The 44,620-nt window shown below is 55.3% G+C and carries 31 protein-coding genes; 7 read left to right on the top strand and 24 right to left on the bottom strand.

Features of this window, described 5'->3' with window-relative positions; all coding sequences use genetic code 11:
* Positions 1–581: 581 nt before the first annotated feature.
* The 9 genes from ACYX34_RS00865 to ACYX34_RS00905 form a co-directional block, all read right to left on the bottom strand.
* On the bottom strand, positions 582–854 hold the full coding sequence (locus ACYX34_RS00865; RefSeq protein ID WP_462074661.1) for a hypothetical protein: 273 nt from the start codon (positions 852–854) through the stop codon (positions 582–584).
* Between the two features lie 658 nt (positions 855–1,512).
* Positions 1,513–2,142: a hypothetical protein gene (locus ACYX34_RS00870; protein ID WP_462074662.1), complete on the bottom strand. Its 630-nt coding sequence runs from the start codon at positions 2,140–2,142 to the stop codon at positions 1,513–1,515.
* 292 nt (positions 2,143–2,434) lie between these two features.
* On the bottom strand, positions 2,435–2,647 hold the full coding sequence (locus ACYX34_RS00875) for a hypothetical protein (protein WP_462074663.1): 213 nt from the start codon (positions 2,645–2,647) through the stop codon (positions 2,435–2,437).
* Between the two features lie 612 nt (positions 2,648–3,259).
* Positions 3,260–3,595, bottom strand: a complete 336-nt coding sequence (locus ACYX34_RS00880) for a c-type cytochrome (protein WP_462074664.1) — start codon at positions 3,593–3,595, stop codon at positions 3,260–3,262.
* Between the two features lie 54 nt (positions 3,596–3,649).
* Positions 3,650–6,877 carry an efflux RND transporter permease subunit gene (locus ACYX34_RS00885; protein WP_462074665.1) on the bottom strand — a complete coding sequence of 1,076 codons (3,228 nt, stop codon included), beginning with the start codon at positions 6,875–6,877 and terminating at the stop codon, positions 3,650–3,652.
* Positions 6,877–8,013: an efflux RND transporter periplasmic adaptor subunit gene (locus ACYX34_RS00890; RefSeq protein WP_462074691.1), complete on the bottom strand. Its 1,137-nt coding sequence runs from the start codon at positions 8,011–8,013 to the stop codon at positions 6,877–6,879. Before ACYX34_RS00890 ends, ACYX34_RS00885 begins: the two co-directional genes overlap by 1 nt.
* A gap of 74 nt (positions 8,014–8,087) precedes the next feature.
* The gene (locus ACYX34_RS00895; protein ID WP_462074666.1) at positions 8,088–9,359 is read right to left on the bottom strand and encodes a TolC family protein; all 1,272 of its coding nucleotides are present in this window, start codon (positions 9,357–9,359) and stop codon (positions 8,088–8,090) included.
* Positions 9,360–9,431: 72 nt separating this feature from the next.
* Positions 9,432–10,268: a TrmH family RNA methyltransferase gene (locus tag ACYX34_RS00900; RefSeq protein ID WP_462074667.1), complete on the bottom strand. Its 837-nt coding sequence runs from the start codon at positions 10,266–10,268 to the stop codon at positions 9,432–9,434.
* Positions 10,269–10,321: 53 nt separating this feature from the next.
* Entirely contained in the window at positions 10,322–10,663 is a 342-nt protein-coding gene (locus tag ACYX34_RS00905) for a hypothetical protein (protein WP_462074668.1), read from the bottom strand.
* A gap of 164 nt (positions 10,664–10,827) precedes the next feature.
* On the opposite strand from ACYX34_RS00905, the gene ACYX34_RS00910 reads away from it, so the two are divergent.
* The 3 genes from ACYX34_RS00910 to ACYX34_RS00920 all read left to right on the top strand — a co-directional run bounded on the left by ACYX34_RS00910 (position 10,828) and on the right by ACYX34_RS00920 (position 14,095).
* Positions 10,828–11,295, top strand: a complete 468-nt coding sequence (locus ACYX34_RS00910; RefSeq protein WP_462074669.1) for a helix-turn-helix domain-containing protein — start codon at positions 10,828–10,830, stop codon at positions 11,293–11,295.
* A gap of 208 nt (positions 11,296–11,503) precedes the next feature.
* Positions 11,504–13,498, top strand: a complete 1,995-nt coding sequence (locus ACYX34_RS00915) for a hypothetical protein (RefSeq protein WP_462074670.1) — start codon at positions 11,504–11,506, stop codon at positions 13,496–13,498.
* A gap of 183 nt (positions 13,499–13,681) precedes the next feature.
* Positions 13,682–14,095, top strand: coding sequence for a hypothetical protein (locus tag ACYX34_RS00920; protein ID WP_462074671.1), 414 nt, complete (start codon positions 13,682–13,684; stop codon positions 14,093–14,095).
* A gap of 78 nt (positions 14,096–14,173) precedes the next feature.
* Here the strand turns inward: ACYX34_RS00920 and ACYX34_RS00925 are convergent, their stop codons facing one another.
* The 3 genes from ACYX34_RS00925 to ACYX34_RS00935 all read right to left on the bottom strand — a co-directional run bounded on the left by ACYX34_RS00925 (position 14,174) and on the right by ACYX34_RS00935 (position 15,529).
* Entirely contained in the window at positions 14,174–14,323 is a 150-nt protein-coding gene (locus ACYX34_RS00925) for a hypothetical protein (protein WP_462074672.1), read from the bottom strand.
* A 78-nt stretch (positions 14,324–14,401) separates the two neighbouring features.
* Complete coding sequence (locus ACYX34_RS00930; protein WP_462074673.1) at positions 14,402–14,638, bottom strand: hypothetical protein; 237 nt, start codon at positions 14,636–14,638, stop codon at positions 14,402–14,404.
* Between the two features lie 324 nt (positions 14,639–14,962).
* Positions 14,963–15,529: a heme-binding beta-barrel domain-containing protein gene (locus ACYX34_RS00935; protein ID WP_462074674.1), complete on the bottom strand. Its 567-nt coding sequence runs from the start codon at positions 15,527–15,529 to the stop codon at positions 14,963–14,965.
* A 270-nt stretch (positions 15,530–15,799) separates the two neighbouring features.
* On the opposite strand from ACYX34_RS00935, the gene sthA reads away from it, so the two are divergent.
* The 3 genes from sthA to ACYX34_RS00950 all read left to right on the top strand — a co-directional run bounded on the left by sthA (position 15,800) and on the right by ACYX34_RS00950 (position 19,185).
* The gene (gene sthA / locus ACYX34_RS00940) at positions 15,800–17,203 is read left to right on the top strand and encodes a Si-specific NAD(P)(+) transhydrogenase (RefSeq protein WP_462074675.1); all 1,404 of its coding nucleotides are present in this window, start codon (positions 15,800–15,802) and stop codon (positions 17,201–17,203) included.
* A gap of 241 nt (positions 17,204–17,444) precedes the next feature.
* Positions 17,445–17,927, top strand: a complete 483-nt coding sequence (locus ACYX34_RS00945; protein ID WP_462074676.1) for an aminoacyl-tRNA deacylase — start codon at positions 17,445–17,447, stop codon at positions 17,925–17,927.
* Positions 17,928–18,141: 214 nt separating this feature from the next.
* The gene (locus ACYX34_RS00950; RefSeq protein WP_462074677.1) at positions 18,142–19,185 is read left to right on the top strand and encodes a TIM44-like domain-containing protein; all 1,044 of its coding nucleotides are present in this window, start codon (positions 18,142–18,144) and stop codon (positions 19,183–19,185) included.
* A gap of 24 nt (positions 19,186–19,209) precedes the next feature.
* On the opposite strand, the gene ACYX34_RS00955 is transcribed toward ACYX34_RS00950, so the two are convergent.
* From ACYX34_RS00955 to ACYX34_RS01005, 11 genes are all read right to left on the bottom strand, one after another.
* The gene (locus ACYX34_RS00955) at positions 19,210–19,434 is read right to left on the bottom strand and encodes a hypothetical protein (RefSeq protein WP_462074678.1); all 225 of its coding nucleotides are present in this window, start codon (positions 19,432–19,434) and stop codon (positions 19,210–19,212) included.
* 185 nt (positions 19,435–19,619) lie between these two features.
* Positions 19,620–20,240, bottom strand: coding sequence for a short chain dehydrogenase (locus ACYX34_RS00960; protein WP_462074679.1), 621 nt, complete (start codon positions 20,238–20,240; stop codon positions 19,620–19,622).
* A 32-nt stretch (positions 20,241–20,272) separates the two neighbouring features.
* Entirely contained in the window at positions 20,273–21,202 is a 930-nt protein-coding gene (locus ACYX34_RS00965; RefSeq protein WP_462074680.1) for a lipase family protein, read from the bottom strand.
* Between the two features lie 343 nt (positions 21,203–21,545).
* Positions 21,546–21,887, bottom strand: coding sequence for a small metal-binding protein SmbP (smbP, locus tag ACYX34_RS00970; RefSeq protein ID WP_462074681.1), 342 nt, complete (start codon positions 21,885–21,887; stop codon positions 21,546–21,548).
* A gap of 187 nt (positions 21,888–22,074) precedes the next feature.
* Positions 22,075–23,835 (bottom strand): M36 family metallopeptidase, encoded by a 1,761-nt coding sequence (locus ACYX34_RS00975; RefSeq protein ID WP_462074682.1) that lies wholly within the window; start codon positions 23,833–23,835, stop codon positions 22,075–22,077.
* A 133-nt stretch (positions 23,836–23,968) separates the two neighbouring features.
* On the bottom strand, positions 23,969–25,681 hold the full coding sequence (locus ACYX34_RS00980) for a hypothetical protein (protein ID WP_462074683.1): 1,713 nt from the start codon (positions 25,679–25,681) through the stop codon (positions 23,969–23,971).
* A gap of 6 nt (positions 25,682–25,687) precedes the next feature.
* Positions 25,688–29,953: a hypothetical protein gene (locus ACYX34_RS00985; RefSeq protein ID WP_462074684.1), complete on the bottom strand. Its 4,266-nt coding sequence runs from the start codon at positions 29,951–29,953 to the stop codon at positions 25,688–25,690.
* 10 nt (positions 29,954–29,963) lie between these two features.
* On the bottom strand, positions 29,964–32,873 hold the full coding sequence (locus tag ACYX34_RS00990; protein ID WP_462074685.1) for a hypothetical protein: 2,910 nt from the start codon (positions 32,871–32,873) through the stop codon (positions 29,964–29,966).
* 70 nt (positions 32,874–32,943) lie between these two features.
* Positions 32,944–36,600, bottom strand: a complete 3,657-nt coding sequence (locus ACYX34_RS00995) for a DUF6603 domain-containing protein (RefSeq protein ID WP_462074686.1) — start codon at positions 36,598–36,600, stop codon at positions 32,944–32,946.
* A complete protein-coding gene (locus ACYX34_RS01000) occupies positions 36,597–39,431 on the bottom strand; it encodes a metallophosphoesterase family protein (RefSeq protein ID WP_462074687.1) in 2,835 nt (944 codons plus the stop codon). Before ACYX34_RS01000 ends, ACYX34_RS00995 begins: the two co-directional genes overlap by 4 nt.
* A 176-nt stretch (positions 39,432–39,607) precedes the next feature.
* The gene (locus ACYX34_RS01005; protein WP_462074688.1) at positions 39,608–40,579 is read right to left on the bottom strand and encodes a toll/interleukin-1 receptor domain-containing protein; all 972 of its coding nucleotides are present in this window, start codon (positions 40,577–40,579) and stop codon (positions 39,608–39,610) included.
* Positions 40,580–41,297: 718 nt separating this feature from the next.
* On the opposite strand from ACYX34_RS01005, the gene ACYX34_RS01010 reads away from it, so the two are divergent.
* Entirely contained in the window at positions 41,298–41,471 is a 174-nt protein-coding gene (locus ACYX34_RS01010) for a hypothetical protein (protein ID WP_462074689.1), read from the top strand.
* A 106-nt stretch (positions 41,472–41,577) separates the two neighbouring features.
* Here the strand turns inward: ACYX34_RS01010 and ACYX34_RS01015 are convergent, their stop codons facing one another.
* Positions 41,578–44,313 carry a TIR domain-containing protein gene (locus tag ACYX34_RS01015; protein ID WP_462074690.1) on the bottom strand — a complete coding sequence of 912 codons (2,736 nt, stop codon included), beginning with the start codon at positions 44,311–44,313 and terminating at the stop codon, positions 41,578–41,580.
* Positions 44,314–44,620: the final 307 nt, after the last annotated feature.

Below are 44,620 nucleotides of genomic sequence, written 5' to 3' on the forward strand. Positions count from 1 at the left end.
GCACAGCCCTGAAAAGGCTGGTGTCGACAGTTCGATTCTGTCCCTCGGCACCACATTCCGCATACTTAGCAATTCCATCTCAGGTGCAAATGGCACCTGAACATCGTTTTCTCCGCTTAGAACTGCCTTTGTAAACGCTTCCAGCCGTGTTACTGCATCCCGCAATCTTGTGAATGTAATACTTCGCCGATCCTGGCAACGGCTCCCTTTTCAATGTTTGAATCACAGCATAGTCAACACCACATTGAGTGAGCCACGTTGAAAAGGTATGACGCGGAGATCATGGAAGCACGGAGGTTATGTACCCCTGCCCTAGCGCAGGTCCTGAGCCAGCTATGCTTGAATGAGCTACCACCTTTCCACTGACCAAAGAACCGCCCCCCGATTCTCGGCATGTTGCCTTGGATAGCCTCATAGGCAAGAGTGTTGAATGGGATAAGCTTGGGAACACCCTTGGTTCTCGTCTTCCCAGGGGATGGAGACATCCACCATCCATCGGCTTTCTGCAGTAGCCACTCTCCATGAATCTCAATGGCCTTACCCTCTCGAAGGCCAGTCTGGAGCGCGCACATAACCAACCGTCAGACATTGGCCGTGGCGACATCTTGAATCTTCGATAACTCCCAACCTTCGGCCACTCGTTCACGATTGACATATTCTGGAATCGGGAGCCGCTTGAGCCGATTCTTGTCCAGGCGATCCATATCCACCGCGAGATTAAGTACTGCAGTAACAACGGCGCATTCTCGCTCGATCATCCCAAGTGCGACCGAACGCCTGTTACCCTCCGATCCTGTCACATCAGCTCGCCGCTTTTCGAGATAGGCCAATCCATCCTCGAGGCAGATATCCACCAATCGCTTGGCCCCAAAGTGAGGCAATAAGTGAAGCTCAAGGATCGTCTCGTTTCGTCCGTCGTGATCCGGTCGCTTGGCTCTGAGGTATTAAAGATAGATGGAGACAAACTCTGAGAACAAGATGGCCTTAGATTCAACACCAGGGAAGCCCTGTTTCAATCGTCCTGGAATCTCAACCGTATTGGCATGGATGATAGAGATAACTGAGAGAGCCGACTCTCTCTCCTGATCCAGCCGAAGGTTGTACCCAAGAACAGGGCGATACCGCTTTCCTCGGTACCAATAGGTCAGCTAGGTCAGCGTGGAGCGAATCCTCTTCGATGTGGAAAGACGACGATACAACCTTGTCCGTATCCCGAAACTGCTCGGTGAACAGGGTAAACTCGACCGCCAATACAAATGGGGGCACAGGGCAGAGTGAAACACTCCAAAACAGGCCCTCACGTCCGAGAGAAAGGGAATCGATCGTAGAAACTTGGAGTTTTTCAGCGAACGACTAAAGACAGCTCAAGGTGTAATGAATACGGCTGGCGGTAGATTCAGGCCGGCACCGCTAGAGGGAATAGCATTGCAATAGGAAAGAAGCTAAGAGAATCCTGATGTTTGTCGTACCGAGCCACGACACATTGTCAGCCGACGAAAAGGATCGGCGTGGTCATCGTTTCTTCTTCCTGGTCCGAGCAAGTGGCGTGAGGACTTTACGATTCACAGGAGGCTCATCGGCCACTCCACACAGCCGTAGCATATCGAATAGTTCGATATTTATTCCCATACGTGCCTCTCCTTTCCCTTGTTTCCAATCGTCGAGGCGCTTTGCGACCCAGGAATTGATTTCGTCAGCGATGAGCCTGTTCTTCAATCGATCACTCACCATGCTCGCCTGCTCCAAGCCATGGAGTATGAATGAGATGGGGTAAGGTTGAGGATCGCGCTTTCCATCGAAACGAACCAGTCTTTGTTTCCACTCCTTGAGTTGGTCTAACCTTCTACTGTCTTCATCCGAAGACGTGTGCTCAGAAATCTCAAACCACAAGCGTAACCGTCCATTGTCCGTCTTGATAATTGCTCCCAGATCCCAAGGATGCGGAAGGTCCGAGTTCTCTTTGATGAAGTTCAGAATTCGTTGACTCTCCGATCGCTCAAACTTCTCATGCTGTGTCTCCGATGGAAACGCGTGATCGGCCCACTCCCAGGTTTTGAACCCGTCACGAGCAATTTCTTTCATGAACCCTTGACGCACGGCTGTTGCAATTGTAATGGGTTTGCCAGACTTAGGACTTCTCACTATGGTTTGATCCGTGATCACCTCAAGCATGGATTTCGGCTTTCTATGAACGTTTGAGTTATGGTTTTTGCGAATAATAGGTTTCGGCATCGTTCACCGGTAGAGAATCTCGCATGGATACTGGGTATGACTGCCGGCAAAGGCCAGACAGATGTCTCGCAAGACAACGTTGCTCTCGCAAGAACGGCTATTGTACGCGTCGCAAGTGGCCAATCGCTAGACCTTCCCACCGCGATCAGCACGGCACCGGTTGCCATTCAAGATGACGACTTCATTAAAAATCATGAAGCCCTCAGCCGCTCAAAAAGCTGACATCTTCACCGCTTGCGAAAGTTCGGTCGCCTCGGTCCACTGTGATTCGGCCCGCAACAACCTCCTTCACAATCCGAGACACCAAAGCAGCCTTGTGCTGGCTCAACATTCCTTCAGTGGCATCCAGCAAATCAGTGCCAGCCCTCTTTCGTTCCATCTTGTCTGCGCGTGTGATCCACGATTCAAGCTTCACGATGCTGCTCCTGCATTACACTCGAGTAATGGTGAGTTAATTTCCCTATGAACGAAAGATTTGTCAATCTCGTGAGCCTCTGACTCCGTTACAGAGAACAGCGTTCCAAATATATGCACGTGCACCAGCAAACATGAACATCGCGCGTAACCGATGCCATGACGCACAGGCGTTATTAAAAACAATGGGGGCGCACCCAGGTGGAGATCCATGAAGTGCTGGCACCCTGACACGATCAGACATTTGCAGCCCCATTGATCCAATTACTCGAGGGATTTCTTCGCTCGCCACTCGGTATTTATTTCAAGAAATTCCATAGCAGACCAGGCATTTATCGCCGAACCAACATACAACTTTGCCTTTGCTGCTGTGTCCGTCCACTCTACGCCGTCTAACTGGTGGAACCTACTAAGCCTCTCCACAAAGACCTTATCTGATAGGGGCGCAGGATACCTCAGCACCACATTCCACACCATGAGGAATTCATTTTATCGACGGATCGCACACCTGTATAGGCAGGTACTTGTGGGGATCCCTCAGACGATGACTTCTTGATTTTTCCTGAATTCCTTGAAGAAAAAGAAAAGAGGTGTACCGAAACTGTCCAGACGACTATTTCTTCAGTGCCCGGATGTAGGCCAGGACCGCTCGACTCTCTACTTCGGACAAGCGGCCCTTCCATGATGGCATGTTAGGCTTACCTTCATGGATAGCCTGGAGCAGCATCGCGTCGGATTTATTCTTGGTTGCAGGTCTTGTCAGGTTAGCCGGATCAGGCCCCAGTAATAGATACCCGTCTCCTTTTCCTTCTGGTCCATGGCACCCCGCGCAATGTTTTGAAAAAATCCGTTTCCCTTTGATCTGGTCGACATTCGGCTGGACAGTCTCCTTCGGCGCTGCAATCGTAAGCTGACTGCCAAGGATAATGACTCCTACACCGACAACCATTTGAATGGGGATTTTCCACATATCGCGATCAATCTTTTCTCAATCAGTTGTCTATCACACCGATGGAATCTCGCCAGGATGGCGAGTAACCTGTGATTCGCCCTTCCCATGATGCGTATCGCCGGGTGCATGGAGCAACTCAACCGCCGCTCCATTCGGCGGTTTTCCTGTACGCCGTGGATCCTGTACACGGCCTTCCAGCCATTGGTACAACACTGGCAGCATGATCAGCGTCAACAATGTCGAGCTCACGAGTCCACCGATAACCACAATGGCCAACGGACGCTGAACTTCCGAGCCAATGCCCTGAGCAAACGCAAGAGGAACAAGGCCCAACAGTGCGACCAACGCCGTCATTAAGACCGGGCGCAATCGAAGCAAAGCACCAGATGTCACGGCATCGTCCAAGCTGTGCCCGTCTTCACGCAGTTTGTTCATGTACGAGACAAGTACGATGCCGTTCAGCACGGCCACACCAAAAAGATTGATGAACCCGATGGAAGCCGGCACACTGAGATATTCCTTGGTCAGCCACAGCGCCACCACTCCCCCAATCAGCGCAAACGGCAGATTCAAAATGATCAATGTCGCTTGCCGCAAGGAGTTGAAGGTGGAATAGAGGAGAAAGAAAATGAGCCCGATCGTGATCGGAACAATGACCCGTAACTTGGCCATCGCCCGCTCCATGTTCTCAAACGATCCACCCCACGTCACCCGATAGCCGGTCGGAAGCGCCACGCGCTCATCAATCTTCTGTTGTGCCTCGGCCACGAGACTCCCGATATCCCGCCCGAGTGTGTTGAAGCCGATCGACACGTACCGTTGCAGCTGATCACGGCTGATACGTCCCGGTCCTTCTTCCAACTGCACGGTGCCGAGATCAGCCAAGGGGATCAGGGCGCCGCCCTGATCGCTCACCCGAATATTGCTAATCGTTTCCACACCGTCTCTGTAGGGTTTTGGAAACCGCACAACAAGATCGAACCGTTGCTGCCCCTCATAGACACGAGTGGCAACCTCTCCTCCGATGGCAGTTGAAATGATTTCTCGCACATCAGCGACGTTGATCCCATGCCGCGCGATCTTACTGCGATCGATATCGATCGTCAGATAGGGTTGTCCAAATAATTGCTCCACTTTGATATCACGAACACCTCGAACTGTTTCAAGCACCTCGGCGATTTCTTGAGCTTTGTTCCGAAGGGTCTCCAGATCGTCACCAAACAGCTTCACCGTGGCTTCCGTGCGCACACCAGAAATCAATTCATCAACCCGCTGCTGAATCGGCTGACTGATCAGAAAGGTCGCCCCAGAGACGGATGTCAACCGTTCACGGAACTTCTGCATCAGCTCCGGCATGGTCTTCGCCGTCGTCCATTGATCGAGCGGCTTGAGCCGAACGACGGGATCGCTTTCATTCGGTTCTTGAGGATCATTGCCCAGCTCCGTTCGACCGATCTTAGAGACGACCATCTCCACTTCCGGAAACTCCATAATCGCCTGCTGCATCCGCTTTTCAATCTCGATGGAGGCTGGAAGCGACACACTAGGGAGCCGAATCGTCTGTGGAGCCACCGACCCCTCGTTCAGAATCGGAATGAATTCAGTCCCTAATGAGGGCACCAATGACAGTGCCCCAATGAGGGCCCCCATAGCCATCGCCAAGACAATGACTCGATGTCCAAGCGCCCACCGAAGCGTAGGAGCATAGAGCCCTTTCGCCATTCTCACGATCCACGGATCTTCTTCACTGCCTCGCCTCAAGACGAGAGAACAGAGAACCGGAGACAGTGTGAGGGAGAGAAAGAGTGACACCAAGAGCGCGATCATGATGGTATAGGCCAGCGGCTTGAACATCTTGCCTTCCATGCCATGGAGCGACAAGAGCGGGAGGAACACCAGGATAATGATCAGAATCCCAAACACGACCGGCTGTCCAACTTCCTTCACGGCATTGGTGACGAGCTGCAATCGCGGTATGGTGGCGGCCGAATGGTGCGAGAGATGACGGTAGACGTTTTCGACGACAACGACCGAGCCATCGACAATCATCCCGATCGCGATCGCGAGGCCTCCCAATGACATCAGATTGGCGGTCAGCCCAATCTGTCCCATGACGATAAATGTAGCTAGCGGCGACAAGACCAGCGTCCCCACGACGATGAGCGCGCTACGGATATTGCCAAGAAACAGGAACAAGACGACAACGACCAGCACGACCCCTTCCGCCAGTGATTTGTAGACAGTGTTCAAGGCTTCGGTGATCAGTTCGATACGATCATAGAACGGGACAATCCGCAATCCATTCGGCAACAGACCTTTGGCGTGAATCTCTTGTACACGGGCCTTCAAGCCTTCGACGACATCTCGTGCATTTCCTCCTCTCAACATCAACGCAATGCCTGTGACGACCTCCCGATCCCCGTTGAGAACCGTCGCGCCATGCCGCACCGCATGGTTAATCACGACTTGCGCCACATCGGAAACATAGACCGGAGTCCCTCCGGTTTCCCGCACCACAATGCGCTCGATGTCTTCAAGTGAGCGGATCAACCCCGTTCCTCGCACGATGTATTTTTCTGCGTGTTTCTCCAGAATATTGCCACCAGCATTCGCATTGTTCTTCGCCACAGCATCAAAGACTTCTCGGAGCGTCAAATTATACTTTCGCAAGAGCCCTGGCTCGACCAGCACCTGATACTGTTTGACGTACCCGCCCATCGAATTGACGTCGATGACCTCCGGCGTGCTTTTCAGAATGGGACGAATGACCCAATCTTGGATCGTTCGTTGTGCGATTAAGCTTTGATGTTCCACTTCAGCATCAGCTGCAGCCATCTGAGGCGCTTGCAAGTAATACTGAAACACTTCGCCCAAGCCAGTGCTGTTAGGCACAAGCATGGGTTCGGCACCTGGAGGAAGCTGTTCCTCAACCTCAAGCAATCGCTCCAACACTAATTGCCGTGCCAAGTTGATGTCCATGGAGTCGTCGAACACAATCGTAATGAGCGACAGCCCGACCTTTGTGAGGGAACGCATTTCCGTGAGCGCGGGAACCCCTGTGAGCTGGAGCTCGATTGGATAGGTCACCAACCGTTCTACCTCGGCCGGCGAGAGACCGGGGGCCTTGGTCACGACCTGAACCAATACACTCGTGACATCAGGAAACGCGTCGATCGGAATAGTTCGAAATGCATAGACCCCTCCGGCACCGATCATGAGTGCGCAAATAATGATTAGCATCCGTTGGCGCAAGGAGATGTCAAGAAGGCGGGAGACCATCAGACAGGTTTCTTCAATAACTCGGACTTCAGAACAAACGCACCGTGTGTGACGACCGACTCTCCTTCGTTGAGACCGCCGAGGATGGAGGTCAGCGTACCATTCGATTCACCGATGTTCACCTCGCGCATTTCGTACTCGTTCGCACCCCGTTGCACAAAGACGAAGGTTCGTCCCTGATCACGTTGCAATGCCGCTTCCGGCACCGCCAACCGGTCTGGCTGCGCTTCTGAAAAGAGTCGAATGGTGGCAAACATCTCGGGTTTGAACCGCCCGTCCTGATTCGGCAATTCAATCCTTAGCTGCATGGTCCGAGTCACGGGATCCAACACATCCCCGACGTAGGTGATCGTCCCCTTGAAGACTTCCTTGGGGTAGGCGTTGATCCGCACCTCAACCTGAGTACCACCCGACGCGTGAACGGAATGGACGAATGGAATGTCTTTCTCCGGTATGTTGGCAAGCACCCAGACTTCCGAAAGATCCGCAATCACGAACAGATTTTCGGTGGTCTCGACCACCTCCCCGCGCGTCAGCTTACGGCCGATGATCCGCCCTCCGAAGGGTGCCACGATCGGCACTACCGACCGAATCTGCCGACTCCGTTCAAGGCGGCGGAATTCTTCATCGTTCATACCAAGCAACTTGAGCCGATCATGCGATTCATTAGCCTCGGCCTGAACGCTCAGCAGTTCAGCTTGACGCCGTTGCAACTCGGCCTCACCGATGACTTGCTCTTGTAGGAGGAATTGCGCACGATTGAAGGCTTGCTCGGCCACATGGAGCTTGGCCTTGGCCTTGAGATACGCAGACTGCGCCAGCCCCAGCTCGCTGCTGTACAAAATCGCCAGAGGCGCGTTCGCCTTCACTTCCTGCCCGAGATCGGCATAAACCTCGACCACTCGCCCACGAACCAATGTCGTGATCTCCGCCATGTTTCGTTGATTGGGCTGCACGCTTGCGGGAAAGTCCCGGTGCGTCCGGAAGTCACTGCGGACGACCGGCTGAACCACCAGCCCCACCCGTGACGATTCTTCCGCTGATAACGTGATACGTCCTGGAGTAGAAACCGCAGCCGGCGTCTTACTGGCTACCACATCACTCGGTGTCCCATCACAGCCTGCGTCCAGTATCATCACGCTAAACAACGCACTCCACAGTCCTCTGCTGAGATACGACGACCACGGTTGGATGGAATGACACTGAGCGGTCACAACATTCCCCCTACCGCTTGTTCCAGCCTGGCCAAGGAAACGGAGAGGTCATGCCGCGCCAGGCCATAATCCAGCAAGATCTGTCGCTGCACGCGCTGGGCATCCAATACCTCAAGCAGACTCGACGCTCCCTGTTGAAAACTAAACTGCGCAAGCCGCAACGCTTCCTGAGCCTGCTTGAGCAATCCTTTATCGAAGACCTCAATCAATTCGGCGGTCGTGCGGACATCTTGATAATGCTGATAGACGGCACGCCCAAGTTCATTACGTGTCCGAAGCAGCTCAGCCTCATCTCGGCGTTTCGCTCCTAACGACGACGCGATCTCTCCCTGCCGCCGGTACCAGAGTGGTAGGGGCACTGACAATCCTCCTTGAAACGCTTCCCTCCCTATCTCACGCCAGTAGCTACCATTGACGGTGACTGACGGCACGCGAGCCTGTCGTTCGAATTCAATCTTCCAGTCCGATTGTTCCACGGACTTCAGCAAGCGCTGGATGGTTGGGTGCTGGTCCATCATCCGAGCCATGAGCCCTTCAATCCGCAAGTCTCGGGGAAGCATTCTGAATTCACCATGAACCATGTACGTGGGCCCCAGCGCACCACCGGTCAAGGTATCGACGGCAACACGATTGATTCGAACGAGATTATCCGCACGGGCAAGTTGCTGCCGTGCCTTCAGGACTTCCACTTCTGCTTTGATGGATTCAAATTGAGGAGCTTCCCCAGATTTGACACGGGCCCTCACGATTCTGGCCACGCCTTCGACAGTATCGAGGTTCTGCTTGGCCAGGTCCGCATCTTGTTGGGCTAGCAGCAGATCATAGAAGGCGACTTTGACCTGCGAGGCCAGATTCAACCGAGCTTCCAACATCCCGACGTTGGCCGTGGCCACGCCAAGATCCGCCACTCGTTGCCGTGCCGAACGGAGGGCCGGCCATTCGACTGGTTGCCCGACGGTCACGTTGTATTCGGTGAGTGACTGTCGAGTAAGACTCGACTCGGGACCCACCAGACTCGTGTCACGGAGCATCCCGTGGCCACCAGCACCTCCAACGGTAGGGTTTGGATAGGCGCCAGCCGCAGTTTGCTGGCCCTTTTGCTGCTCAATCGTACCTTCCGCCAACGAGACCAACGGATTTCTTGCCAACGTCAAGTCGACAATCATATCAAGACTGTAGAACTGCCCATCCGGCTCCGCAGAAGCCCTCGTTCCGCCAAAAGTGATCGTTATCGCACACAGGAACGCAAGCAGAACTCTTCTCCTCATTCTCTGCCTCAGCATCATCACCATGAGGTTATAGTAGGCCGAATACGTTTTATTTTCAAATGACTCTGGCGACTACGACGAGGAACGGATTGGGACATGTGAGTCGTCCGGCAGGCCACTGAAATAGAAAGCCGAGATCGCCACAGACGCCGCAACATTCAACGACTCCACCCCTTCGGCCAAAGGGATGAAAAATCGGATGCTCGACGCCTTCACAACGTCCTGTGACAGCCCCGTCCCCTCGTTGCCGACAGCGAAGAGGAGCCGGCTCGGTATTGTCCGTATGTTCCTGAGTGGAACACTATCAGCCGTTGGGAGAAGTGCCGAATACAGTTCGCATCCGTGCAATGCGAACGTTCGAATGTCTCGTGTGTAGAACACAGGAAGAGCCAAGAGCGTACCAGCCGTAGCACGGACAACCTTGGGACTGAAGTGATCGACAGAATCATGGCTCAACCAGACACCGGACAAATCCAGCGCTGCAGCGGTCCGGATAATCGCCCCGACATTCGCCGGATCTCGTAGCCGATCCCCGTAAATCCCCAATACTCTCGACCGTCTAAATATGTGCCCTTCGTCCCACTGCGGTTGTTGAACGACGGCCAGAATACCCTGCGGAGTCTCTACATCTGTTAATCGCTGAAAGACGAGATCCGAACAGAGAAACTGTCGCCCTTGCAATTTTAATCGCGTGGTCCGATCAGCATCACATTCGATACGGAGATAACTGGGCGAGATGAGCAGACTTCGTATCGCCTGCGGATGTTGGGAAATGAGATCAAGGCAGTGAGTAGCCCCTTCAACAACAAAAGCACCCTCTTTTGACCTGACCGTCTTATCACGAAGCAGTTGTCGAATCAGGGCGCCCTGCGCGCGAGTCAGGGTCTGGAGATGCAACCCTGCTCCCACCTAGCCTCCCGCCAAGGTACCTAAAGAAATTGGAACAACGGCAAGACCACCACTCACCGACGTCTTCGTTCAGACGCTGCTTCTGCCGCGCGAATACGCTGAGCACGAGCCTTCGCTCGCTTCAAGGCTGTCAACTTGCCCCGAGTCCTGGTTTGCTCAAACTGGAGTTGTTCAAGCTGAGATTTCAAGTGGGCTTTTTCTTGCTTGTGCAGGCTGGCACATTCCGCCTTAGAAAGTTGGGTCCAATCTCCGCTATTTCTCGCCCGCTTGATGCGATCCTCTAACGATTCTCGCAGCTGCTTGCTCCTCATCGTCATCAGCGATTTCAGAGCCTCCTGACGACGCTGCACCTCTTCTTCTTCAGCCATGATGCCACGAATATCCGTCCCTAACATAGACTTCCACCTCCTTACACACATACCCCACAACGAGCGTTCACATTATAACTGAACTGATGCGCAATCTGGAATGCCCTGTAACCATTTGATTACATGATACAATTTAGATAAATGGCGTCTTGTTTCTTGAAGCAAATTCTCTCATTGTGTATCATCCTGCCATGTTCATCGGAACGTGCATTCAGGGTTGGAGGTTGGCACGAAAGCAATCCGTCGAATCGCTAGCAAGCGTCGCCGGTCTACCCCACGACTTGCTCGAACAGATCGAATCAGGCCAGACGGATCCTACAGCTGGCACTATCGAGTCACTCGCTCATGCGCTCCAGGTCCCACCCTCATGGTTGTTTGATCATCCTGGATCCTTTGAATACCTATTTGGGGACTCATCAGATGATGAGGGTGAAGAACCGAACGCGGCTGGGACTGACCCAGTTACCAATCGAATCTTGGCTGGCTCTCGAGCAGACCGATCGCTCTTCGTTCTCTTGACGGCCCTTATGCAAGCCGGTGATCCTAAACTTTTGAGGGCCGCCGAAATGAGCCTGCGGAGTTTAGTCAAACAATCCCGCCAAGCAACCGTCCCTTGGCAACAACGCCCTTCAGGACACTTCGAACCACCAAGTGATTAGCCCGGTTGCGCGAAGAGATCACCTCCTCCCCGCTCTACCTCAAGGCCCGAAGCCACAGCAAACCTCAGACCCAGGAGAAAACGGTGATAGTGTGGCCAGCCTCCCCATCCATTTCGTAGAACAAACTGTTCCTATGTAATCCCTATTGATACACTTCGGGAATGAGAACGCTGACTGAGTTTGTGCGCGATCCATCTTTGAGGATCTGATGCGTGGACTTTTCGTACTGATCCTGCCTCTATTGATTGTCGGATGCAGCAGCAATCGCGTTTCCTCTTCCATCCATCCGGGGTCCGCCACCTCCTCCGCCACAAGCGAGCTGGTAATTGATCGGGTTAGTCCGGTTGTCCAAAGCCTCCTCCACTCCACACTCCATGAGACGCATACCACGATCATTGCCACCCATCAAACGGTGGCTGCACGACCAGCTCAATACAAGCAGCGCGCAGTCACGGGCACACTGAAGGCCCCTTGGGAAGGCATGAGAAAACTGGAACGTCATGGACTCCTGACTGCGGAACTTGCCGAAGTCAGACCTCTGAATCTTCCAGCCCTTCTGGATAGGCTTGAGGCCGGCATGGATCGCTTCTCTGCGCCGGTTACGCCGCTCCCCATCCCTGCCGGTTCGGATCGCCGCGGCACGATTGCCTTCATCCTTGAGGTCCTTCACCAGGCCGCTCTCCATCGAGAACGTGCCCTGGCTGATCTTTCCGACCAGGAACGTGCCTTCCTCTTTGAGCACGGACGAGCACTGGCAGAATCCTATACCCCACAAATTTCTGTACTCTCTGACGTCACGGTGTCACAGATCCTCTCGAACACCAGGTTTGCAAAGCTCTTGGAAGAGCGGGTGAAGTACGAGCATCTCCTTGCAGCCGGCCAAGTCTTGGCGCTGTTGACGAATACGCGATGGCTCGACAAGCTCGCAACCGTATTGCCAGATACCGTCTCTCCAGCACAGGTTCCCCCCGGCATCACCGGTGAGGTGCGGCTGATCCAGAACACGCCCGAAGGGGTCATCGTGGTTGGAGGCCCAGGTCCAAACACCTATGAATTAGAGGGACCCGTTGCCCTCATTCTCGATCTTGGCGGAGACGATTGGTATCGCGGTGTCGTCGGGGCATCCCACGACGCGCACTATGGAAATGCTCTCGTCATTGATCTCGCCGGCAATGACCGCTACACCGGAGCTCCGTTAGGATTAGCCACTGGTCGGCTCGGCATCGGACTTCTCTTCGACCGATCCGGGGACGACCGCTATGAACTTTCTCCGGGATCGGGTGGAGCAGGTTTTGGGGGACTGGGCATCCTGGTCGATGTACAAGGAAATGACCAGTACCTCGGCAACCGACTGACTCAGGGGGCGGCAATCGGAGGGCTAGGGCTCTTGATCGATACCGCAGGCAACGATCACCATCATAGCCATGGATTTTCCCTTGGGTTTGGAGGACCTCTTGGGCTCGGGGCCATCATTGATACCGAAGGAGACGACCAGTACCAATGCGGTGACGCCATTCCCAGCGCCTACAACGCCCATGAGGCTCCCACGGTGAAAGCAGGCGATCCAGGATTTCAGTACGACTGCTTCGGCCTTGGCACAGGCGCCGGTGCTCGGGTCCTGACGAAGCAACCAGAATGGCAAGCCCAGAGCCTGGCGGGCGGCATCGGATTGCTTGTGGATCTAAAGGGACACGATCGCTATCAGAGCGCTAACTTCTCACAAGGAATGGGATACTTTTTCGGTGCGGGACTCTTGCTCGACCTCGACGGCACGGATGAGTATCAGGCAGCTCGCTACGGCCATGGCGCCTCCGCCCATTATGGTGTCGCACTCTTCATCGACCATCATGGAAACGATCGATATGGGTCAACAGGGCCCTATTACAATGCGGGAGTGGCTTGGGACCATGGCGTCAGCTTGACCATTGACGCGGGAACCGGTCATGATAATTATACATTCGATCGCACAACCGGCCTTGGAAAGGCTGACCACACCGGCTGGGCCGTCTTTGTGGACGAGGGAGGCAACGACCACTACATAATCCAGTCCGGTTACGGAGAAGTCTCAGAACGAAGTCTTGCAGGATTCATCGACCTCGCCGGCGACGACCAGTACACTGTCTTGTCACCATCCGCTAATATCCATCCCTCGAACAGTATGTCCACCTCTCATGCACAGGGGAGCCTTTCCCGAGACCGGTAGGACATCGATAGACTCACTATCCACGTCAGGCCATGATCACAGGAGATGGGTATCCATATCCACTAAATCTACAGACCAAGCAGACAGAAGGGGGTTGTTTTTTCTCTTTCAGACGTAGAAAATACCGGCGCTTTATCGATGTTGGCCTAATCATCCACCATTTTCTTATAGAGAGGCATAACCGTGAGTCTGCGTAATCTTGTACAGCTCGTGTTGGTAGCCAGTATCTGCGGCATTGGGAGTCACGTCTCGGCATATGACGCCAGTCCGAATATCGGCACGGCAGAGGGTTCTTGTGCAGATGTGATTTTTTCAGCCTTTACGCCAGCCCCGTACTCCCATGAAAAGGGCAATGAGGCGGCGCCGAAGTCAGACTTCTCATTCCTGGCGTCGAAGGCAACCCGTATTGATAGCCTTAAGGTCACCGTCAAGGATGAGAAGGTCCCGATTACAATCACACCACAAGGTAATGGCTATCTGGTCAAAGGCAAACTGCCTGCCAGTGCAACGGGCTCCTACGTCCGGGTCGACATTTTTGCCGAAGGGCTTACCCTCTGTCAGCGCGCAGACGGCTGGCTCTTAAAAGTTGGAAAGTAATCTGACCTCACGAAGGGAACCGTGGGCAGGCAGTTGTCCTGCCCACATCACTCTGTCTATTTCTCCTCAAGAACAGCGTTACGGTTCCTCCTCTTCAACGGACTCGATCACATCTCGCAACCTTGCGACAAAAGCCTCCGGCTGACCGAGGGCACTCTCCGTCAATTGAAATTCACTGACGAGCACTCCATCTTTATCGACGAGTACGAGGCGATACCCTTGTTGCATGGAACACCTCTCTTCTACGAGGGTCATGTCAGAAGATAAGGGCCGACTTCTGGCAGGGAGCCTTCGGCTTTGGGTAGATTAAAATGGAAAACGAATACCGAGCTGAACCTCGTTCGGCACAAGATACGGCCCAAAGAGATTCCTCAATCCGACAGTGGTCGAGTTAGGATTAGAGAAGGCAACCGGCAGGGTATGGAGGGAGCGGTCGAATTCTGTGGCATAGCCACCACCAAACCCCGCACCAAGATAGGGGATAACTGTCGTACGCCCCACTGCAATCTGCGCTGAGAGGGTTGGAATTGTCCGCAAGGCCATAGCCGTCTCTCCAACTATCGAAAGAGATGATGTCGGCTTCGATTCCACATCCCCTGCCCTTACAAGAGCGGATGGTACCATTGTACCGGAGAGCGCTACCCCCATCGGAGTGGGTCCGACTTTCAGAGGGTCTGCAAGGGAAAGTGCCCCGCACAGACTCGAGGTAACGACAATCCCCACCCCCAATGACCATATGAAAAGACGGACTTGACGCATAAATCCACCATACAACCCCCAAGGCTTCGTTTCAAGAGACCTCCTGCGTCGGAGTGACATATCACTGATGGATCCCCCTTAATAGCCGTGACCGGCATCGCCAGCCGGCTACATGGTTACACGCGTGAGCGTATTCTCATCCGTATGGTGAAACAGATCCTTCCGTCCCGGTATACGAAGTTGCGTATCCTCTTTGTAATGAAATCGATTCGCATCAAGAATCGTTACCGTCAATTCATAGCGCACCGTCTTGAACTCCCTATTGAGAAACCGATTCGAACAGATCCCATAGGTCTCTGCCCCACCCTCCGCCACAAGTGTAAAGGATGTGGCTGTCGGCTCCACCGTACTACCAGCCATCAAGGCTACCCCACGTGGCACAATAAAACAGCGCAGCACCTGTCGTTCACCAGGATCCCACAACCAATACCCGACCTCTTCATGAAACGGATCAGTCTCTCCGAGGCGATGTGCAACCCTCGCATAGCGTAAACCGTACAACACCTGTTCGTGATTGCGCACCGCACCAATCGGAGCAAATGTGATCCTCTCACGAAACCGATTCTGCTCCGCCCCGCGATCATCTGATGGCGCCTCATCAGCGCCCTTGTCTCCCTCCCAGACACCCGCTAAGACCGTCAGTGGTCCAAGTTGGCCTGCACCGTTTGATTCCACAGTGTTCTCCCTTCTCTCCTCCACAGAAACGTTTGATGAAACACTCGCCCCTCAACCATCGAGTCGTGACAATACAGCCAAGTATTGTACCCAGCACGTTCAAACGGTGCAAATTGCAAACCGTACAAAGAAGGTGGCTGCTACCGAATGCACCTGCTGACTGGTATCGCTGTGATCCAAGTCACACATCCCCATTTCTCTTGGCGAGCCGAATCTTCCACGATATTGTTGCCTTCGACATCTCAATGAAACAGGTTGAGGAGCCTCGCCATGCAGTCGTATGACATGGTTGTCATCGGCAGTGGTCCAGCTGGCCAGAAGGCCGCCATCCAAGCCGCGAAACTGTCCAAACGAGTCGCCATCATTGAGAAAGCCCCGCAACTTGGTGGTGCCTCGCTCAATACCGGCACCTTGCCAAGCAAGACTCTTAGGGACACCATTGATTACATCCATGGATTGAGCAGGAGGGGATTGGCTCAGCTGGGCACTGACCTGACTAGCCGACTTACCCTCCCCGACCTCATGGTGCGAAAAGAACAGGTGATCGCCACTGAGGTTGATGTCGTCCGTCATCAACTCTCGCGCAATAAGATCGAGATTCTTCAGGGCACTGCCAGTTTTGTCGATCCTCATACGCTGAACGTTGTTAGATCGAATGGAACTGTCTATCAAGTCCAGGGGGGCGTCATCATTGTGACCACCGGATCACGCCCTCGCCGCCCCCCAGAGATTCCATTTAATGATCTCACCATCTGCGATTCCGATTCGTTTCTTCGTACAACCAAGAACCCAAACAGTATCATCGTCATCGGTGCGGGAGTCATCGGAACTGAATACGCCTCAATGTTGGCTGCCTTTGGGATCCACATCACACTCATCGATCGGCGAACCCAGATGTTACGATTCTTGGACCAGGAAATTGCACAGGCTCTCAATGGTCAGATGCAGCACAACGGCGTCACGATGAGGCTCGGGCAGGACTGTGTGAATGTTACCGTGAACGACGCGGGCCGCCCGACCGTACACCTTCAGGATAGACAGACCGTGACCGCCGACATGCTGCTCTACACGATGGGTCGGATCGGGAACACCGACACACTGAACCTCCCGGCCATCGGCCTGACGACAGACCAGCAAGGACAATTGTCCGTCAATGCGCATTATCAAACGGCTCTGCCCCACATCTATGCGGCTGGTGATGTCATAGGATTTCCAGCATTGGCCGCCACGGCAATGGAACAAGGTCGCCTTGCGGCGTGCCATGCGTTTCAGCTGTCCGATACACACCAGGTCAAGGTCATTCCATACGGCATCTACAGCGTTCCGGAAGTCTCAATGGTCGGTGTAACGGAGGAAGAACTCACAGCCGGCCATATCCCGTACATCACCGGCAGAGCCTTGTTCCGAGAAATGGCACGTGGCCACATCAGCGGCGACCTCCATGGTCTCTTAAAGGTGATCTTTCACCGTGAGACGCACGCGCTGCTGGGTGTCCACATCATTGGAGCTGGAGCGACGGAACTGATTCATATCGGCCAATCGATCCTGACCTATGGAGGAACGGTCGAATACTTCATCCATAACGTCTTCAATTACCCCACCATGGCCGAGTGCTATCGTACCGCAGCCCTCGACGGACTCAATCGGCTGCACCATCAGCCTTCATCACATTGAATCGGCATCAGGCCACCGGTTCGACCATACGAGAACCGGCCCGGGGCGGGAGTCAGCCTCATGAGCCTGCAGAAGGTTTGCTAAAACCATGAAAAGGAATATACTCAGCTTATCTTTCCTGATCATCATGAGCTACGTGGAGTCGTAGTCATGAGCACAATCCCGACTATTAGAGGTTCCCTCTCAGTATCACCCACCGCCGATCTCCCTCCGGAGATGGGCCACCCCAGGAGGTAGAGCCATGCCAATTCCACGCACACTGAAATCGCACCTTGATCGAGAGCACGTTCACTACGACATCTTGACGCACTCCCAAACAGATCGCGCTCGTGCCGTCGCCAAGACACTCAGGCTCCCCGAACAATCCATGGCCAAAGTGGTCATTGTAAAAGTCAAAGAACGGTTCGTCACCATGGTCCTACCGGCCCCCACGAAAATTGATTTCCAACGCCTGCGAAGAATATTTGGGACCCACCACGTCCGACTTGCAACCGAGGAGGAGCTCGCACATCTTTTCCCGGACTGCGAAGTCGGCGCGATGCCGCCGCTCGGCACACTCTACGGCCTTCCGGTCTATGTTGACCGCTCACTCATCAGGGACGAGGAGATCCTCTTTGAGGCAGGGACTCACTCAGAAGCGATCCGGATGCGCTATTGGGATTTTGCGGCTCTCGTATTTCCCACAGTCGCCGAGTTTAACCGGCCACCGACTGCGAGCTGCTGAACGAATCGTCTCGTAAGGGCCTCGACCAACGTACCGCCCCATTATCGACTCACGTGGTACGCATTATTCACAGCTGGTGTGACCAGCGAGCACCACCGAAAGTCTCTGCCCTCTGATCTGACGGGGTAGCGAGGTGCGGTTTTTTCTTTCCAAAGCTGTTATGCTGGAGCAGTGCTCTCACTGCATGTGTCACCTCGTCATGAAAGGACATCACATGGTGAAACATTCGCACCTCATCGCGATCAGTCTCATCGCTTCTCTCCTCTTCGTGCCAACCCTCTCCTTTGCAAAGGCGAGGGGATCAGGCGGAGGATTTTCGGGTGGGTCACACGGGGGAAATTCATCGATGGGTTTTGGTAGCCGCGGATCACGAACCTATCAGGACAACGGAGCCAAACCCATCGAACAGTCAGCTACACCCAGACCATCGGCAGCACCACCGCATCAGGCAACCAATAGCCCCATGTCTCAACCGATGCCGACCCCAGCTCCCTCCTGGTGGCAACGTAATCCTCTCCTCGCCGGAATCGCAGGTGGTCTAGCTGGAACCTGGCTCGGTCATATGCTGTTCGGTGCGACCGAAAGCACCGCCAAGACCACGGATGTGGAGTCAGGATCCGGATCGGGGTCAGGATCAACCTCAACAGCTCCATCAGGGAACTCCTTTGGACTCATTCTCCTCCTGATGGCGATCGGAGCGGGCGCCTTCTACTTTTTCAGAAAGTCTAAGCAGACTCCTGCACCGGTATTTACCGGACTCTCACGCAGTACCACTACAAGAGGAAGCCTTCTTGATGTCTCGGCTAATAGCTCCCCTGACCAAGTCGACACTGGTACCTACACCGTGACCACTGAAGACAAAGCAACCTTCCAGCAGCTACTGACAGATATCCAATCTGCGTGGAGCACACAAGATGTGGCGGCATTTCGCCGGTGTGTGACGCCGGAAGTGCTGAGCTATTTCAATACGGCCTTGGCCGCGGACAATAGTCGAGGAGTCCAAAACCGTGTGGAAGATGTGGTGTTGCTCAAGGGTGATGTCCGCGAGGCCTGGTCGGAAGACACCACGGACTATGCGACTGTGGACCTCCGCTGGAATGCCCGTGACTATACCGTCTCCACGACAATCCCACGTGGAGAGCCCGGCCATCTGATCGACGGCAGCATGGACACCCCGACAGAGTCCTGCGAAGTCTGGACTTTCATGCGCGTGCGGGATGGTCGATGGCTCCTGTCCGCCATCCAGCAGGAGTCGTGAACAAAAGGCGGCTGACTCATAGAGTCAGCCGCCGAGCCATTTCCCCAAACAGGGCGTGAGCACATACGCAGCAGCCGAGACCAGTACCCCTATCACCACACCCAACAGTCCTGCCACATAGAGCCCCGCAAACGGCGCTGTGAACACGGCTATGAGCATGAAGAGGGCTATCGAAGGATGGGCCTCATAAAATGTACGGCGGGATTCGGTTGAAAATGAAACGGCAGAGGAACCAGGTCGATAAGACATGTTGAGAGTATAAATGAAGCCACCTACTCCTGTCAGTGAAAGGTTGGCTCCGCCCCTGTTTCTTTCTCCAGATCTCGCATCCAGGCGAAAGCCGCACATGTCGACCGACTCGTTCCCCAATAGAGTCGTTGTAGAGCGCCATTGCAGGTATTACCCGCGCATTTCAATCCCATCATGATCTCCACTCATTGGTGAGGCTCTATATCTCCAAGCCTTCGTGGATCGATCGTCTGCCCCGTCATCGTCCCTTCAACACTCGCGAGATAGGCTTGCGCCACATGCACAGCCGGCATGCCGTGCGACGGATCCATCTTGCGTGCAATCAATGTTTCCGTGACCCAAGGTGGACTGATGACATTGACTCGAATCCCACGCGGCAGTTCCAGAGCAGCCGCCCGGACGAAACCTTCGAGTCCCGCATTCACCATGCTGATGGAGGCGCTGCCCTTGATTGGTTCATGACTGAGCACCCCGCTCGTGAGCGTAAACGACCCACCATCAGTGATGAACTGGCGACCGATCCGTGCGAGATTGGCCTGCCCCATGAGCTTGTTCGAAAAACTGAACAGATAGTCTGTATCCATCAGCTCGTCAAGAGTCCCAAACTTCGCCTGCCCGGCCGCACTCACCACCGCATCGAATTTCCCCACCGACTGAAACATCGCGCGGATCGAATCTGGCGACGCCAAATCGACATGCACAGATCCGGTCTTGCGCCCAGCTACGACCACCTCATGCCGAGCCGACAGCGCGGCCACCACGGCTGACCCAATCGTTCCTGTTCCACCAACGACAATGACTCGCATCACTCGTTTCCTTCACGCATTAGATTTTCTAACTACCTCACCCCCGCCACTCCATCTCCCAGGATTTGCGCATAGTTAATGATCGAATGGTCGAAGAGCCGATTGTCGTCGTTCTTCTTCGAATCTGAGATTGGCCGCTCCTCACCATGATGTTCAAAGGAGAATGGCGGTACGGTCGGCACAATGGTCGTCACAGGATCACGGTCGTTCACATAGCGCGTGTGGGGGGTTGAGACAACGAGGCTATTCTGTGTGATGTGCTTTCCCACACGTGGCTCGCCGAAGGTCACAATCCGGTTGAACTTGCGGGTCATCCCCGCAATAAGCGCCATGGCCGCCCCCAAACTATGCCCCGTCACATACACCTCCCTATCATCGGTTGTTTGGAACGAATTGAGATCGGCCTCAATCTTCGGCCAGAGCTCCATTGTTGCGGCTAGAAACCCCCGATGAACCTCGGCTCCATTGTAAGGAACTTGGAGGAAGTTCAGATCGTCGAGAATGTCCGTCGCTAAAAATGTGTTCAGTCGCTCTGGTAGTTCGAAGCCGACAACTTCCGCCGCCTTTCGTAAAAACTCCGGCGTTTGAACGGTGACCTGTTCTGTCCCTTCCGTTCCACGAAACGACACAATCGCAACCTCGTCCCAATGCACCAAGATCGCCTGTCGTCCTCTGATAACGCCGTGGTGATCCGCCTCGCTGGCATAAGACTTAATGGTTGCCCCCAGCTTCCCGAGCAAGGTCTGATTAAATGCATCATCCACATACGCCGCATGCGCTATGTTCGCGAAGACATAATCAGGATCGCTTCGCCACACAGCTCGGAATCTGTCTGGTCTATCAATGCCAGGAAACGGGGCGTAGTATTTTGGATTGAACAGTGCATCAAAAGTTCGACCTCTGTTTTGAACCGCCTTCATGGTCGGTTCCTTTTCAACGATACTGTACCTAGTCGAACCCATATCGTAGGACTCTGAGAGCTGTCAATTCCTGTTCTGTTTAAAGACACGCCCACCCCATCTCAAGAGGGAATACCGTTCAATTGCTCCCCCGCCGACTGAAACACCATGTAGGTCACATGCGGCGACGACAAATCTACATGAGCTACGCCTCCATTGCTATCGACAGTTATCATCCGTGACCCAAGCCAATGTCACTGAGTCATCGGCAGAGAGGAGCATGACAGGCAACAACCTGAAATTTACACCGTTTCTCCTCGACGGCATTTCTCCATAAACAGAAACGGGTAGGGGACCGCTCCCCTACCCGTTCATACGAGATCGCTGACACTGAAGGCCTTGATTCTTACTTTGCTTCGTTCAAATGCGTCAGCGCCGCTTCGGCATGTTGCGTGGCAACGTCGGCATGGCCCGCCTTACCATGCTCAATGGCTTCCGTCAGATGCTTGATCCCTTCGCCCAAATGCGGATTTTTCCCGCCTCGTTCGGCATAATTCCGTGACTTTTCCGCATGCGTCGCCACTGCGTCAGCATGCCCTTGTTTACCATGCTCCACCGCTTCTTTCGCGTGCGCAATGGAGTCTAAGACGTTCCCGGCTGGAGACGGTTGAGCGTTGAGCACAGGGACGCTCACCAGCATCCCAAGCGTACCTAGAACCGCTACACCACGACAGAATGTACTGATCATCAGTGTCCCCTCCTTGGTTAAGAATCCGCTACAGATAAGGCCAGCCCACACTCTTATGCCCACCGTAGCACGGCCTTTCCCCTGCCTGTCAAGAATGGATGAACAAGGGATAAGCAGTTCATTTCCGATAACTCCTCCCGGAACACCCTGATGATGCCTTGCGTCTCATGCTCTTGCCTCAGCTCCCTCACGGAATTTGACAAGCGTTAGGAAACGGCGTGCCGTTCGTTTCAAATCCTCTCGCGCGGAGAATTCTTGCCAGTTCCGAGACCGGATATTTCAACGAGCATGCCGTCTCTATCAGCGCATGTCCCGCCATATTAAACGTGGCATCTTTGGAGAGCAGGATATGATGCTGCAGAATGACACGATCAGCCTTGTCTGCACCGAGCGCTGTGCGGATCAGCCACAGCGCCGCTGACCACATTTCCCCATCGTCGTGTACTTCCCCAACCATGTCTTCAGGGTAATGTTTATTCCCATCCAAACGCCGCAAACACGTGGGCGTGCCGGTTCGATAGGTCGTCGAATCCCATTCCGCCAGACAGACTTTTTCAGGGACCCCATTGAGCAAGATCGTGTTGTACCGCTCTCCTAACGTCCCAGACCAATAGTCCCCAAATCCCTCCCCCATTGCTCCTGACTCAGCCTTATTGCCGAACCGTTCAACCAGATTGTCTTGAATCGAATGTCCGTACTCGTGCCAGATCACTTCGGCATCTTCTGCATCATCGACGCCGCCTGTCCCAAAGGTAATGTTCTTGGAGGAAGAGGAAAAAAAGGAGTTATCTTTCGCATAACGATCAATACTAAACACTTGCTGTCGAGCGTTGATCGACTTGGCACCGGTAAACCCTAACTCTTGGATGCGCTGTTGGGCGAAATCCAAAAAGTAGTAGCCCATCGTTTCACTCAACCCATTGAGGCTCCGATCGAAGAGAAATTGATGAGTCGGGCTGTAGACACGCTTCTTCGAAGCACTGCTTGAGGCATAGGCTCCTTCCAGATAGCCGGTTCCTGACAATCGCTCCAAGCCTACCGTCTTGTAAGCCGACGAGGGGACAGTCGACGCTGCATCGTCGTTGTCTCGCAATGATGGGTCGCCCGTGGCTACAACGGCATTCGTGACGAACACCTGTCCCACCCCTCGGGTCGGCGGGGCGTACCGATTCAGATCCTCCGTGGGTTTCAGCACCTGGCCGGTTTTGGTGTCGACGAATATTTGCCAGGTCGGTCCCCATGTGTGGTGGATCACTTCCCAGGCTAGCGTGGGCGTGCCCTCCTCGACATAGACAACCAGGCTGGCGGTCGGGGGCGGAACGGCTTCATCGGAAAGCCCTTGAGATTGACTCTTCTCAAGGTGGGTGCGCCCCGCTGCGATGGCTTCATCACGAGTTATCACCGGAGTCGGATCGACGAGACCGACCAGTGGAACATATGAATTATTGACGGCTCTGATTCGACCTTCTCCGTCGAATTGCACTTTGATCTGCCCGTCATAGACCGGAATGCCCTGATGTCGTTGCGTGAAGACAAACTGGGAACCGATGAGGCTCTCAGTCTGTTTTGTCACAGACAGGTCGGTGAGAGTCGAATCGAGCCTGAAGAGTTGGGCATGCTCAGACAGGAATCGTCGCACCGATGATTCGGACGGTCTCATGGTTTCAGAAAGCGCCCCATAGATGGTGTGCGGTGAACCAGATCCATGTCTCCAGAATCCAGTGATTTTGCCCTTTGCCTTCCCCTCAAGCACCGCCCAGAGCGGAAGGAGATTTGGATCCGCTTTTCCAGCCAGTTGTATTGGCTGATGAAGGCCACCTTGCTTCCCTGGCAAAGCAGGATCGGGGGCTCCCCATGCGTGAGAAGGCATAAACTCACCGAGGACGAGGAAGAGAGCGAGGGACATGCAAGCCAGATGAGACAGCCATGAAGGCGGAGATTGTTTCATGGGGCGGAACTCCTTATCTGAAACTGGCCATGAATACTCCATACAAGCGCCTCTATCAGCACACGAGATCAACCAGCGGAAACTATTTACGCACTTCTTATACGAGAAATCGGGCACCCTACCGAACACAGCGCTACTCAGCCACGTCAAAGCGTAAGCCGCTCGAACCTTCTCCGCGGCCGACCGTTTTACGTCGACCAATCCACAACAGTGGACTGCCGTTGAACCAGCGCGCGTATTGGAAGGAGCGAGTAACGCGTGCACCTTCACGTGGGATCTCTTCTTCAAAAATATCCAATGGCCCTGCGCTCGGTTTCAAAATTTGGCTTATGGCAGGCTGAGGCTTGAGAGAGCCGTCCTGACGGAGAACTGTACCGCGACGGAGACGGATGGCATGTTGGTTGCCCTGAATCTGAACCGGGATGAGGGGAATCCAATAGCCAGGGACTTCTGTCGAGAGGCGCCATGTAAGCGCACCGTCGCTGGAAGGTTCGGACGTCGATGGTTGATTACGAGTTCTCCTGGCAAGCTTATCGTCTCGCCGATTCAGCGGGCGGCCGGAGGCCCCTTCTGCGATCCGTTCAACCCCCCAAGCAAGGTTGGCCATCTCGTCGCGCAAGAACAACACGTCGTCCAGCGGCTGGCTTTCCATGGTACGTTTCAAGGTCGGAGCCAAGAAAAGATTCGTCGGCGTATCCGCATTGCCGCTGTTTTTGAACATCCGCCAGTGACTCGAAGCAGGATGGGTGGATCGATCGATCGATGGAATCAAGGTGCGGACGCCGAATGTATCGGTAATGACCAGCGAGTGGATCCTGCAAATCGAGCCGACAGGAACGTCCACGGGAATTACAAACCAGTCGTTGCCATACGTGATGGCAAAGTCGACCAACAGCATGCGAGCCAAATCGTCAGGGTCGGACTCCACGGCACCAAAATCTACGGATGCATCTTCGAACTCCCACCAGCGCGAGGCCGGCATGCCCCGATAAGTCACCGGTGCGGGAATGGTCGTACGGGTGATCGGGAGCGGGTTGACGCCGGACGTTCGATCTTCATTCGCGCCGAGTGTCTCGCCCATCTTGACGTCGAAGTCGTACCAGTCGAGTTCACCGTCGTAGTAGTCCGACGTCAACACCCTTGGTGGGCTGGTTGGTGCTTCGACGGAGAATGCATATTCCATACGCTGTGGCGACCATGCTTCGGCTTGACCAGTCGGTTCGCTGAACAAGGCTTCGTACCAACGAATAAATGCATCCTTCGTCGTCGCAAACGCCCCGGCATCGGGAAGATCAATCACCGGTGTCGTTGGGAGTGGTGTGTTTTTTAGTTTGCCATAGAGCGTGACTCCGTCCGGAACGCGGCCTGACATCACGGCAAGGAATCGCTGTGCCTCGGTGTCGACATCAGCCGCGAGCGCCTCACTGCGCGTCGGCAACGGAAACGCAGCCAGGAAACCTTGGTGATATTTCGTGCCGTAGGGAGCGCGTGCCATCAACCGTAAGAAGTGTTGTCCGGCTTCGACGATCACACGCAACCGCACAAGCGTACCAGGCTGAGGATGTACGGCCTCACGCTCCACAAACGTCTCCAACGGAACCTTCTTCGGGTCAAATTTCACCGGCTTCGCCGCACTGTTTTTCGGAAGATACCTGGTCAGTTCCGCACACTCGGCTCGCAGCCGAGCCGACACGGGTGTGCCATTGTCATCCCCCTGTAACTCGCCAAGCTGCCACTGGCGCGCCAACAGCCACAAGGGATCATAGATTCTGGCCTTGAGTGTTTCCTGCTGCGATGCACCTCGGACGTTGGGCTCTAACCTCGACCATGTCGTGATGGATGACATAACAACCTAGTTCCTCTTCAAGAAGTCTGTGGAGACGGTATGGCCTTCCGCGTTGAAGGCGAAGTATGCCGCGGGAAGATAGTGCGCGGTCTCGTCGAGCAGATCGGGCGTGACGGCCCGCATGTGGACCAAGCTGATCGTTTCCCGCAAGACTTGCTGTAGCCACGGAATCGTCCAGAATGCTTGCTCCACCGGATTGGGATGAGCGGCCACCAAAATGGCCTGCGGCGCGACGGAATCCGGCTGATTGTACTGAAACACGACGCCGGTGGTTTCGCTCGCATTGGGCACGACTTCCACCCACTCATCGATCAGCAACCCGGCAATCGCAGGTTGTGTGAAATCAATGGCCTCAGGGATGTGCACGATCAATGACAGCCGACCCGGGGGAACTGGCTTGTCCGGAATAAACGGTAAGCCGACCCATCGATCGCCGTCGGCTTGGGGAAGCTGGGCCACCTGCAGCGTGAGCGCGTCGCCGTTGTTGAGCGCCTCGGCATATTGCAGCGCATCATCGAACCACGCGACATTCTCACGAACGCGTGCCATGCGTTGGTGGAACGTCACCACATTGAGCGGATCACCATCTTGGACTGCCGTGCTTGTACCCAACGCCCGTTGGATCTCCGCCAAATTCGATGGGCGGAAGCGCGGCAACACCACGAAGCTCTTGCCAAAGAGATGTTTCAGCTGCTCTGTGGAATCCGTCGTGACATCGGCTTTTGCAAGCCGCTCCGTTGCTTCACGATCGAGCGATCGCGCCTGAAAGACGAGCGTCTTCATGTCCGTATCAGTCTGGCCGGCCGCCGAGATGGGGATGGCTCCTGGGATACCAAACAAAGCCATCGTCTGCATCGCGGACCGCAGCGGCGCGAGCGTGGTGAGGGTCGCACCATCCAGTGCCGTCTTCAATTTGATCTGCAGCTGACGCAGCGATGTCAGCGCACGGTTTGCCCGCACCTTCAAGTTGGCCGAATCGAGAGCGCTTGAGGAATCACCGATAGCGGCAGGATTCAAGTCACCCGCACGAAGTGCGCGCCCGCTGGTCAGGAGACGGCGGGTCGTTCGCATCACTTCGGCGAACTCCGACCAACTGACATCCGTCATCGGCCATGAGGGATCTCGCAAGGGATTGAGTCGCAACGTCTGTGTCGCTGTGAGAGCCACCTTTCGCCGTGCCAAAAATATGAAGCGCTGCTCAAGCTCAGACAGCTGCGAATCTTCGCTTGCCTCCTGTGCGTGAATCACATCGAGCGGCGCCAGCTTCAGATCGTTGAGCCGAAACTCCTGCCTATCGATCACTGCGCCGGTCATGCCATTCACACGCTCGACCACGCAGCGAACCTTCATGGGATTGCCCAGCAGCTTCGCTGCCCATGCGTTGAGAAACGGTTCGGCCAATGCCCGATGGGTCGACGTCCAGTCTGCAAGGGCGGCCGGAGTGCCGGGAAACAACGTCACCACACGATGAGTGAACGCGGAACCTGTTCGCGGTGTGCGGAGAACTTCCAAGTCCGGCGGCGGCGCTTCGCCACGTTCTAAGGCGTCCAGCGTGGCTGCGGCACGGCTGGGATTCCCTCGCACGACGTGATAGGCACTTTCGGCCAATAAGGCATCGCTCAACGCATCCACGCTGGTCGCCAAAGCATCGAGTTCGACATTCACAATCGGCGGCACCGGGAACCCTGCCCGATTCCCCACAACCTGCAAAACACGTGGCCGTGCATTCGGTTCGTTGATCTGGCGCAAGAGGTTCAGTCCGTCCACCACATGGTTAGCCGGGACGCTCTCCACCGCCTGCCCATTCTCATCCACGCGCGTAGCCGTCAGCGGCGCTTGCTCTCGGAATGCGGCAATGAAGGCATCAAGCCCTCGTTCGTGCAGGCTGCGCTCGAAGCGATATCCCAACAGCGCGCCGAGCGGCTGTCCGGACCGCACCCCATCGAGCAGGTATTGCGCCGTGCGAGCACGTTCGGACGACAAATCGATCGCGAGTGGATCGGCTTCAGGATCGGACGTGCGACCGAAACGCGTCAGGTGTCCGCTTCGCAACACCGCCACGGTCGCAGCCTGATCGAGTGACGGCGCATGAACAAAACCGGGATCATTCGCCGAACCGAAGAGTGGTCCAGATTCGTTGGCTGGCGCAGTTACCTCCGTCCGTGGCGGCCCAGGTTGTAGATTCTCAACCCAACCATAGCCTCCCAGATAGACCCCAATAGGATCTTTCTGCCGCATGATCTTCAGGCGTTTCGTGGCAAATGACGTCGCCCAGGCATCCAATCGATGCGAGGTCACATCGAGCGTGCTGCGCATCAACATCGACAGCTTGCGCGGCTTCAACACCTTCAACGCCGTGAGGCTCTTGCGAAAATCTTGCACGGCTCCGTCGGCCGGTTGCGTGAACGCCTGTCCTGTATGCAGTGCGGCAGCCATGACGCGGTCGAGCGGCGTTTCCATCGGAAGTTGGGAAAAGCGGACATGCTCTGGCTCAGCCCGCCGATGGGGTTCACGGCCAAGCATGCGTGCCGCGGCGTTCGCATATTCGGTCATCATCGAATGACGCAGCAGCAGATACAGGAGGCTGAATGGGGTGGGAATCAATGTGTTTTGGACAATGTCGTCGAGCGTAGGCGCTTTCAATAACTGGTCGATGTAATTGAAGATAAATTCCTCGCTCGACGAAGCCTGGACCAACGGCAGGTTCAAGGAAGAACGTGCAGGATCGCACACCGTCAGCGCCGCGCGCGGCGTGACGCCGCGAAGCCCCGCAATAAGGTTCAGCGCCGAAATCGCCTGTGACCGCTGCACTCGATTCCAACCGTCGGGTGTGGGCGTCCGCAAAAACTCGAACAGCTCTTGGGTGTAGAAGAGCCCGAAGATATGCCGGATGGAGTAATCCGTCGACAACGCATCCATCGCAAAGACTTCGCTGAAGTCGATATCGGGATCACTGTGATTGCCCATACGCGCGGCCGTCCGGCTTTCATCGCTCCAGTAGTCTTGGAGGCGACGGATCAACGCCACTACAGCGCCATCCTTTGAGGCGAGCGTGCCGTCCTCCGGCATGGCTCCCCACAAGTCGAGGGCCGTGACGGGCAGAATGCCGTAGGGTTGCTTGCCGACACGGATGGTGGGAAGGGGGCCACCCGCCCTCACGTAATCGACAAAGTGATGGCGCGCCCAGTCCAGATTCACATCAATTTGGTCTGGGGGGAAGAGGCCGGGTTGATCGCCGTTGACATCCCCGAGCCCGATCATTTGCTCCAAATAGTAGCCCCAGGTGGATGGCCATAGTGCGCGATTCATGTCGCGGGCTTCCTGTTGTTCGCGCGCATCCGCGTTGCCGGTACGTGCCAGGAGCGTTGCGGGAACACCAAGGATTTTCGAAAGGATATCCCCGTCCGATCCATCCTCTGGCTGAAACTGGGGAGCACCGAGAATCAACCGAAAGCTCTTGTCGTGTCCCGGATCGTCGGTGCGAAAACCGGAGGCACCGTCTTCCGTATTGTTGGTCGGCGTGCCTTGCGTAACGAGACTCATGCCGTCAGTGTATTGGTGCGCCTCGATCAATTCTTTGAGTCGAGCCAATGACGCTGTGCCATCCAGTGATTTCTTCACACCAAAGACCAGGAGGAGATCGATTTTCGGCGTTGCCGTCGGCAGCTGCATGCGCAGCCCCATGCCGATCCGCTCCGCTTCTTTGAAGTCAACCATCCACGTCATGCCCTCATCGACGGCGAGGGCCTCGTCCCCTTGACGAACGGTAGCTTGCGGGTTGGGGCCGACCGGCACGATGTCCGGGATCAGGTTCCCGGCCACGGTCACGGCGCTGGTCCCCTGCACAAATGCCGTCGCGATCCACTGATCGGGAAGCACCGTCGTGCGTGGGGCGCGAGTCCAGGTTTCATTGCCCTGGGTTTGAGGGCGCATCGGTGGCGACGGAAATCGGGGCGGCTTTGTCGGCCGGTCCGACTGATTCGTCGGCGTCAACTGCCGTACAATCCATGAGGCACGCTCGGCACCATACCGATCTGCAAGTTGGCGCCATGCGTCCTTCTGCGCTTCTTCCGTCTTCGCACTCCAGAGCAGGGTGTGGAAATGCTTGCCCCATACAACTTCGTCAGTCGTCAACTCGGGCTCATGCGTGTCCACATGAATCTTGTCGGGAAACACACGGATCCGCAGTTCTTGCCCGAAAAAGCGGGTTTCCAGGCGAACCGGAAACAGCACAAGTGGACGATCACCATTGATCAGCAAGGGGTCAGGCATAGTTCTTCCTTCACGGCAACATCTGTCTGGCAAGGATCGCGATGCGCACCGGCTTCTGCAGCGTGATGCGTGCCATGTGCGCGCCGTTCGCCCCCCACTGGGCTCCAGGCGGGTTGGCGGACGTATCGGGAAGCGGTGGCAACGGCGATGCAGGTTTCACTCCGACTTTGACGTGGGTCATCGCACGAAGCTCCGTGGCGGTCTGTACCAGGTGTCGCCATGTGAGCTGATTCCAATCCGTGACGCGTGACGGCTGCGGATCGATATCCTTCGGCATATCGAGTCCAAAGTCAGGCTCGCCGGGCTGTTGTTGGATCACAAAAAACCAACCGGGATCGGGATCAATGCCTCGAGCCACACTTGCCGTCAGGTCGAAACCGAAGAACACCACATCAGGCGACACCGAACCACGAAACAAGGGATAGCGCTCCTCCGTCGTGAGTTTCGGATTAGTGGCCGTTCCCGTGGCCTTTGCGGCATAAATCACGGCATTGGGATAGCGCCGAAAGAGCTCTCCACGGACCAAGAGCACTAATTGATCGGGATTGCCGGAAGCCGATGGATTGCGGCCAAGCGGACCATTCCACGTATGGATAGGCTGCATGAATTCTTGCTGTACCGAACCACGACGATTCCAGAAGAAACGGAAATAGCTGCCGCGTCGATCTGTGGGATATTCGCGCCACAGCAACTCGCGACCCATTTCGTGATTCAGCCCGATCATGAACGCTTCGATAAAACGCGAGTTCGGCTGCACCAGCGTGACGCTGTTCGGTGGAACGTCCTCCAGCCCAGGGAGGAGAAATTCCGGAGCCAATTCCATGAGGCGCTCGGACATCGGCGCTGGAAACTGTGGATGTGCCACGACTTGCTCTTCGTCCTGAACTACTGCCTCGTTGAGGCCTCTTAACCCAGGAATGATCGACACCTGCTTCGGTTGTAGCCGCCCTTTCAGCGATCCCAGATCGGGAACGCGGAACACGATTTTTCCCGTTTCTCCGATACGTACCAGCTTCGATAAATGTGCGAAGGCGGCCTGGCGAAACTCAGTCATCGGTGTGGGCTCGCGTGGCCCACCGTCGTCGACGGCGCGAAAACTCTGCCCCTGCGTTTCGCGAATCGTCAGGACGGGCGGCCGCACGGTGGGAGTGAAGACTAGCGGCTTGATCTCGGACCTGAGGACAGAAGGCCGAACGGGAGGGGTGAAAATAGGCGGCGGCACAGTGGAGGTAAAGTTGGAGGGTACCAGTCTCGCCTGATCAATGTGCGGTGTACCGGCAGCATCCGAGACGCTTTTGATCGTGGCCATACGGCCGACGAAGATTCGCGGTGGAGGCGTGATCACGATCCGGTTTACCGGCGGCAGCGACTGGAAAAGTTTCATCATTGGACGCGCCACGATTTGCGTCTGCACAATGGCCGGCGTCAGTGCGCGCCGGTTGATCGGCCCACGAGGACGTGCCACTCGCCGTAACACTGCAGATTGGAATCCCGGTACCTCCGATCCGCTCAACTGCCACGCCACAGTGCGCTGAACATTGCTCTCGCCCACCTTGACCGACACCGCGACTTTCGCCAGGCTCGAACCGGTGACCTGCAGCAAGCCATCATCGTCGATCGACCTGACATGGCGTCCCCATGTCGCCTCTCGCGTGGCGGCGGCCAACTGCCTTCGCCGCCGCTCTTCGTTGTCTTTCTCAATCGCATCCACCTGCTGCCAGGCCGACGCCATGAGATGTTCTTGATCTTCCTGTACGATGCGCGTACCAAGGCTCGCGGCAATGCGATCGCGCGGATCCAGGTTGAGATCATTGATCCAATGCTGCGGCGTAGCGTTCATATCCACCCGCTCCCTCGGCGGATAGGTCAAGCCGTAGATGGGTGGCGCGACGATGGGGTCCTGAGTCACCGGCTGGTTCAATGCATTGACTGGCGAGTTCAAAATGTCCGCAAGCTTGCCCTGCAGCAGTTTGAGGACCGGTTGCGGCTGGGCCGTCACGGGTTCCGGCGGCTTGAGAATGCCTTTCATGGCAATCATCCCACCGGAAGGGAGCCCGAATCCCGGCTTCGTCAGATCGAGCAGTCGTGTTCCGACGTGTTCGGGAAGCGGCTGTGGCCTCAGGTCGCGCACCAAGGATTCGAAATCGCCTTCAGGCCCGGTCGTGAATTCCCATGAGTACAACACCGGCAACTGAAAGGGCGCAGTGGGTTGACCGAGGCGCCATGCCGGTTCGAGCTTTTCAAGCTCGTGTTCGGCGACAGGAAGGCCAAGCGCAGCTTTACGTCCCACTTCAAATGTCGGCACCACACAGGCTATATAGGCGACATCCGGATCGAGACGTCGTGGACACATGAGCCGCGACACCGTGCGCGCTGGAGCATCTTCGATGGTGTTCTTGAGCACGGACACCGTATCCGTTGAGGCCCCCACCACCTGCGCATGGGCCCATGCCCACGATTCTTCAAGATCAGGCAGGTCCTCCGCCACCGGACTGGTGAGATCAAGCACCGGTAACGGCGAAGCATCCGTACGCCCGAGCGTGACACTTGCCCGCTTGCGCACCACGACCAGACAGATCCACGGCCGCAATCGCTCTCCCGCACCGGCTTTTGCCGGTGTGAAGAGCCACGGAAAATCGGGACGGTCGAATTCAATCAGTGGGAAAAAGTTCGACTCAAAGTTCGTGGTGCGATGCCGAGGCTCGACTCTGACGACTTGCTTGGGATCAATCGCGGTCACATCACCGGGGCCGTAGAGACGCACATCCCGCCCAGGCACAGTGAAGTTGGTCAGCGTCACGCTCACCGGAAGCGAGACGTCGGCACGCTGAGCGGGGCCTAGGGAATCCGGCGTCGTGATGCCGGCGGCTGCACCTTGCCGGACCCACGGTAAGAAGTGTCGCGCTGCAGTGTCTGCCATAGGATCTGCTCCTTCTTGCCCCCGGCTCTGCCGTCTTGCACGTCTCCGGTGTGGGCATCACACCATTTCGTTACCGCGTCACGAGGACTTGGAAGTTCGCCGCATCCTTCTTATTCAACTTCTTCAGGACATCGGCAGCTTCGAGCCGTGTGGCGAACGTCGTCGTCCCCTCAAGATTGGACAAATCAACCTTGGATCTCACCGTAAACGTCCTCGGAACCGACTTGGACGGAATCGTCGAACCACGATACCGGATCGCACCGAGACGCGATGCGTCACTGATCCCGACCGCACTCCACTCAGAAAACCGATTCGCGACATTGACCGGAATGGTCGTCGTGGTCCGCGGCGCTTCGGGTGGACTCGGAATCACGATGTCTTCAAAATCCGCGGCAGCGGACACGGGAATTCCGCAATCCACCGCCTGGCTCCCAACGCGGACACCGGCAGGCAATAATTCAAACGACGGGCTCGACAGCTTCTGATCATCCGTCAGGTCACGGAACTGCGCCGGTGCGAAATGATCGCGTACGAGATCGTCGGCTGCCGGAATCAATGCGGCGCCGCCCACCGTGATCTGCCGGATCCGAAACTCTTGCGTGCCACCCACCGGCCTCGTATTGCCGAAGCGCGAAATCGGCGTATTGAGCGGCACCACATTTTGCTTCACCGTCAAAGTGCTCAGCGGATGAATGCGAACCGCACCGGCCGGCCCCTCGCGTAAGCTGACGAGACGCTCGCCGGTCCCCGGCATGACGGCGTTCCATGCGGCGGCATCGGCCAATGCGGTGCGCAGCAAAGCCCCCACGTCGACAGGCGCAGGCAACGGGGGTTTTTCGCCCGACACCAGCGTGACGGTGAACGACACACTGAAATCCACCCAGCAGATTTCGAACGTCGCCTTGCCCTTGACGTTCAGCGGACGGGGGCCTGAGAGCTCGCCTGCGAAGCTGACTTTGAACAGATTCGTCGAGCCGACTTTCAACTGCAATGACGCGTACAGCGAGGCGACAAAGTGGAACGGATCAAACTGTATCAGCACATCGTACCCGGCTTGACCCGAGATGCTGAATTTTGACTTCTTGGCGAACAGCTCGGCATGCGCGCCGAACTGCACCGTGTTCGATGTGATGGCGAAGTATGAGTCGCACCGGATCTTCAAATCATTCGAGTCTGCAAAGACGATCGCCGCACGTTGCATGCGCTCCAAACCCGGAGGCGGGATGAACGCCGGGTGCAACCCACCGACAGAGAGGGCGAAGAACGGCTGATTGCCCCAGCTCAGACGCATGCGCATCTCGCCGGTGATGACGAATCGATCGACGAGGCGCGAATCAAACAATACCGCATCGAGGAACGCGCGTTTCTGGTCAAAGTCGACCCCGCCGAAGATGTTCATCTGCAGGCGAACGAGGTCCAGATCTTTCTTCGGCAGAACGGCTAAGACCTGCCCCATGATGAGGAATCGTGTCCGCACACCCAGTTCGAGGATCAGCGCCAGATTGATGGTGATCAACGGCGGTGTACCCCATGTGATCTGCGCCACGAGGCCGAACAAGTAGTGATCCCGCGCCACCGGAAAAAAGTTGCGAATCACGCTCAGATACTGCGGCGCGTTGCGGATTAGGTCTTTCGGTGCAAGCACCGCGTTGAGCGTGTTGGCGCGTACACCTGCCTGCACCGCATCTTCGTTGACTGTGCGATGAATGCCTAGCAGCCCACCAATGCCGGTGAGCATGAATCCGAAGCCGATCGGAATAGGCTTGAAGCCGTCGGCGGTGATGATCACCAGCAACGAAAATCCACCGCCCGGAATGTTCGTGTTCAGCAGGCCCAACGCCGACAGCGATGCGAGGCCTTCGATCTCCAAGTGCAGCGCGCCGGCATACTGATCGTGCTCACGATCCAGATCCAGAAAGCCGCCGCCGTGAACGACCTTGCCGTCAATATCCAGACCAATGGCCATAGGCGGCTGGAATCCGAAATCTAAATCGAAGAACGTCAGATTCCCATCCGGCTTAGCGAAATCCGCGGAAACCGCTAAGCCCATCTTATCGAAACTGGCAGTGACCGGCCCTAACGTGACGTCGGCTGCGACGGTGGCGGCAAACGTCAGCTTGGCCTTCCCGTTGTCCGTCTGAGGCGAGAGCGCCAACGACAGGAATTGAATGTGCACGGGTCCGAACGTCTTCCCGACCGGCGTGATGCGGTTGAGATCCGCGTCGTTGTCGTCGCCCGTCGCAACGTCACGAGAAGCGAGGGCTCTGGACCCTGCGGCCAGCCTCGGTGACGAAGAGGGAGGAGGCGGCGGATTGGTTTGTTTCAAAACGTTGCCCTTTCCTCCTTCGAGAAAAAAGCCCCGCTCAGTCGACCACCCCAGCCCCAGATTCAACGGAATTTTCTTCTCGCCCGGCAGAATCTGTGAGAGAAATCCGTTGCCGGACTTGTCGAGAATCAGCACCAATTCGCTCTCGCGCGCGAGAGCCCGCACGCCTGCCACGGCGGGAGACAATTCAAATTCCGTTTCAAATTTACCGAATTGCAGATGCGAGCCGTCTTCCTTGCCGAGCCGATAGAGCGGCGCTTCGGCACTCCCTCCCTCAAAACCGAACTTGATACTCGGCTGTCCCGGACCACCCACGCTCGACTTGGAAAACTCGTCGAGATGAAAAAATAAGTCCGCGGCCGTCACTGACGGTGTGACTTTGAAGCGCCAATCTTTGTTGATAGGAACATTGATGCTCGCACCGAATTCGAAGGAAACCATCAAGCCAGGCCCACCATGAATCTTCGGGACGAACAACAACGTGAGTGTGCCGTTCTTATCAATGGCTTTCTTAGGGTCAGTGGGATCGCGCTCCTTCCAATTGAAGCGGAGCGAGAGCGTGCGCTTCGACATCTTGTCGAGGAGCGGTGTGGCGGAACCGGGCGCTGGCTCCCAACCGTAGAGCGGCTCGATGGCCAACGTCGAAAGATCGCCGTCGTCCTCCCGAGATGTGGACGATGTCAACCCGTTGAACTCCAGAATGACGAGCCCGGCCGCGAGCGGAATGAACACGTTGTCTGAAAACGTACGCGCTTGTTCTTCATCGTCGAGCAGCCAACCTCGCTTTCTAAAGATCGTGACAAAACGGTTCCACACCACATGTGGGATCGTGGCGGTGAGGGGCTCCTCCAAAAAACCGAGCGGCTGCGCGGACCAATAAATGAGGGGGCCGTACGGCACAAAGTGCAGGCGCAGGTAGTCCACCATTAAAATGTCGATGAGCCGATGGGCGATCTCAAGAGCCTTGAACGACGGAAGATTGACGTCCAGAGCTTTGATGAAATTCAGCAGCGCGTTGAAGACGTCTTTGATGTCGCCAAGCGCCTTCTTGAAATCGTCGAAGCTCGGATCCTCGGCATCACGATAGGTACGGATGTTGGCGAGATTCTTCTCCGGCAGCACCAACTTTGCCGCTTTGCTCGACGACAGACCCAGCACTTTACCGAGGTCCTGGGCTTGCCCGGCGGATACTTCAGTCTCGATGCTAATCGTCTTGCGATACTCATTGATGCCTTTGATCTGATGCTGAGGGAACGGTTGTCCGACGGTGATGGTCGGCGGCAGTCCCAAATCGATGAGCACTTCTGCGCGCGCCGCATCATCGTTCAGTCGATCGGCCAGCCACTCGTAGAATTCTCCCACCTTGCCGACGACGGTCTGTAAGATGTTCTCGGCACTCATGGTTGTCCTCGCAATGCGGGCCGCTTCTCGGAAGGATCACCCGTGAGTCTCGCCTTGTGAGTGGTAAACGGCTGATGATCTTCCGAAGCATTCGGTAATTCATACGGAAAGACCGTGTGCAATTCCTGAATGGCGTGCAATACATCTTGATTCTGCGCGTCCTTGAGGATCTTGAAATGGATCAGTCCCAGATTGCTGCCGATACAGAGCTGTCTGCCGTTGCGCATGATATCGAAACTTCGGTGGTGGCGCGAGATGAGACGGCGGTAGGCATCGGCAAAATCGGCCCGGAAGCTGGGGTTCGGACTCGGCGTGGAGACAATATCGATCCCCGCCGACGGAGGCTTTGCAGCTTCGGGACGTTCTTTGTCAGGCTCATAGGGCTGCCCGTTGAATTCAGGCCGTTCGTCCAATAGTACTTTGATCCGCCACGACCAATCGGGCGGCGTGGTTTGCTTCACGGCGATGCCCTCCGGCCACCCGTAGGCGGGAAGTAACATCGGCTCTTCTTCAAGCCGCGCCCGCAATGCGGGAACCGCCTGCGTCGCCTTGTCATTGAGCACGTCGGCTTTCGCATTCCAGGCCAGGCGCTCGGCGTTGATGTGGGCACGGATCAGTTGCTGCGCTCGAGAAAGGCGCAAATCGATATCGCGCAAGTATTCCGGCAACACTTTCTTGAATCCGCTGGAGATGAATTGGACGAAACGCGAAGGATCCGTATCAGGGTCCGTCCGCTTCCAGTAACTCATCACCTGCGCCGAGCCATAGTGTACGTCTCCGGATAGCAAGACGACTTTGCGGTAGGGTTCCAACCGCTTGAGCAACGACTCAGTCGCTTTCGGATCAAATGCCCACGCCTCAATCGCATCGGGATTCGTACCGGGCATGCCGCGCAGGTTTTCATTGCCGTTCTTGATCGCCTCGATGACGTCAAACGCACGATAGGCCAATGGCGCAATCAACTCATCGAACATCGGTGGGCCGAGCACCGGCAGCGGTGCAACGACGATCAGCACTTCTTTTCCCGACGGCAACGGACCGGCGGGGATCTGCTTTTCGATCGCGCCGAGAATAATGTTGGTCGGCGGCCCGCCGCGCGTGATCCAGTTCCGTTGTGTGCGGTTGTCGAGCGCCAGCACGAGATGCCGCGTACCCGGCACTGAAAAGTGCCAGGACAATTGATCGTCAAACTTCGTCACGTCGACCGTCCGGCGATTCAAGCCGAACAGCTGCTCAATTTCATCGTTGGCTGTTTGCTGCGTCGCCGCCGTTGCAGTGGCGGTGTAGAGCGTGGATGCAAGCTCCAAGAGCCTTTTGGGTTTTCCTTGCAGATATTTCTCAGGATCATTGCCCCAACCTTGAAACAGGGCAAACGCCAACATGCCGTTACGGACGCAGGCTCGACCCAAGGGATTCGTCATCACCCGATCACGCCACATCGGATTGAGATTCCAATCATCGGTGACTTCGTGATCATCCCACATCATGTAGGTGGGCACGTTGGCCATGGCACGCCGGATCTTATGCTGGTTCTTAAGGGCCTCAAGGCAATTGTCCCGGCCCCGGTCGATCGCAAGCTTGTACAAACCACCGAGATCGCCCGATAGCTGTTGCATGAAATTTTTGAACGCGCCGAGCTCCTCGGCCGTGAGCCCATCCGCAAACGTATAGATCTTCGAAAACGCGGTGCGCGCCGGGGACCCTTGTGCCGGTAACTTCCCAAACTGCAGCGTCTCCGTATCGATTGGATCCCGCACGACAGGATCAAAATCATCCTTCTTCTTAATGGCAGATTTCAGCTCCTCCGCGGTGAGCGTCTTGAATGCACAGTCGGTGAATCGACGCAGCAACGCGTCGGCGATCTTGGGCTGATTCTTGTCATCTCGACGGCGAAAGATCGGCAGCACGCTGTCGGGAACCTTGGTATTGTAGTTGGCACGGAACTCGGCAATCGTATCGTCGAAATCCTTGATCGCGGCCGGCTGCCACACCTCGTTATTCCACGCAAAGAGATACATCGCCGCGAACTCTCCGAAGGACAACAAGTGCGAATGATTATCGACCGTTGTCATCCGCGTTTCCGACAACACGAGATTCTTCCGCATTCCCGCAGGAAAGTTCTTCTCGTCGGCTGGACTAAACTTCGCCGCGAGTCCATTGGGTTCGTTGGTCGGCAGGAACTCCCGTTTAGCCAAGACCTCTTGGCCCAGGGCGATCATCTGGGGAAGCACACGCCGTTCCACGTCATCCGCATAGATCTGATCGCCGGCAAGAAGCAATTGATGAATGCGTTGGTTCGGGTCTTGGACCTTCTCCTTGATCAGATCATCAACCCAGGGAAGCGCATCTGTTAATCCCGATACCTGAATGCGACAGGAGCCATGGATGATTTTCAAATCGATGAGCTTGTCCGGCGATAGAGCAAAACTAGGCAGTTGATTCAATGCATATCCCAGAGCAAGCCGGCGCTTCTCAAGGGGCGTCGTACTGAGCACGTTGTCTTGAAGCAAGCCCAGCGACTTCAGATCGTGCTTGGCGCCGCCCGTTTTTTCAGTCAGCGAGAGGTTGTAGGAGTAGAGCTGCCCAGGCTTGAGAACATCGATGCCGGTGAGCTTCATCATCACGACCGTGATGTGCAGCTTGTCTCCGATGGCGATCGTGTCGGATTTATCAGTATCGCGGCTGAACTTCGGCGTGTCACCGACCTTGGCGAGCCCCTCAAACAAGGACAGCTGCACGGAACAGGCCTTGCTCAGCGCAACCCACACAGAAACTAAGCTCGGTTCAACTCGGCGGAGGATGGGACCGGACAGAATCAGCGGCAGTTCCACAGCGAACCTCGCAAGAAGTCCGACCAGCAGCCCTTGACACTTGCCCGCATGCGACCGAGTGCAAGTATATATACGAGCCGCTCCTCCGCCATCAAGCTAAAAGATTGGGCCTGCCGCATGTGGGATTGCGAAAAACTATGGGTAGAAAGGGGAATTCCTACGGCAAGACAATGGCCTCAGGGCGTTGGTACCCGCTGAGCGGTAAACTCTACCGACGGGTGAACGGAATAGCCACCACTGGCTTCAAGGGTAAACCGAATAGTATCAGACATGACCTGTCCTATGTAGCGATGGGTGACCTCCTTCCAGGGATTGTCGTCACCTACCCTCTCCTGGCTGCGAGTACTGAAACTGATCCAGTCGCCTTCAAGTTTGACCTGCTCAATGGTGAGACGTCCCTTGAGATAGGTGGCAGTACCGTGTAATGCGCTTCCCAGGTATTTGAATTCAAAGACCTCATCATGCTGGTCACCCCAACTGTACTGCACTCGGGCCGTCCAGCGTCCCGTGACATCTACGGTTGGTTTGGTCACTGCGGCAGGCTCGAAAGGCACAGGCGCGGTGGATGGCTTCTGCAGCATGATCACGGCACCCAGCACGACAATCGCTGCCAACCCAGCCAACATCAGTTGAAGATTCAGAGACCCTGGCTTGCCCGCCTGTCCTTCCGCACCAGCCTGCGTGTCCTGATTAGGCAACAGCTCTCGCAGACTCTTCACCAACCGTTCTACATCACCACGCCAGCTGGCATCAGACAACACGACCGCTTGGCGACGAGCCAGACCAACGATTGCAGCCGGCAGGTCGGTCTCGCTAGGCATGACGGCGCCGCCCACCAACAGAGGAATGACTGGTCTTCCTGAGCTAAGAGCCGCCGCAATCTCTTGACGCACAAAATCATGCGGATCGTTCAGCCGTCTTGTGCCGTCAGTTCCGGCCGTCAGCCAACGCGGGCCCATCATCACCAGCACGACATCGACCGTCTTCATGTGGGATTCGATGGCCTGCACGAAATCCTCGCCGGGGCGGATATCGTCCACGTCGCGGAACACCGTGTCAGCACCAAAAGTCGCTTCCAGGTCATCCGCCAGTCGCCCAGCAAACCCGGCGCTGTCATCCCGTCGGTAGGAAAGAAAGAAGCCGGCCATCGATCAGTACCCTCTGGAATGTCCAAATTTTACATTCTGGGCCAACGCTCGACTCACTCGTGCTTGCCGCATGGCTGTTTTCCAACTTGCAGAAAGCTAAAGGCCTGGTCTCTGGCGGAAAGGCATACACCGTTTTCCTAATCCCTGCAACCATTCTTGATGGACCAAGGCTTTATGGATAACCGAACAGGATTGAAACGAAATTCGTTATGAGGGTTCAGCAAATGAGCATGCCGATGGCGCACAAATAGTGCGCTACCACACCTGCACGATACAACACTTCAGATACTGCCTATTGGTCGGCACTGAGCCTTCGTTGTTCGAGTCATTGAAAGATGAAACACCGGATGGGGAGTCATCTCTCGCCTAGAACGTCACAGTATCGACAAGAATCTTCGGATGTGCACAAACCACGGCGCTGAGCCGCGCTCCAGATTCTGACAGCGGACAGAACGACACCGGGCAGCAAGCTAGAACTCAGTTCATTTCCATTCGGCATCGTGGCACACAATAAAGATTCCCGACCCCTTTTATAGTAAAGACAACACGACAAACCATTGACGAATTATTCTTTTCAGGCCGTCAAATTTGACGCAATGGCCTTCACGGTTTAACTACGTACCTATCAAAACACTGCAATATTGATATCTGACACTTTGGCTCAGCACTTGCTTCACTTCTCCGGCAGCAGTGAACTCAACCACATTGGGAGGGATCAATGGAATGTCCGAAGTGCAAAGGGATGATGATGTTGGAGCGGTTTTCGGATTTCTTTTTGGTGTTCTATGCCTGGAAATGCATCAACTGCGGCGCCATGATCGACCGCACCATTTCCAATAATCGCCGGAAGAGTCTGGCTGCCCGTGAAGCGCAGGCCGTCGCTGCGCACTAAAGATGCACAGTTACAGGGGTCGGGATTTCATTGCTCGTCGGTTGCTCTGAAAATTCATCACTAAAGACTCCCGACCCTATTACTCTCTCATATTCTTGGCCACAGACTATTCTTTTCGCACACTGTGAGCTTGTGGCGGAAGTCCCGCAAAGTATTCGAGGAGAGTCCGGTGGATGAACATGTAACCACCACCGACCTTCTTGAGGAGAATCAGTTTGGCGCAATGGTCGAGGAACGGAATGAACCGAAAAGGCGTGGAGCCGGTCAGCCAGAGGATTAATCGTAGTGCGTAGTGTTTCACCACCGCTGAACCACCACGATTGAGCCCCACGCTTAGCCCGGTGAACAGTCCGATAGCCACGGCACTATTATCATATAACCACAGCGCGGCGACCAACCCTGTGAGCAAGCCGCATATTAAAAATGCAGCTAATCCATTTTTCAGTGATAATTTAATTCCTTGATTGGGAATGGCCTTATCAACTCTAACCATATCGATCAACCCACCGCTTAAACCAAAGCTCAGCCCGAAAAACACTGCAATAGCTGCTGCAATTTCCCGACCGACTCTCAACCCTTCGCTGAGTCCGTCAACTAGACCTTTCAATAGCCCAAGGAATAGACCAGCACCTAGCCCTATGACCGAGACTGCAATCGCTTTTCTCCAGAACTGTTTCAATCGCAAACGCATAGTTTCAACGGGATGTATTTCATTCAGCAAACCAATCCCCAAACCGCCTGGCAGACAACCCACTAGCATGCCGATCACCATGAACGCCAGCCAGTTTCCCCCTTCTAGGGCATTGGCTGATTTGAATGATAGTGCAAATATTACGGCGACTAACCCACCGACAAACCCACTCATGACGATATTTTTTAGTGATGATGTTGACCGACAGCCCAGAAAAACGACCACTCCTGAGGTCAACCCAGCAAACAGCCCATCCCCTAGCCCCTCTTTAAACCCGAAGAACAGTATGGAGCCCAAACCAATTAGCAACCAGAAGAGCAGTCCGACACCCAATGCCGTCACCGCCTCATAAGCCAACCGTTGTCTCCTGGAACTCAACCAGCTAGGTTGAAGTTCCTCCACCATGAACACCGACTGTGACTGCTCTTTCATTTTTCCAGCCAACCACGAGAGCCAGTCTATGGCCTGATTTTTGAGAAGTGAATTCGCAGTTGATCCTTTTCTCTCAAACATCCGTTCAACATAAAGCTGCAAGATGTGCTCTCGACGTACCGTCGAAGAAACCGCCCCGCCCAAATTCAAATTCTTGCTGTCAACACCTTCACTGGCCAAGCTCATGATGCTCAGCATCAACGGCGTCTTCGTCAATTCTCGCAAATCAGGATCACTCCTAAGCGCCTGTTGAAGTCCCGCTAATTGTGGGCCACCGGCTAGCAGAAACTCGTTCACATCTTCTGGGCTCAACGGTTCGAGGCAGACTGCACCGTTCAGATGTAGGCGTTCGGGAAGCCACTGATATTCCTTCAGGCGACAACACACAACCATGCCTGACGGCTTCTTGTTCTCGATGAACTGATTGATGGCCGCCACGCAATCCGGTTGGAAGATAATTTGAACTTCATCCAGTCCATCCAACAGCGGCAGGAGATAATCCTGTTCTAGCCACGCCGTTGCGATCGATTTTGGAATGCGGTACTTTGCAGATAGCTCAACCGCAAGCCATTCCTCAATGGACTGATTCTTCTCCCAGCTAGAGAGATTCAACACGATAGGTACTCGTTCCTTGGAATCGTTCTTTGCTCTGACAATCAAGGCAGCAGCAAGCTCTAGCAAGCTAGTCGTCTTCCCGGAACCCGGCTCGCCCAGGATGAGGAGCAAGCCCATCGCGTCAAACACAGTATTGATGTTGCGATCCTTCAGGAGTAGATGGCGACGCTGATCTGGAATAGCAACGATGTGCTTCCATGGTGGTTCAACAGCCTCATCCATCGCATGCTTGCCAAGAGAAATCAGCACCTCATGGTAGAGAGACTGCATCAGCACCCCATCAACCCAATACTCCTGAACACGATCAAGAAGGATCAGCAGTTGCGCGCGTTGTTCTTGATCTGGAGGAACGGCAATTGCCGGATAGAGCCGCGCTTCTGAAACAGACAACTCAGCAAGTTGTCCTACTTTACCCGCAGTGTACACCTTGTCAGCATCTTCCGGGCGTAGTTCGAGGTACAGGCGAACGCTACCGGCCACAACTCTCGTCAGTTTGACTTCATCGATTTTGAACTGAGTCTTGATTGACCTCATCAACATCTGCTGGTGCTTTTCCGAAAATGTATCCACATCTCCTGGCAAGCGAAGCTCAAGAATTATTTTTGCTTTATCAGGAAGCAGATTACTCTCTTCAACTCCTCGATTAACCTTTGGCTCGTTTACGAACACATCAGCGGTTTGTTGGTCAGGCTTTTTGTTAGTGATTCCCCAAATCAGTTGCTTGTACGGGTCTGGCTCGGTTTCTCGCAGATCCACCCAATGCAGACTCTTGAGCAGGATTGGGAGTTTCGGCGTTACCGTTGCTGAGGGCAAGACTACGGGAATCACAGGGCAGGCGCGCTCGACAAACTCACTAAGAAAGGCCCTCATTTCCATGTTTTGCCAGGGGCCGATACCACTCTTTCCGACAAACACGGCGGCTGTCTTGATGATTTTAATCTGCTCTTCAAGAACTACTTGCCATGCTGTCCCAGGCCGTATTTCCCGTTCATCTAGCCATGGTTTGAGCCCCCTATGCGACAACTGATCGGCAATCTGGCGGATCTCCGGTTTGTCCTCACCGTTGTGGCAGAGGAAAACATCGAACTGTTCGTTATTGGGCATGGAATCGCTCATACGTCAACAACTCGATGCGCAGAATAGCGTAAACCGTTATGACTCGGTCTTAAAGGCACGCCGCCCACCGCCTTGCGTACACAAATCGGGGACATTTTACGTATTACGGATAGGAAGGTCTACAGAGCTACGTGAAAGAATGGCATCAGGCGTTTGAACCTATACCACTGGTGTTGCACATGTCCAATACAGTGACCAGCAGTTACAACACCTGCACAATAAAACACTTCAAGTACCGCATCTCCGGCATGCTGGCGAGGATGGGATGGTCGGCGCTCTGGCCTCGTTGCACGAT

The sequence above is a fragment of the Nitrospira sp. CMX1 genome, from assembly GCF_054902215.1.

Bases quoted from the DNA above. Each gene is read 5' to 3' on its own strand.
- ACYX34_RS00880 (WP_462074664.1), bottom strand. From the start codon at position 3,595: ATGGTTGTCGGTGTAGGAGTCATTATCCTTGGCAGTCAGCTTACGATT.
- ACYX34_RS00885 (WP_462074665.1), bottom strand. From the start codon at position 6,877: ATGGTCTCCCGCCTTCTTGACATCTCCTTGCGCCAACGGATGCTAATC.
- ACYX34_RS00890 (WP_462074691.1), bottom strand. From the start codon at position 8,013: ATGATACTGGACGCAGGCTGTGATGGGACACCGAGTGATGTGGTAGCC.
- ACYX34_RS00895 (WP_462074666.1), bottom strand. From the start codon at position 9,359: ATGAGGAGAAGAGTTCTGCTTGCGTTCCTGTGTGCGATAACGATCACT.
- ACYX34_RS00905 (WP_462074668.1), bottom strand. From the start codon at position 10,663: ATGTTAGGGACGGATATTCGTGGCATCATGGCTGAAGAAGAAGAGGTG.
- ACYX34_RS00910 (WP_462074669.1), top strand. From the start codon at position 10,828: ATGTTCATCGGAACGTGCATTCAGGGTTGGAGGTTGGCACGAAAGCAA.
- ACYX34_RS00915 (WP_462074670.1), top strand. From the start codon at position 11,504: ATGCGTGGACTTTTCGTACTGATCCTGCCTCTATTGATTGTCGGATGC.
- ACYX34_RS00925 (WP_462074672.1), bottom strand. From the start codon at position 14,323: ATGCAACAAGGGTATCGCCTCGTACTCGTCGATAAAGATGGAGTGCTC.
- ACYX34_RS00930 (WP_462074673.1), bottom strand. From the start codon at position 14,638: ATGGCCTTGCGGACAATTCCAACCCTCTCAGCGCAGATTGCAGTGGGG.
- sthA (WP_462074675.1), top strand. From the start codon at position 15,800: ATGCAGTCGTATGACATGGTTGTCATCGGCAGTGGTCCAGCTGGCCAG.
- ACYX34_RS00945 (WP_462074676.1), top strand. From the start codon at position 17,445: ATGCCAATTCCACGCACACTGAAATCGCACCTTGATCGAGAGCACGTT.
- ACYX34_RS00950 (WP_462074677.1), top strand. From the start codon at position 18,142: ATGGTGAAACATTCGCACCTCATCGCGATCAGTCTCATCGCTTCTCTC.
- ACYX34_RS00955 (WP_462074678.1), bottom strand. From the start codon at position 19,434: ATGTCTTATCGACCTGGTTCCTCTGCCGTTTCATTTTCAACCGAATCC.
- ACYX34_RS00960 (WP_462074679.1), bottom strand. From the start codon at position 20,240: ATGCGAGTCATTGTCGTTGGTGGAACAGGAACGATTGGGTCAGCCGTG.
- ACYX34_RS00965 (WP_462074680.1), bottom strand. From the start codon at position 21,202: ATGGGTTCGACTAGGTACAGTATCGTTGAAAAGGAACCGACCATGAAG.
- smbP (WP_462074681.1), bottom strand. From the start codon at position 21,887: ATGATCAGTACATTCTGTCGTGGTGTAGCGGTTCTAGGTACGCTTGGG.
- ACYX34_RS00975 (WP_462074682.1), bottom strand. From the start codon at position 23,835: ATGAAACAATCTCCGCCTTCATGGCTGTCTCATCTGGCTTGCATGTCC.
- ACYX34_RS00980 (WP_462074683.1), bottom strand. From the start codon at position 25,681: ATGTCATCCATCACGACATGGTCGAGGTTAGAGCCCAACGTCCGAGGT.
- ACYX34_RS00985 (WP_462074684.1), bottom strand. From the start codon at position 29,953: ATGCCTGACCCCTTGCTGATCAATGGTGATCGTCCACTTGTGCTGTTT.
- ACYX34_RS00990 (WP_462074685.1), bottom strand. From the start codon at position 32,873: ATGGCAGACACTGCAGCGCGACACTTCTTACCGTGGGTCCGGCAAGGT.
- ACYX34_RS00995 (WP_462074686.1), bottom strand. From the start codon at position 36,600: ATGAGTGCCGAGAACATCTTACAGACCGTCGTCGGCAAGGTGGGAGAA.
- ACYX34_RS01005 (WP_462074688.1), bottom strand. From the start codon at position 40,579: ATGGCCGGCTTCTTTCTTTCCTACCGACGGGATGACAGCGCCGGGTTT.
- ACYX34_RS01010 (WP_462074689.1), top strand. From the start codon at position 41,298: ATGGAATGTCCGAAGTGCAAAGGGATGATGATGTTGGAGCGGTTTTCG.
- ACYX34_RS01015 (WP_462074690.1), bottom strand. From the start codon at position 44,313: ATGCCCAATAACGAACAGTTCGATGTTTTCCTCTGCCACAACGGTGAG.